Source organism: Zoogloea sp., assembly GCF_028689785.1.
In the GTDB taxonomy this organism is placed as follows: Bacteria; Pseudomonadota; Gammaproteobacteria; order Burkholderiales; family Rhodocyclaceae; genus Zoogloea.
Genome location: NZ_JAQVCN010000028.1, coordinates 1 through 57,671, shown reverse-complemented (window position 1 = coordinate 57,671; position 57,671 = coordinate 1). Strand labels below are relative to the sequence as shown.

Annotated in this window: 37 protein-coding genes, 1 CRISPR repeat array and 1 riboswitch (1 of these 39 running past the window's edge); of the genes, 10 read left to right on the top strand and 27 right to left on the bottom strand. The window is 64.6% G+C overall.

Translation table 11 applies throughout. The annotated features are described in order from the left end of the window. From rbfA to PHI64_RS13375, 12 genes are all read right to left on the bottom strand, one after another. Positions 1 to 383, bottom strand: the 5' portion of a protein-coding gene (rbfA, locus tag PHI64_RS13430) for a 30S ribosome-binding factor RbfA (RefSeq protein ID WP_299883603.1). Its footprint begins 49 nt before the window's first position; 383 of the gene's 432 nt are visible here — the first part of the coding sequence; its start codon is at positions 381 to 383; the stop codon falls past the left edge of the window. A 3-nt stretch (positions 384 to 386) separates the two neighbouring features. Beyond that, positions 387 to 3,227 (bottom strand): translation initiation factor IF-2, encoded by a 2,841-nt coding sequence (gene infB / locus PHI64_RS13425; protein WP_299883601.1) that lies wholly within the window; start codon positions 3,225 to 3,227, stop codon positions 387 to 389. A gap of 18 nt (positions 3,228 to 3,245) precedes the next feature. Next, complete coding sequence (nusA, locus tag PHI64_RS13420) at positions 3,246 to 4,718, bottom strand: transcription termination factor NusA (protein WP_299883599.1); 1,473 nt, start codon at positions 4,716 to 4,718, stop codon at positions 3,246 to 3,248. 21 nt (positions 4,719 to 4,739) lie between these two features. Beyond that, positions 4,740 to 5,168 carry a ribosome maturation factor RimP gene (gene rimP / locus PHI64_RS13415; protein ID WP_299883597.1) on the bottom strand — a complete coding sequence of 143 codons (429 nt, stop codon included), beginning with the start codon at positions 5,166 to 5,168 and terminating at the stop codon, positions 4,740 to 4,742. 153 nt (positions 5,169 to 5,321) lie between these two features. After that, the gene (gene rluB, locus PHI64_RS13410) at positions 5,322 to 6,485 is read right to left on the bottom strand and encodes a 23S rRNA pseudouridine(2605) synthase RluB (protein WP_299883595.1); all 1,164 of its coding nucleotides are present in this window, start codon (positions 6,483 to 6,485) and stop codon (positions 5,322 to 5,324) included. After that, positions 6,448 to 7,020: an SMC-Scp complex subunit ScpB gene (gene scpB, locus PHI64_RS13405; RefSeq protein WP_299883593.1), complete on the bottom strand. Its 573-nt coding sequence runs from the start codon at positions 7,018 to 7,020 to the stop codon at positions 6,448 to 6,450. Before scpB ends, rluB begins: the two co-directional genes overlap by 38 nt. Beyond that, a complete protein-coding gene (locus tag PHI64_RS13400) occupies positions 7,001 to 7,831 on the bottom strand; it encodes a ScpA family protein (RefSeq protein ID WP_299883611.1) in 831 nt (276 codons plus the stop codon). Before PHI64_RS13400 ends, scpB begins: the two co-directional genes overlap by 20 nt. Positions 7,832 to 7,922: 91 nt before the next feature. After that, positions 7,923 to 9,125 carry a tryptophan--tRNA ligase gene (locus PHI64_RS13395; protein ID WP_299883591.1) on the bottom strand — a complete coding sequence of 401 codons (1,203 nt, stop codon included), beginning with the start codon at positions 9,123 to 9,125 and terminating at the stop codon, positions 7,923 to 7,925. Between the two features lie 6 nt (positions 9,126 to 9,131). Beyond that, complete coding sequence (locus tag PHI64_RS13390; RefSeq protein ID WP_299883589.1) at positions 9,132 to 9,791, bottom strand: site-2 protease family protein; 660 nt, start codon at positions 9,789 to 9,791, stop codon at positions 9,132 to 9,134. 67 nt (positions 9,792 to 9,858) lie between these two features. Then, complete coding sequence (locus PHI64_RS13385) at positions 9,859 to 10,482, bottom strand: L-threonylcarbamoyladenylate synthase (protein WP_299883587.1); 624 nt, start codon at positions 10,480 to 10,482, stop codon at positions 9,859 to 9,861. A 27-nt stretch (positions 10,483 to 10,509) separates the two neighbouring features. Further along, on the bottom strand, positions 10,510 to 11,349 hold the full coding sequence (locus PHI64_RS13380; RefSeq protein ID WP_299883585.1) for a 3',5'-nucleoside bisphosphate phosphatase: 840 nt from the start codon (positions 11,347 to 11,349) through the stop codon (positions 10,510 to 10,512). Further along, positions 11,346 to 12,221 carry an alpha/beta hydrolase gene (locus PHI64_RS13375; RefSeq protein WP_299883583.1) on the bottom strand — a complete coding sequence of 292 codons (876 nt, stop codon included), beginning with the start codon at positions 12,219 to 12,221 and terminating at the stop codon, positions 11,346 to 11,348. The genes PHI64_RS13380 and PHI64_RS13375 overlap by 4 nt, the downstream gene beginning before the upstream one ends. A gap of 53 nt (positions 12,222 to 12,274) precedes the next feature. After that, positions 12,275 to 12,368: riboswitch (glycine riboswitch) on the top strand. Between the two features lie 185 nt (positions 12,369 to 12,553). On the opposite strand from PHI64_RS13375, the gene gcvT reads away from it, so the two are divergent. The 3 genes from gcvT to gcvP all read left to right on the top strand — a co-directional run bounded on the left by gcvT (position 12,554) and on the right by gcvP (position 17,028). Beyond that, positions 12,554 to 13,636: a glycine cleavage system aminomethyltransferase GcvT gene (gene gcvT, locus PHI64_RS13370; RefSeq protein ID WP_299883581.1), complete on the top strand. Its 1,083-nt coding sequence runs from the start codon at positions 12,554 to 12,556 to the stop codon at positions 13,634 to 13,636. A 44-nt stretch (positions 13,637 to 13,680) separates the two neighbouring features. Beyond that, on the top strand, positions 13,681 to 14,058 hold the full coding sequence (gene gcvH, locus PHI64_RS13365) for a glycine cleavage system protein GcvH (RefSeq protein ID WP_299883579.1): 378 nt from the start codon (positions 13,681 to 13,683) through the stop codon (positions 14,056 to 14,058). A gap of 78 nt (positions 14,059 to 14,136) precedes the next feature. Beyond that, positions 14,137 to 17,028, top strand: a complete 2,892-nt coding sequence (gene gcvP, locus PHI64_RS13360; protein WP_299883577.1) for an aminomethyl-transferring glycine dehydrogenase — start codon at positions 14,137 to 14,139, stop codon at positions 17,026 to 17,028. A 53-nt stretch (positions 17,029 to 17,081) separates the two neighbouring features. Here gcvP and PHI64_RS13355 read toward each other — a convergent pair whose 3' ends face one another. From PHI64_RS13355 to PHI64_RS13320, 8 genes are all read right to left on the bottom strand, one after another. Further along, positions 17,082 to 17,849 (bottom strand): serine protease, encoded by a 768-nt coding sequence (locus PHI64_RS13355; RefSeq protein ID WP_299883575.1) that lies wholly within the window; start codon positions 17,847 to 17,849, stop codon positions 17,082 to 17,084. Further along, a complete protein-coding gene (locus tag PHI64_RS13350; RefSeq protein WP_299883573.1) occupies positions 17,846 to 18,781 on the bottom strand; it encodes a lytic transglycosylase domain-containing protein in 936 nt (311 codons plus the stop codon). The genes PHI64_RS13355 and PHI64_RS13350 overlap by 4 nt, the downstream gene beginning before the upstream one ends. Continuing rightward, positions 18,781 to 20,061, bottom strand: a complete 1,281-nt coding sequence (locus PHI64_RS13345; protein ID WP_299883571.1) for a nucleotide sugar dehydrogenase — start codon at positions 20,059 to 20,061, stop codon at positions 18,781 to 18,783. The genes PHI64_RS13350 and PHI64_RS13345 overlap by 1 nt, the downstream gene beginning before the upstream one ends. A gap of 51 nt (positions 20,062 to 20,112) precedes the next feature. Continuing rightward, a complete protein-coding gene (gene prsT, locus PHI64_RS13340) occupies positions 20,113 to 22,896 on the bottom strand; it encodes an XrtA/PEP-CTERM system TPR-repeat protein PrsT (protein ID WP_299883569.1) in 2,784 nt (927 codons plus the stop codon). Positions 22,897 to 22,913: 17 nt separating this feature from the next. After that, complete coding sequence (gene prsR / locus PHI64_RS13335; RefSeq protein ID WP_299883567.1) at positions 22,914 to 24,284, bottom strand: PEP-CTERM-box response regulator transcription factor; 1,371 nt, start codon at positions 24,282 to 24,284, stop codon at positions 22,914 to 22,916. Positions 24,285 to 24,289: 5 nt separating this feature from the next. Further along, a complete protein-coding gene (gene prsK, locus PHI64_RS13330) occupies positions 24,290 to 26,368 on the bottom strand; it encodes an XrtA/PEP-CTERM system histidine kinase PrsK (protein ID WP_299883565.1) in 2,079 nt (692 codons plus the stop codon). 102 nt (positions 26,369 to 26,470) lie between these two features. Continuing rightward, positions 26,471 to 27,856, bottom strand: coding sequence for a TIGR03013 family XrtA/PEP-CTERM system glycosyltransferase (locus PHI64_RS13325; protein WP_299883563.1), 1,386 nt, complete (start codon positions 27,854 to 27,856; stop codon positions 26,471 to 26,473). Positions 27,857 to 28,139: 283 nt separating this feature from the next. After that, a complete protein-coding gene (locus tag PHI64_RS13320) occupies positions 28,140 to 30,035 on the bottom strand; it encodes a potassium transporter Kup (RefSeq protein ID WP_299883560.1) in 1,896 nt (631 codons plus the stop codon). Positions 30,036 to 30,340: 305 nt separating this feature from the next. Between PHI64_RS13320 and PHI64_RS13315 the strand changes: the two genes are divergently transcribed. Beyond that, positions 30,341 to 33,652 carry an EAL domain-containing protein gene (locus PHI64_RS13315; protein ID WP_299883558.1) on the top strand — a complete coding sequence of 1,104 codons (3,312 nt, stop codon included), beginning with the start codon at positions 30,341 to 30,343 and terminating at the stop codon, positions 33,650 to 33,652. Here PHI64_RS13315 and PHI64_RS13310 read toward each other — a convergent pair. The 6 genes from PHI64_RS13310 to PHI64_RS13285 are packed head-to-tail and all read right to left on the bottom strand — an operon-like array spanning position 33,649 to position 42,398. After that, positions 33,649 to 34,590 carry a response regulator transcription factor gene (locus PHI64_RS13310; RefSeq protein WP_299883556.1) on the bottom strand — a complete coding sequence of 314 codons (942 nt, stop codon included), beginning with the start codon at positions 34,588 to 34,590 and terminating at the stop codon, positions 33,649 to 33,651. The two genes, PHI64_RS13315 and PHI64_RS13310, sit on opposite strands and share 4 nt — an antisense overlap. Further along, positions 34,583 to 37,987: an ATP-binding protein gene (locus PHI64_RS13305; RefSeq protein ID WP_299883554.1), complete on the bottom strand. Its 3,405-nt coding sequence runs from the start codon at positions 37,985 to 37,987 to the stop codon at positions 34,583 to 34,585. Before PHI64_RS13305 ends, PHI64_RS13310 begins: the two co-directional genes overlap by 8 nt. Further along, positions 37,987 to 39,360 (bottom strand): sigma-54 dependent transcriptional regulator, encoded by a 1,374-nt coding sequence (locus tag PHI64_RS13300; RefSeq protein ID WP_299883552.1) that lies wholly within the window; start codon positions 39,358 to 39,360, stop codon positions 37,987 to 37,989. Before PHI64_RS13300 ends, PHI64_RS13305 begins: the two co-directional genes overlap by 1 nt. Next, positions 39,357 to 40,934, bottom strand: coding sequence for an ATP-binding protein (locus PHI64_RS13295; RefSeq protein WP_299883550.1), 1,578 nt, complete (start codon positions 40,932 to 40,934; stop codon positions 39,357 to 39,359). Before PHI64_RS13295 ends, PHI64_RS13300 begins: the two co-directional genes overlap by 4 nt. Beyond that, a complete protein-coding gene (locus tag PHI64_RS13290) occupies positions 40,931 to 41,206 on the bottom strand; it encodes a PP0621 family protein (RefSeq protein WP_299883548.1) in 276 nt (91 codons plus the stop codon). Before PHI64_RS13290 ends, PHI64_RS13295 begins: the two co-directional genes overlap by 4 nt. Positions 41,207 to 41,237: 31 nt before the next feature. Then, complete coding sequence (locus PHI64_RS13285) at positions 41,238 to 42,398, bottom strand: pyridoxal phosphate-dependent aminotransferase (RefSeq protein WP_299883546.1); 1,161 nt, start codon at positions 42,396 to 42,398, stop codon at positions 41,238 to 41,240. 174 nt (positions 42,399 to 42,572) lie between these two features. Here PHI64_RS13285 and mtnA point away from each other — a divergent pair, with 174 nt between their 5' ends. The 6 genes from mtnA (at position 42,573) to PHI64_RS13255 (ending at position 53,004) form a co-directional block, all read left to right on the top strand. Continuing rightward, complete coding sequence (gene mtnA / locus PHI64_RS13280; RefSeq protein ID WP_299883544.1) at positions 42,573 to 43,625, top strand: S-methyl-5-thioribose-1-phosphate isomerase; 1,053 nt, start codon at positions 42,573 to 42,575, stop codon at positions 43,623 to 43,625. A 23-nt stretch (positions 43,626 to 43,648) separates the two neighbouring features. Further along, positions 43,649 to 44,320, top strand: coding sequence for a class II aldolase/adducin family protein (locus tag PHI64_RS13275; protein ID WP_299883542.1), 672 nt, complete (start codon positions 43,649 to 43,651; stop codon positions 44,318 to 44,320). Between the two features lie 10 nt (positions 44,321 to 44,330). After that, positions 44,331 to 46,244 (top strand): PAS domain-containing protein, encoded by a 1,914-nt coding sequence (locus tag PHI64_RS13270; protein ID WP_299883540.1) that lies wholly within the window; start codon positions 44,331 to 44,333, stop codon positions 46,242 to 46,244. Next, the gene (locus tag PHI64_RS13265) at positions 46,245 to 48,881 is read left to right on the top strand and encodes a response regulator (RefSeq protein WP_299883538.1); all 2,637 of its coding nucleotides are present in this window, start codon (positions 46,245 to 46,247) and stop codon (positions 48,879 to 48,881) included. It begins immediately after the preceding gene. Between the two features lie 52 nt (positions 48,882 to 48,933). Beyond that, complete coding sequence (locus tag PHI64_RS13260; protein ID WP_299883536.1) at positions 48,934 to 50,097, top strand: two-component system response regulator; 1,164 nt, start codon at positions 48,934 to 48,936, stop codon at positions 50,095 to 50,097. A gap of 105 nt (positions 50,098 to 50,202) precedes the next feature. Continuing rightward, complete coding sequence (locus PHI64_RS13255) at positions 50,203 to 53,004, top strand: EAL domain-containing protein (RefSeq protein ID WP_299883534.1); 2,802 nt, start codon at positions 50,203 to 50,205, stop codon at positions 53,002 to 53,004. A 57-nt stretch (positions 53,005 to 53,061) separates the two neighbouring features. Here the strand turns inward: PHI64_RS13255 and PHI64_RS13250 are convergent, their stop codons facing one another. Further along, complete coding sequence (locus tag PHI64_RS13250) at positions 53,062 to 53,301, bottom strand: hypothetical protein (RefSeq protein WP_299883532.1); 240 nt, start codon at positions 53,299 to 53,301, stop codon at positions 53,062 to 53,064. Between the two features lie 203 nt (positions 53,302 to 53,504). Continuing rightward, a CRISPR array of direct repeats spans positions 53,505 to 57,624; the repeat unit is 29 nt; unit sequence CGGTTCATCCCCACGCCCGTGGGGAACAC. Positions 57,625 to 57,671 lie beyond the last annotated feature (47 nt).

Genomic DNA, 57,671 nt, shown 5'->3' with positions numbered 1-57,671 from the left:
GCCCCTTCACCAAGCGCGTCGGCAAGTTGCCGATCTGCCTCAATGGCCTTGTCGATAAGGGCGGAAATCCGGTTGCCCGTTTCAACGGAGGGGTCATAGTGAAAGTGCAGCTCGGGCAGCGTATGAATACGGATCCGCCTCCCCAGCTCGCGACGCAGGAAGCTACTGGCCCTGCGCAAACCTTTCTGAATTTCCTCGAGCCCATCCTGCCCGGTCATGGAGGTGAAATACACCTTGGCATGCGCATAGTCAGGAGTGATCTCCACGTCAGTCAGGGTAATGAAACCGACGCGGGGGTCTTTCAACTCGAGGCGGATCAGCTCGGCCAGCTCGCGACGGATCTGCTCCGCCACACGCTGACCACGGGAAAACTCCTTGGGCATGGCTTACAGGGTCCGCGCAACTTCCTGGATTTCGAACACTTCGAGCTGGTCGCCTTCCTGGAGATCGTTGAAATTGCGCACCTGCAGACCGCACTCGTAGCCGAACTTGACTTCCTTGACATCGTCCTTGAAGCGCTTGAGCGATTCCAGTTCGCCGCCATGGATGACCACGTGATTGCGCAGCACACGCACCTGAGCATTGCGCTTGACGATACCTTCAAGCACATAGCAACCGGCGATGGTGCCGACCTTGGAGATGGTGAAGACCTGACGGACCTCCACCAGGCCCAGGATCTGCTCGCGCTTCTCGGGCGCCAGCATGCCGGACAGGGCACTCTTCACCTCATCCACAGCGTCGTAGATGATGTTGTAGTAACGCAGATCGACACCGAAGCTTTCGGCCAGCTTGCGGGCATTGGCATCGGCACGGATGTTGAAGCCGATGATAACCGCGCCGGAAGCCTGAGCCAGGTTGACGTCGGACTCGCTGATGGCGCCGACACCGCCGTGGATGACCTGCACCCGGACTTCGTCGTTGGACAGCTTGACCAGCGAATGGGCCAGCGCCTCCTGAGAGCCCTGCACGTCGGCCTTGATGATCAGCGGCAGGGTCTTGACCTCACCCTCGCCCATCTGTTCAAACATGCTCTCAAGCTTGGCTGCCTGCTGTTTGGCCAGCTTCACATCACGGAACTTACCTTGACGGAACAGGGCGATTTCACGAGCCTTGCGTTCGTCGGCCAGGGCCACGACTTCATCACCGGCACCCGGAACTTCAGAAAGGCCGAGGATTTCCACGGGGATGGACGGGCCGGCTTCCTCAATGGGCTTGCCGTTCTCGTCGAGCATGGCACGGACACGCCCGAAGGTCGCACCGGCCAGCAGCACGTCACCGCGCCGCAAAGTGCCGGACTGGACCAGCAGGGTCGCGACCGGGCCACGTCCCTTGTCGAGACGGGCTTCGATGATAAGGCCTTTCGCCATGCTCTCCCGCGGCGCGGTGAGTTCAAGGACTTCCGCCTGCAGCAGGATGCCTTCGAGCAGATCGTCGATACCGGCACCAGTCTTGGCCGAAACCTCGACAAACATGGTGTCGCCACCGTAGGCCTCGGGAACCACGCCTTCGGCGATCAACTCCTGACGCACACGCTCGGGATTGGCACCCGGTTTATCGATCTTGTTGACCGCCACGATCAGGGGTACTTCAGCCGCCTTGGCGTGGTGGATTGCTTCCTTGGTCTGGGGCATCACACCGTCATCGGCAGCCACCACCAGCACCACAAGGTCGGTGGCCTTGGCGCCGCGAGCACGCATGGCCGTAAAGGCCTCGTGACCCGGGGTATCCAGGAAGGTCACCATGCCACGGTCGGTATCCACATGGTAAGCACCGATGTGCTGGGTGATCCCGCCCGCTTCGCCCGCTGCAACCTTGGCACGCCGGATATAGTCGAGCAAAGAGGTTTTGCCGTGGTCCACGTGGCCCATGACGGTAACAACCGGTGCGCGCGGCTCAAGGGCAAAGTCCTTGTGCTCGACGTTGTCCTCGAGGAAGGCATCGGGGTCGTCCAGCTTGGCCGCGACGGCCTTATGACCCATTTCCTCGACCAGGATCATCGCCGTATCCTGGTCCAGCACCTGGTTGATCGTCACCATGGAGCCCATCTTCATGAGCGCCTTGATCACCTCGATGGCCTTGACGGACATCTTGTGAGCCAGGTCTGCCACAGAGATGGTTTCGGGGACGTGCACTTCGCGGACGATGGGCTCGGTCGGCGCAACGAACGCCGTGGCCTCTTGATGACGACCGCCATTACGACCACCACTACGACCGCCACCGCGCCAACCACCTGCCCCGCCCGTGGTGTCGCCACGAGTCTTGAGGCCGCCACGACGCTTGGCATCCGCCGGCACTTCCTTGCTGACGACCTTCTTGACGTCCTTGCGGGCGCCCTTGTCCTCAGTCTTGGCAGGCTTGTGAAGCGTACCCGTCTTGGGCGCAGCTTCGCCTTCGGCCTTAGCCTTCTCAGCAGCCGCAGCGCGCTGCTTTTCCTCTTCGGCGCGCTGCAACATGGCTGCACGGGCACGGGCCTCGCGCTCCTGCTTTTCCTTCAAATCGGCAATCTGACGCGCCTGCAGTTCGGCAGCCCGCTGAGCCTCGCGCTCACGGCTGGCCTTCTCCTCCGCACTCAGAATCGATCCCGCCACGACGCGACGGACCGGAGCTGCCGGACGCGCTTCAGCTTTCGGGGCAACTGCCTCGGCAGGCGCAGGTGCAGGCGCCGGTGTGGGCTCAGGCTGAGGCTCAGGCACGACTTCGGCTACGGGTTCGGGGATCGGCTCCGGCACGGGCTCTGGTGCGACCTCAATCACGGGCTCGGGCAGCACCTCGGGTTCCGGCGCGACTTCGACCACAGCTTCGACGACCGCCGCAGCCTCCACGTCCGGAACCTCGGCCACGGGCTCAAGATCAGCAGACACGCCGACCGACACCACTTCTTCATCCGTGGCAGACGCGGCAGAGACCGCAGATTCCGGCACCAGGGCCTCGTCGCGCTTGACGAAAACGCGCTTCTTGCGCACTTCCACCTGCACGGTCCGGGCACGCCCGGTGGAATCCGTTGCCTTGATTTCGCTGGTCTGCTTGCGCGTCAGGGTGATCTTGGACTTTGCTGCCGTATCGCCGTGGGCGCGACGGAGAAAGTCCAGCAAACGGCTCTTGTCCTGCTCGGAGAGCAGATCGGTTTCCCGTGCTTTGTCAACGCCAGCCTTTTGCAACTGCTCGAGCAACACGGAGGCCGGCATTTTGAGTTCGCCGGCAAATTGTGTAACGGTTGTCTGTCCCATCTTGAACCTCCGGGGGTATTACTCGAACCAGTGCGCGCGCGCCTTGGTGATCAGATTCTTGGCCCGCTCTTCGTCCAGCCCCGACATTTCCATCAATTCGTCCACTGCGAGGTCAGCCAGTTCGTCACGGGTATGCACGCCGCCCTGGGCCAGCTTGGCCGCCAAGGGCTTGTCCATGCCTTCCAGACCGAGCAGATCCTCGGTAACGGTTTCCAGCTGCTCTTCGGTCACGATGGCTTCGGTGAGGAGTACGTTGCGGGCGCGGTTGCGCAGCTCGTTCACCGTTTCTTCGTCGAAGGATTCGATTTCCAGCATCTCGGCCAAGGGCACGTAAGCAATCTCTTCCAGCGACGAGAAACCCTCGTCGATCAGGATGTCGGCCACTTCTTCGTCTACGTCCAACTTGGCGATGAAGAGCTGACGGACCGTGCTGTGCTCGGCTTCGGACTTGCGCTCCGACTCCGCTTCGGTCATCAGGTTGATGCTCCACCCGGTGAGTTCGGAGGCAAGCTTCACATTCTGACCGTTGCGGCCAATGGCAATCGCCAGATTGTTCTCGTCCACCACCACATCCATGGCGTGCGCCTCTTCGTCAACGACGATGGAAGAGACTTCCGCCGGCTGCAGGGCTCCGATGACGAACTGGGCAGGCTCGGGAGACCACAGCACGATGTCGATGTTCTCGCCGCCGATCTCGTTGCGAACTGCGGTAACGCGAGACCCACGCAAACCGACGCAGGTACCGATCGGGTCGATCCGCGGGTCGTTGGACTTGACGCCGATCTTGGCACGCAGACCGGGATCCCGGGCACAGGCCTTGATCTCGAGGAGACCGTCGTCGATCTCGGGCACTTCCAGCTCGAATAGACGCATGACGAACTCGGGCGCCGTGCGGGACAGGATCAGCTGCGGACCGCGGGCTCCGCGATCAATGCGCAGCAGGTAGGCCTTGACACGGTCACCGACACGCAGATTTTCCTTCGGAATCATCTGATCGCGCGGCAGCACTGCTTCGAGGCGCCCCACTTCGATGACTGCGTTACCCCGCTCCATGCGCTTGATGCTGCCGGAGATGATGTACTCCTTGCGCTCGAGGAAGTCATTGAGGATCTGCTCGCGCTCGGCATCACGCACCTTCTGCAGAATAACCTGCTTGGCAGCCTGGGCACCGATGCGGCCAAAGTCGATGGGCTCCAGCCCTTCCTCAACGTAGTCGCCAACCTGGATATCGGGATACTCGTCGCGGGCATCGATCAGCCCCATCTGGGCTTCATCATTCTCGACATCCGCGTCAGGCAGAACCTGCCAGCGCCGGAAGGACTCGTAATCACCGGTTTCCCGATCGATGGAGACACGCACATCGGCTTCGTCGTGAATACGCTTCTTGGTCGCCTGGGCAAGGGCAGACTCCAGCGCGGAGAAAACGATTTCCTTGGAAACATTCTTCTCGCGGGCCAGCGCATCGACCAACAGTAAAATTTCGCGGCTCATACCTGCAAACCTCCAAATCCCTTAAAACCTGGGAACCAGGCGGGCCTTCTCGATATCTTCAAACGGGATCTCCATCGATCCCTTTTCCGTCTCCAGGGTCACCACACCGTCTTTGAGACATTGCAGCACCCCGGCAAAATTGCGCTGATTCGCGACCGGCATGGAGAGTCTGACCTGCACGTCCTGACCGGCAAAGCGTTCGAAATCTGCGGGCTTCTTGAGCGCGCGATCCAACCCCGGCGAGGACACTTCGAGGCGGTCATAATCGACATTCTCGACTTCGAAGACCCGCACCAGCTGATTGCTCACCGTGGCACAATCATCAACCGTAATACCATTCGGCGAATCAATGAAGATTCGCATCAGCCTTCCGCGGGGCGAGGTTTCGAAATCAACGAGTTCGTAACCGAGACCTTCCGCAGTCTGCTCGATCAGTTTGTGCAACTCCATTTCCTGGCCCACAAATGAAAAATGGGCGAAACGCCCATCCCTGTTTAAATTCGACCGGATGTCGGTCCATTTTCGGACCGATCGGCTCTTTCGAACCGATAAAACACGCTGATTATAGCAGCCCGCCGAAGCGGGCGCAATTTTGACCCGTAATCAGCGTCGGAGCGGCTGTGTTCGGCGAGGTTGCGGCGCTGGCCGCTTACCCTTGCCACCCTGTACATCAGGCTTGGGAATACCGGCCAATGCACACACCTGGTCCACCGCCATGTCTTCCCACATACCGCGCTTCAGGCGCGAAGGGAGGACAACCGGCCCGTAGCGCACCCGCATCAGGCGACTGACGGTAAGCCCGAGGGCTTCGAACATCCGACGCACCTCCCGGTTACGGCCTTCCGAAAGCGTCACCCGGTACCAGTGATTGGCCCCCTCTCCTCCCGCATCCAGCAGCGTATTGAACTTGGCCAGACCGTCTTCCAGTTCGATCCCCTGCAGCAGGGCATTACGCTGCGCCTCGTCGAGTTCGCCGAGGATACGCACCGCGTACTCACGATCCAGCTCGTAGCGCGGATGCATCAGCTTGTTGGCGAGATCGCCATCATTGACGAACAGCAGCAGACCAGAGGTGTTGAAGTCCAGGCGGCCGACGGCAATCCAGCGCCCCTTGCGAAGATTCGGCAGGCGGTCGAAAACCGTCGGACGGCCTTCCGGATCATCCCGGGAAACGATCTCCCCTTCAGGCTTATGGTAGAGCACGACACGGGGAATCCGCGGCGCAAAGCGGATCGGCATCAGCTTGCCATTGACTCGCACCCGATCACCCGGCCCCACCTTCTGGCCGACATCGGCAGGCTCGCCATTGACCGAGATCCGGCCTGCGACGATCCATTCCTCGATCTCCCGACGGGAGCCGATGCCCGCGGCTGCCAGCACCTTGTGCAGGCGCTGCGGCTCGGTGTAGGCGGAGTCCTCCGGCCTGCGGCGACGCTCCCCCTCTGCTACCGGAAGCAACTCGCTGCTGGCGAGGGGATAAGGCGCAGCGCCACCGCCGACAGCAGCAGCCTGGCGCTTCGCACGCCAGTTACCCCGCCCGCCACCGAGATCACTGAGACCGATCGCGGAAGCATTACTCTTGGGCTGCCGGCCCTCGTCGTCACCGCGAGGGGGGCGTCCACCACGGCCGCCATCCCCATCCGGACGGCCACGCCCGCGGCGCCCCCCTTGGTCAGACGGGGGCCCCTGACGACCAGACTCCTGGCCGCCGGGCCTGGCGGGTTTGGCCTTAAACGGCCGGTTCTTCGGTTTTTGGGAGGTCGACAAGATCCATGATCCTTTCGATTTCGGTCAACGGAGGCAACTCGGTCAGGCTGCGCAAGCCGAGGTCCTCCAGGAATTTTCGGGTGGTGGCATACAAGCCGGGCCGGCCGGGCGTATCCCGGTGCCCCACCACATCCACCCAACCCCTTGATTCAAGGGTCTTTAGTACATTGCTGGAAACCACCACGCCACGAATATCTTCGATGTCGCCCCGCGTTACCGGCTGGCGATAGGCGATGATTGCCAGGGTTTCAAGAACTGCCCGCGAATACTTTGGCGGCCGTTCCAGCTTGAGCCTATCCAGGTAAACCTGGTATTCGAGACGGGTCTGAAAGCGCCAGCCACCCGCCGTCTGCACCAACTCAACCCCCCTCCCCTGCCAGTCCTCGGCCAGCTCGCCCAGCACGCGCCGCACCAGATCGCCCCCCGGGTCTGCCTCGAACAAGCGACGCAAATCAGTCACCGGAAGCGGCGAGGCCGCAGCGAGCAGGGCCGTCTCCAGCACCCGTTTGAATTCTTCAGGTGTATCCGGTTGCACTGTCGGCACGCTTCACATAGATCGGCGCAAAGGCCTCATTCTGGGTCACCACAACCAGCCTTTCCTTGACCAATTCGAGGGTGGCAAGAAAACTCACGACCAGGCTGGCAACACCGAGCTTCGGATCAAAAAGGGATTCAAAAACCACAAAACTGTCGTCGCGCAGACGCCTCAAAATGAGGGTCATGTGCTCGCGGACGGACATCTCTTCCCGCTGGATCGTATGGTGCCGCTTCAGGCGCGCCTGTCGGGCAATCTTCAACCAGGCCAGCTGCAGGTCATGCAGGCTGACCTCAGGCAGACGCTCCACCACCTTCTCGGCAACGAACACGCCAACCCATTCAAAGTCCCGCTCTACGCGGGGCAAGGCATCCAGGCGCATAGAGGCGAGCTTGACCTGCTCATACTCAAGCAAGCGTCGCACCAACTCCGCCCGTGGATCCAGCTCTTCCCCCTCCTCCGCCCTGGGCGGCCGCGGCAGCAACAAGCGGGATTTGATTTCCAGCAGGGTTGCAGCCATCAACAGATAATCTGCCGCCAGTTCAAGGTTGTGCTTGCGCATGGCCTCCACGTACTCCAGATACTGGGCCGTCAACGGCACCATAGGAATATCGAGGACGTTGATATTGGCCTTGCGTATCAGGTACAGCAGCAGGTCGAGAGGACCCTCAAAAGCGTCGAGGATGACCTCAAGCGCGTCGGGCGGGATGTACAGGTCCTTGGGCAGATCGAAGATCGGCTGGCCGTACATGCGGCCAATGATTGCCTCAAGCGGATCCGCAGAAGGGGCCAGATCAAGATCGGCCGTCAACACGGCCACAGCCCCTTTCCTTCAAAGCAGGCTAGCACGCGGGCAGCACGCCTCCAAGGCAAAAATCCACGAAACACGCCCCCACCCGCCATCAGCTGTAGCTCAGCCCCATGGCGTCCCGTACCTCGCGCATGGTTTCCTGGGCCAGCTTACGGGCCCGATCACAGCCATCAGCGACGATGCTGCGCACCAGCGAAGGATCGTCCAGGTAGGGCTGAGCCCGCTCGCGCATGCTCTCCTGCTCCTTCAGCACGGCATCGATGACCGGCTGCTTGCATTCGATGCAGCCGATACCAGCGCTCTTGCAACCCTCGGTGACCCACTGGCGCGTGCTGTCGTCGGAGTAGATCACGTGGAACTGCCATACCGGGCATTTCTCGGGATCACCCGCATCGGTGCGCCGCACCCGCGCCGGGTCAGTCTGCATGGTGCGAATTTTCTTGGTCAGCGACTCGGCCTCCTCACGCAGGAAGATCGTGTTGCCGTAGGACTTGGACATCTTCTGCCCGTCCAGGCCGGGCATGCGCGAAGCTTCGGTGAGCAGCGCACCGGGCTCGACGAGGATCACCTTGCCGCTGCCTTCGAGATAACCGTAGAGACGTTCGCGATCACCAAGGGACAAGCTCTGGGCTTCCTCAAGGAGCGCCTTGCCCAGGGCCAGCCCCTCCTCGTCACCATTCTGCTGGAAACGGGTGCGGAACTCCTCGTAGAGGCGGGCGCGCTTGGAGCCGAGCTTCTTGATGGCTTCCCGGGCCTTCTCCTCGAAGCCGGGCTCACGGCCATACATGTGGTTGAAGCGTCGCGCCAGCTCACGGGTGAACTCCACGTGGGGTAGTTGATCCTCACCCACCGGCACCTTGTCGGCACGGTAGATCAGGATGTCGGCGCTCATCAGCAGCGGGTAACCCAGGAAGCCGTAGGTGGTCAGATCCTTGTGGGTCAGCTTTTCCTGCTGGTCCTTGTAAGTAGGAACCCGTTCGAGCCAGCCCTGGGGTGTCATCATCGACATGAGCAAGTGCAGTTCGGCATGCTCGGGCACCCGGGACTGGATGAAGATGGTCGCCTGGGATGGGTCAACCCCCGCCGCCAACCAGTCGACGATCATTTCCCAGACGCTGCCCTCGATCCCCCGCGGGTTGTCGTAGTCGGTCGTCAGGGCGTGCCAGTCGGCAGCAAAAAACAGGCAGGGATACTCCGCCTGCAGCTTGACCCAGTTTTTCAGGACGCCGTGATAATGGCCGAGGTGGAGACGCCCGGTGGGGCGCATGCCGGAGAGGACGCGTTCAGCGAACATGGATGATCAAAGTCCAATAACGGTTGCAAGGGCAAAACGGAAAATGGCCACCAGCGGCCCGAGAATGTCGCCAAGGATACCGGTGAACAGCAAAACCAGCAGGATCGGAAAGCCATAAGGCTCAAGCCGGGAAAAGGTGTAAGCCGGACCGGCGGGGAGCAGGCTGACCGCAATCCGCCCACCATCCAGGGGTGGCAACGGAAGCAGGTTGAGCAGCATGAGTACAGCATTGATCTGCATCCCGGCGTCCGCCATCTTGGCCATGGGCAGGGCATACAGATTGTCGGGCGACATGATCGCAAAACGGAACAGGATGGCCCAGCCAAGAGCCATCACCAGATTTGCGAAGGGCCCTGCCGCGGCCACCCACAGCATGTCGGCCTTGGGGTGGCGCAGGCGCCCGAAATTGACCGGCACCGGCTTTGCCCACCCAAACAGCATCGGCGCCCCCCCGGCGAGCGTGCTGCCGACAACGATCAGCGCCGGCACCACGACTGTCCCCATTGGATCGATATGGCGCAGCGGATTGAGGCTGATGCGCCCTGCCCGCTCGGCGGTAGAGTCGCCGAAGTGACGTGCGGCGTAGCCGTGCGCCGCCTCATGCAGGGTAATGGCGAACAGCACGGGCAGAGCCCAGATGGTCAGGGTGGAGATGAGTTCTTGCATGGATCAGGGCGCCGAAGGGGCGCGATTCTAACAGACTGGGCAGCTCACGCCCCCGCCCGAAGGCAGGTCACAGGCCAAAGGGTGCGAGACTGCCCCGCCCTTCCCGCACCAACACCGGGGAACCGCTGGTCAGATCAATCACCGTGGTCGCCTCACCCCGACAGGGGCCGGCCTCGATCACCAGGTCCACATCCTTCTCGAGACGGTCGCGAATTTCCTCGGCATCCGTGAGCGGGAACTCGTCGTCGGGCAGCAGCAGGGTCGAACTCAGGAGCGGCTCACCAAGCTCGGCCAGCAGTGCCGAAACGACTGGATGATCGGGAATGCGCAAGCCAATGGTCTTGCGCTTGGGGTGCAACAAACGCCGGGGCAACTCCTTGGTACCTTCAAGAATGAAGGTGTAAGCCCCCGGCGTGGTGGCCTTGAGGAGCCGGTACTGGGAGTTGTCCACCCGGGCGTAGGTCGCGATCTCGGAAAGGTCGCGGCACAGCAATGTGAAGTGATGGCGCTCGTCCACGTCACGGATGCGGCGGATGCGGGTGAGCAGCGGATTGTCGCCGGTATGCCCGCCAAGGGCGTAGGCCGAGTCGGTGGGAAAGGCTACCAAGCCTCCGTCGCGCATGATCTGCGCGGCCTGCTTGATGAGGCGGGCCTGGGGTTGTTCAGGGTGAAGGGAAAAAAACTGGGCCATGATTGAAAGTCAAACAGAAAAAAGGCGTCACACCAGGCGGGTCCACACCGGGATGAGATCGGGGGGCAACGGCGGCGCACGCCCCAGGTCGATGGGGCTATCCTCCGGGCCGTGAAAATCGGAAGCACGTGAGGCCATCAGACCGAACTTGCGCGCCAGGCGGGCAAAGGCCAGCACCTGGCCGCCGTCGTGGGCGCCGCACGACACCTCGATGGCATCGCCCCCCAGATCGCGGAAGCGCTCGAGCAGGATGTCCATCTCGGCATGACTGAGACGATAACGCCCTGGATGGGCAATGACGGCCAGGCCGCCGGCGCCCTTAATCCACGCCAGCGCATCTTCCAACGTGGCCCAGACATGCTCGACATAGCCGGGCTTGCCCCGGGCAAGATAGTGCAGAAAGACGTCATGAACGTTTCTCGAGATGCCGATCTCCACCAGGTAGCGGGCAAAATGGGCCCGGCTGACCAGAGCAGGATTGCCCGCATAGCGCAGAGCGCCCTCAAGGGCACCGCGAATGCCGATCCGCTCCAGTTCGGCGCCGATGCGCGCAGCCCGCCCATCACGCCCGCCACGCACCTGGGCCAGGCCGGCAATCAGCGCCTCATTGGTCGGGTCGATACCCAGCCCAACGATATGCAGGGTCTGGTCAAGCCAGGACACCGAGACCTCGACCCCCGGCACGAAACGCAAGCCCAGCGCCTGGGCTTGCGCAGCGGCCTCGGGCAGGCCGAGGAGTTCATCATGGTCGGTCAGCGCCAGCAGCTCCACACCATTGGCATAAGCCCGGCGAACCACTTCTGCCGGCGGCAGGGTTCCGTCGGAGGCAGTGGAATGGCAGTGCAAATCGGCATTCAGGGCGTTCATGGTTCTTTTGACCCCAGAAAAGTCTCGATGATCCGGGCCACCTCACCCGGCTGGTCATGATGCAGGTTGTGTCCGCTGTCGGACACCCGGACTTCACGAAGATCCCGGAAGGCTGCCCGGGCCTGGGCGTGGGCCGCATCATCAACACCAAGGCGGTGACGCAAGGTCGGCCTGTCAGGTTCGACCCACAGGGCCGGCGCCGTCACCCTCTGCCAACAGGCCAGCGCCTCTGCCCGTCGATAGAGCACGGGATTGACCCGCCTGTGCGCAGGGTCGCCGGCCAAGCGGATGGAACCCTGCCCATCGTCCTCACCAAGATGGGCCGCCAGGAACCGCGCTTTGTCGTCCGACAGACGCGGGTTGTCCGCCTGCAGGCGGGCGGCCAGGGCGGCCGGATCGGGATAGCTGCGAAACCCCACCGGCTGGGCCAGGTCGTTCAACCACTTCTCCAGACGCCCCGGCGACTGTGCGGGCCGTGAATCGGCCAGTCCGAAGGCATCCAGCGCCACCAGACGGGCCACCCGAGCCGGACGCACACCAGCATAAATACAGGCCACATTGCCCCCCAGGCTGTGACCAACCAGATTGACTGGCAAGGCCGGCGAACAGACCTGCAGAATCGCATCCAGATCCCCCAGATAGTCGGGAAACCAGTAGGCATCGCCACACCATTCGGTCTGACCAAAACCTCGCCAGTCAGGCGCCAGCACATGCCAGCCGGCCTCCAGTGCATCAACCACGAACTGGAAAGACGCAGACACATCCATCCAGCCATGCAACATGAAGATCATCGGCGCCCCCGGCTCACCCCATTCACGTAGGTGATAGCGCAAACCGCGGACAGGCAGGAAACGGCTTCGGGACGGGATCATTAATCCAAGTGTATCAGACGCTTGCCCCTCTCTGCCCACGATGGTAAGGTGCGCGCCGTCGTGTGGGAGAGAGTTCGCGTGGGTCATCCGCGAGCCGCCGAAGGCGCAACCCCCGGAACCGCTCAGGCAAAAGGACCACCGACGAAACAACAATCTGGAGAGCGATGCTGCCCGCCCACCGTGCGTTGGCGGCATCCACCGAAGGGGCACGCAGGCCGGTCATGCACCGCTGCAATCTCTCAGGTACAAAGGACAGATGGGGCCGAAGCGACTTTCACGTCGCTCCGGCCCCATTGCTTTTCTACACTGGAACGATTGCACCGGAGAGCCCCATGAGCCAACAGACCCCCCTTTACGCCACCCACGTCGCTGCCGGCGCCCGCATGGTTGATTTCGCCGGCTGGGACATGCCAGTCAATTATGGCTCGCAGATCGAAGAACACCACGCCGTGCGCCGCGACGCCGGCATGTTCGACGTTTCCCACATGCTCGGCCTGGACCTGGAAGGTGCCGACGCGAAGGCTTTCCTGCGCGGCCTGATCGCCAACGATGTGGCCAAGCTCGTCGAACCCGGCAAGGCCCTGTATGCCTGCATGCTCAATGAGCAGGGCGGCGTGATCGACGATCTGATCGTCTACTTCCTCTCCGATACGGCGTACCGCATCGTCGTCAACGCCGGCACCGCCGACAAGGATGTGGCCTGGATGCAGCAACGCCTGGCCGCAACCGGTGCAGCCGCCACGCTCAGCGTGCGCCGTGACCTGGCGATGATTGCCGTCCAGGGCCCCAATGCCCGCAGCAAGACCTGGGCCGCCATCCCCGGCGCCGAAGCCGCATCCGCCGCACTCAAGGCTTTCCAGGCCGCCACCTTCGGCGACATCTTCATTGCCCGCACCGGCTACACCGGTGAAGACGGCTTCGAGCTGACACTCCCGGCGAGCAAGTCCGTCAGCACCTGGGCCGCACTGACTGCAGCCGGCGTCAAACCCTGCGGCCTCGGTGCCCGCGACACCCTGCGCCTGGAGGCCGGCATGGCCCTCTACGGCAACGACATGGACGAAACCGTCTCCCCCCTCGATGCCGGGCTGGCCTGGACGGTGGACTTCAAGGACGAAAACCGCGATTTTGTCGGCAAGGCTGCCCTTGTCGCCAACGGCACACGCCAGCAGGCCCTCGGCCTGATCCTGGAAGACAAGGGCATCCTGCGTTCGCACCAGAAGGTCTTCACCGCCCAGGGCGAAGGCGAGACGAGCAGCGGCAGCTTTTCGCCGACCCTCGAGAAGTCCATCGCTCTGGCCCGCCTGCCTCTTGGCGTCGCGGCCGGCGATGCAGTCGAAGTGGACATCCGTGGCAAGCGCCTGAAAGCCCGCGTCGTCAAACCCCCCTTTGTCCGCAACGGCAAGGCACTGGTCTGAAATCCAATCCAACCCTTTCATCCGACTTGAACAAGGACACGACTATGAACACCCCCAACGATCTGCGCTACACCGCTTCCCACGAATGGGTTCGCGTCGAGGCTGATGGCACTCTGACCATCGGCATTACCGACCACGCCCAGGAAGCCCTCGGCGACGTGGTTTTCCTCGAACTTCCCGAGGCTGGCCGCAGCGTGGCCAAAGAAGAAGCCATCGCCGTGATCGAATCCGTGAAGGCCGCCTCCGACATCTACGCCCCGGTCGCTGGCGAAATCCTTGAAGCCAACCAGGCAGCCCTCGACGCCCCCGAGTCCGTCAACGCCGACGCCTACGCCGCCTGGCTGTTCAAGATCAAACCCGCCAACGCCGCCGATGTGGACGGCCTGCTGGACGCCACCGGCTACCAAGCTGCCATCGGCTGAACGCTGATCGCCTGAGCGCGGGTGCGCCGGGCTGGCGCGCCCCACCCTGCTGTCGCTGTCACCCTACCGAGTTCCCCCATGTCGAAGACCCTCCTCTCCGCCCCGCTCGCCACGCTCGAACAGGGCGATGACTTCATTCGCCGCCACCTCGGCCCCTGTTCCAGCGAGCTGCCCGGCATGCTCGCCGCCGTTGGCGTCGACACCCTGGACACTCTGATCCAGCAGACGGTCCCGGCCGGCATCCGCCTGCCTGCTCCGCTGGCCCTGGGCGAGCCGACGGCCGAGCATGTGGCCCTGGCCCGGCTCAAGACCATCGCCAGCAAGAACGTGCTCAAGAAATCCCTCATCGGCATGGGCTACTACGACACCATCACGCCCAAGGTCATCCTCCGCAACGTGATGGAAAACCCCGGCTGGTACACGGCCTACACGCCCTACCAGGCCGAGATTGCCCAGGGCCGCCTGGAAGCCTTGCTCAACTTCCAGCAGATGGTCATCGACCTGACCGGGCTGGAGCTCGCCAACGCATCCCTGCTCGACGAAGCCACCGCGGCGGCCGAGGCCATGGCCATGGCCCGGCGCATCTCCAAGGCCAAGGGTCAGGGCTTCTTCGTGGATGAAGGCGTCTTCCCGCAGACCCTCGACGTGGTGCGCACCCGTGCCGGCTACTTCGGCTTCGAGCTGATCGTCGGCCCGGCCGCCGAAGCTGCCCACCACGACGTTTTTGGTGCCCTGCTCCAGTACCCCAACGAACGCGGTGAAGTGGCTGACATCTCCGGCGCCATCAGCAGCCTCAAGGCCAAGGGCGCGGTGGTGGCCGTCGCCTCCGACCTGTTGGCCCTGGTCCTGCTCAAGTCGCCGGGCGCCCTTGGCGCCGACATTGCCCTGGGCTCGGCCCAGCGCTTTGGCGTCCCCCTGGGCTTCGGTGGCCCCCACGCCGCCTTCTTCGCCACCCGCGAAGCCCATGTGCGGTCCATGCCGGGTCGCATCATTGGCGTGTCGAAGGACGCCCGCGGCAAGACCGCCCTGCGCATGAGCCTGCAGACCCGCGAGCAGCACATCCGCCGCGAAAAGGCCAACTCCAACATCTGTACATCCCAGGTACTGCTGGCCAATATGGCCGGCATGTACGCCGTCTATCACGGCCCGGAAGGCCTGCGCACCATCGCCGCGCGCATCCACCGGCTGACGGCCGCCCTGGCCGAAGGGCTCAAGCAGGCCGGCTTCGAGCTCGCCGCCGATGCGTTCTTCGATACCCTGCAGGTCAGCACCGGAGCACGCACGGCAGATATTCACAGCGCCGCCCAGGCCGCCGGCTACAACCTGCGCCACGTGGATGGCAAGCGCCTCGGCATCTCCATTGACGAAAAGACCACCGCCACCGACATCGCCGCCCTGCTGGCTGTCTTTGGGGCGAAAACGGATGTCGCCGCACTGGACGCCACCGTTGCCGCCCGCGGCGGCAACCTCCCGGCAGCCCTGCTGCGCGACGACGCGATCCTGGCCCACCCCGTGTTCAACACCCACCACACCGAACACGAGATGCTGCGTTACCTCAAGCGCTTGCAGAACCGCGATCTGGCGCTGGATCACTCCATGATCTCCCTGGGCTCATGCACCATGAAGCTCAACGCCACCAGCGAGATGATCCCCGTCACCTGGCCCGAGTTTGCCGACATCCACCCGTTTGCCCCGGCCGACCAGACCGCCGGCTACCTGGAGATGATCGAAGGCCTGGCCGCCCAGTTGCGCGAGATCACCGGCTTCGACGCCATCTGCATGCAGCCCAACTCCGGTGCCCAGGGCGAGTACGCCGGCCTGGTCGCCATCCAGCGCTACCACGCCTCCCGCGGCGACCACCATCGCACGGTCTGCCTGATCCCCAAGTCGGCCCATGGCACCAACCCGGCCACGGCCCAGATGTGCGGCATGGACGTAGTGGTGGTGAACTGCGACGACAACGGCAACGTCGATCTGGCCGACCTGAAGGCCAAGGCTGCCCAGCACGCCGACAAGCTGTCAGCACTGATGATCACCTACCCGTCCACCCACGGCGTATTCGAAGAAGCCATCCGCGAGATCTGCGCCACTGTGCACCAGTACGGCGGCCAGGTTTACATGGATGGCGCCAACATGAATGCTCAGGTCGGTCTCACTTCACCTGCCACCATTGGCGCCGATGTGAGCCACATGAACCTGCACAAGACCTTCTGCATCCCCCACGGCGGCGGCGGGCCGGGCATGGGCCCAATCGGCCTGAAAGCCCACCTTGCGCCATTCATGGCCGACCACGTGGTGGCCCCCACCGGCAGCGAGGATCGCCCCAACGCCGGCCAGGGCGCGGTCTCTGCCGCCCAGTTCGGCTCCGCCAGCATTCTGCCGATCTCGTGGATGTACATCACCATGATGGGCGGCAGCGGCCTCAAGCGCGCCACCGAAGTCGCCATCCTCAATGCCAACTACATGGCCAGCCAGCTCAAGGAACACTACCCGGTGCTGTACACCGGCAGCCAGGGCCGCGTTGCCCACGAGTGCATCCTCGACATCCGCCCGATCAAGGCCGCCACCGGCATCTCCGAGGTAGATATCGCCAAGCGCCTGATGGACTACGGCTTCCATGCGCCTACCATGTCCTTCCCGGTAGCCGGGACCATCATGGTCGAGCCGACCGAATCGGAAGACAAGGGCGAGCTGGACCGCTTCATTGCCGCCATGGTGAGCATCCGCAATGAGATCCGCGCCATCGAGGATGGCCGGATTGCCTCCGACAACAACCCCCTGAAAAATGCCCCACACACCCAGGCCGACTTCCTGGGCGACTGGGACCGCCCCTACTCCCGCCAGGAAGCCGTCTTCCCGCTGGCATGGGTAGGCGACAACAAGTTCTGGCCGAGCGTGAATCGTATCGATGACGTCTATGGCGACCGCAATCTGTTCTGCTCTTGCGTGCCGATAGACGAACTGGGCTGAGTTGTGACCAGCGATGGGGCCTCTTCTCCCTCAGGGGAGGCCCCATCGAAAGCTCAGCGGGCCAGCAACGCCTTCAGGTGTGAAACAGGAATGGCATAGGAAATACCGGAGGGACTGGAGATGGCGTTTTCCTTCATCCCCTTCACGAAGACCATGTTGAGGATACCCAGCACCTCACCGCTGTTCACATCGTAAAGCGGGCTGCCGCTGTTGCCCGGGTAGGACACGATGTCCAGCTGAAACACCGGATAGCGGCCCACTGACAAACGCCGCACAGCCCCGGGGTCGAGCTGACTCGCCGACGGCAAGGGCTGCCCGGCCGGCGTGATGGCAGCAATGATGCCCCGGTGGGTGACCGGAACAATGCCCATGCTGGCACCAAGGGGGAAGCCCGTCAGGGCGACATCCTGTCCATCCCGTGCCGCTTCGGAATCGCCCAGGCGCAGGGGTGTCATGGGCGCACCGCCGATCCACAGCACCGCGAGATCGTGGTCCGGATCGCGCTCATCCCGCTCCACCATACGCACGCTCACCCGCCCCGATCCAGACTGGGCAATCACCAAGCGCTCGTCCAAAGCGCGACTGTCAGGTGCTGCCGCAATCACATGGGCGTTGGTCGCCACCTGCCTGCCGTCACCGACGACAAAACCCGTACCCAGAAAGCGGAACTGGGGGCTGCGGGTGGGCATGAAGGTGCCAACCGCGACAACGGAGCGTTTGATCTGAGCGACGGTATCAGGGAGATCGGCGAACGCCGTAACCGGCGCAGACAAGGCGACACACACAGCCAGAAAACGACGCAGGACGAGAACCTTCTTCACTGCCCTGCCGCCTTGAGTGCCTGCAGGGCCGGTGATGCACCCACCACGCGAGCGTCGAAAGGGTGATCGTGACGCTGGAAGAAGGTCAGGATCCGTCTCACGTAATTCTGTGTTTCCTTGTAGGGAGGAACGCCCCGATAACGATCCACAGCCCCTTCTCCGGCGTTGTAACCCGCCACGGCCAGGGCCACATTGCCTTGGTAATAGGCGAGCAACCAGCGCAGATAGGCCAGCCCCCCCTTGATGTTCTGCACCGGGTCGTAGCTGTCCTTGACGTTGAAGCGACTCGCTGTCTCGGGAATCAGCTGCATCACACCCATGGCGTTCTTGGGGGAGGTGGCACTCGGATCAAAGTTGGATTCAGTGGTCGCAATCGCCAGGGCCAGGCGCGGCTCAATGGAGAAACGCGGTGCCAGGGTGGTGATCAGTTCTACCATCTTCTTCTTTTGCTCTGGCAGGGAAGAAAGATACTTCTGGGTATCCCAGGTATCCCGGGCGGCAAAGCCCCTGTCCCGGGCACGCGGCAGAAGACAATCAGGCACAGCTCCGGTGTAATCACCAGCCATTCGGCGAGCCTTTTCCGCACCAGCATGCCCCTTGGCCATGGCCATCTCGAACAGGGTGGCCGCGTAATCATCGTTACGCTCCACACCCCGCCCGTTGGCGAACATCCAGCCCAGGCTATACATGGCCTCGGCGCTACCGGCGCGGGAGGCTTCGCAATACAGCTCGGCAGCCTTGTCCGGATCGCGGGCCACACCTTCGCCGTGCTCGAAAGCCACGGCTTGCGCCACCAGGGAGTTCACATCCCCGGAGAGGGGGTCTGCCGTTACGGCCTGTACACCGCCCACAGCAAGAACCCATCCTGTCAGCAGGCCAGGGACTAAACGCCGGACCACCGCCCTTACGGGCAGGGTCCGGACAGAATGCATCACAGACGCCACACCTTGGCCCCTGCAGCCGCCAGGGCGGCCGGGTCGTAGAAGCTCTTCACGTCGGTGAACACGCCATTGGGCACCAGCTTCTCGCACAGCTGGGCAACGCCCAGCTCGGCGTACTCGTTGTGGGCCACGGCCGCCACGATGGCTGCGGCGCGGGGCAGGCTGCTCCACGGAGTGAGGCTCACGCCGTACTCGTGCTGGGCTTCGGCGGACTCGGCCACCGGGTCATGCACGTGCACGTTGATGCCGTAGCTCTGCAGCTCGCGGATCACGTCGATCACCTTGCTGTTGCGCAGGTCGGGGCAGTTTTCCTTGAAGGTCAGGCCCAGCACGATCACATCCGCACCCTTGATGTTGTGACCAGCGCCGATCATCTCCTTGACGGTCTGCTCGGCCACGTATTTGCCCATGCTGTCGTTGATGCGACGGCCGGCCAGGATGACCTGCGGGTGGTAGCCCAGCATGTCGGCCTTGTGGGTGAGGTAGTAGGGATCGACGCCGATGCAGTGACCGCCCACCAGGCCCGGACGGAAGGGCAGGAAGTTCCACTTGGTACCAGCGGCCTTGAGCACCTCCACGGTGTCGATGCCGATCTTGTGGAAGATCACCGACAGCTCGTTCATCAGGGCGATGTTGAGGTCGCGCTGGGTGTTCTCGATCACCTTGGCAGCCTCGGCCACCTTGATGGAGCTGGCCGGGTACACCCCAGCGGTGATCACCGCACCGTACACTTCCTCAACCTTCTTGAGGGTTTCGGGAGTGTCGCCGGACACCACCTTCATGATCTTGGTGACGGTGCGTTCCTTGTCGCCCGGGTTGATGCGCTCGGGGGAGTAACCCACGTTGAAGTCTTCCTTCCACTTGAGGCCGGAGAACTTCTCGAGGATGGGGATGCACACTTCTTCGGTGGCACCGGGATACACGGTGGATTCGTACACCACGATGGCACCCTTCTTGAGGTGCTTGCCGACGCTCTCGGAGGACTTCACCAGGGGGGTGAAATCCGGCTGGTGGGCGTCGTCCACCGGGGTGGGCACGGCCACGATGATGAAGTCGGCTTCGCCGATGATCTTCGGGTCGGTGCTGCAGGTGAGCTGGGTGGCGGCCTTCAGGTCTTCGGTGCTCACCTCGCCGGTCGGGTCGATGAAGCGGCCGTAGGACTCCACCTTCTCCACGGACAGGTCAAAACCGACGGTCTTCATCTTCTTGCCGAATTCGACGGCGAGGGGCAGGCCAACGTAGCCGAGGCCGATTACTGCGATGGTGCTCATGAGGTCAATCCTGAAAAGAGTCCAAGTTGGTAAATGGTGTCGAAGCGGGTATCAGAGGGTGGCGCGGAGCTTCTCGATCTCCTTGCGGATCGGCGCCTTATCCGGAGCATTCTTGAGAGCGGCCTCAAGCTCCTTGCGGGCACCGTCCTTATCGCCGTTGGCTGCCAAGGCCTTGGCCAGACTGAAGCGCAGTTGCGGCAGATTGGGGCCGAGGCTGACAGCCTTTTTGAGGTTCTCCAGGCCCTTGGCCTTGTCGCCAGTCTCGAACTGCAGCGTGCCAAGGGTATCGAGGACCACCGGGCTGTTCGGCGCGAGGGCCACGGCCTGCTGTGCAACACCCACCGCGCTCTTGTCGTTGAGCTTGCCCAGGGCCCAGGCCAGGTTGTTCAGCACCATCGGGTTCTTGGGTGCGATCTCCTGCATCTGACGATATTGCTGCACCGCCTGATCGTACTTCTGCTCGGAAAGACTGCGCTCAGCCAGATAGGTGCGTACCGTGAGATCCTTGGGGTTGGCCTTGATCCAGTCGGCCGCCACCCGGGTCGCTTCCTGGGGTTGATTTGCCGCCACATGGGCGTTGTGCAGGCGCAGGATGGAAGCGGCGCTCTTCTCCCGCTTGTAGGCCTCTTCATAAAGTTTGACAGCCTCCGTACGCTTGCCGACCGACAGCAGGCTTTCCGCCTCCAGAATGAAACCGATGGCCGAGTCCTTGCGCTGACGCTGGACCTCCTTGGCGATGGCGATCGCCGCATCCCCCCGCTTGTTGTTGAGCAGGATGGCCACCAGTCGCTGCTGGGCCTCGATGGAGTCGGGCTTGATCGACAATGCCTTGCGCAGGCTCTGCTCCGCACCGGCGATGTCCTTGGTGCCCATCATCAGATCCGCCATGGCGATCAGCGGGATAGGCGACGAAGGGAGACGTGCGGCCAGCTTGCCGTAGGTGGCCAGAGCCTGCTGCATTTCCCCGGCTGCGACCTGGGAGCGGCCCAGCAGATCCAGCACTGCAGGCTCGTCAGGTGCGGCGACTGCAGCCTCCTGGGCGAGGGTCAGGGCACGTTTGGCATCGCTGGCCTGGACCAGCATCCGGATCAGAGCCAAACGTAGCGGCAGCGAGGTGGGGCTGGCAGTCAGCCCCTTCTCCAGCACGGCCTGCACCTCCTTGGCCTGACCACCAGTCATGGCCAGGAACTCGGCGTACTGCAGATAGGCCTGGGCATGGCTGGGGTTCTTGGCCAGGAAGCCTTCATAGCGCTTGCGAGCGACATCAAGCTGCTTGTCCTGGATATCGAGACGGGCCAGATTGCTCAGGGCCGGCAGGAAGTCGGGCTTCAGCTCCAGGGCCTTGTCGAAGGCTTTGCGGGCACCAGCGGCATCCTTGAGCACCAGCAGCACGCCACCCTTCATGTTGTGGGTGACCGGATCGTTGGGCTTCTTCTTCTCGAGGGTCTGCACCGCGCTCATGGCCTTGGCGGTCTCGTTGCGACGCAGGTGGGCCATGATCAGGGTCACGTCAGCCTGGATGTTCTCGGCGTCCAGGGCCGAAGCCGCCTCGAGATCCTGGAAGGCGCGATCGGTCTCGCCGCCGGCCAGGCGCGATACACCCAGGCGGGTCCGGTACTGGGCATTGTTGGGGTCAGCCTTGGCAGCACGCCCGAAGTACTCTTCAGAACGGGTGAAGTCGCCATTCATGGCATAGACCTGGCCCGCCAGGTTGAGCACGGCGACATCGTCCTGATGATCCTTGAGCAGCGGCTGGAGCATTTCAAGGGCCTTGCCGGGCTCCCGGGCGCCCAAGTGAGCGGAAACCATCAGACGCCGTGCGTAGGCCTGATTGGGGATCTTGTCGAGGACCTTGCCGAGATTCTGCTGGGCCTGGGCGAAATCGTTGCGTTGCAGTTGCAGGGCGGACGCGAGCAGCAGCGCGGGAATGTACTCGGGCGCGGCACGCAGCACCTGCTGGATGCCTTCGTACGCTTCCTTGTTCTTGCCGTTCTTCACGTCAAGGAAGGCCTGCATGTAGATCGCCAGCGGATGATTGCCCACAGCCTTGCGCAGGGCCACAACCTTGGCCTGGGCATCCTCAAGCTTGTTGGCACGGATGAGCAGGGAGATCACGCTTTGGTGCGCGGATATCTCGGTGGGCTTGGCTTCGATCACGGCCTCATAGGCGGCGATAGCTTCATCGGTGCGGTTTTTGGCGAGCAGAATGTCGCCGCGCAGGCTGTGGGCCTCCGGCACCTTCGGGGCCACCTTCAGGACTTCCTCGACATCCGTCAGCGCGCCGTCAATGTCCTTGTCCAGGGCACGCAAACGGGCCAGGCCGACACGAGCGAGGGGGAAGCCGGCAGACGCCTGAAGTGCGGCATTGAATTTGTCCTGGGCAGCGCTGCGCTTGCCCTGCTGCAGTTCGGCAAAGCCCACGGAGGTCAGCAGAGAGGCCTTGGCCTCCGGCTGGGTCAACTCCTTGCTGGCGAGCTCGGTGAGGAGACGCTGCCCCTGACCGCTGGACAGCATTGCCTGGGCCAGCAAGGGAACGACCTGGTCGGCGGCGTAACCGCCGTCAAGGGCGCGGGACAGCTCCTTCTCGGCACCCGCGTAGTCGCCCTGCTCGTAATTCACCTTGCCCAGCAGGAAGCGGGCTTCCGCCAACGCCGGGTTCTTCTGCAGCGCATTCTTGAGCTGGATCGAAGCCGCATTGCGGTCATTCTTGGCCATGTACTCCTTGGCCGAGCTGATCATGGATTCGGGACTGTCGCCACAGGCCGCGAGGAGCAGGACACAAAGGGCACTGACGGCGGTGTTCCGCACCCGGTTTTGTTTGGTCTGGGAACGCATCTGCATGGATCCTTGAATCACGTTGAGATTTCTTTCTTGAGTCCGAAGCGGTTCATCAAATCATAGAGAGTGGGACGGCTGATACCCAGCACCTCGGCAGCTCGCGCCACGTTGCCATTGACCCGGGCCATCACCCGGACCACGGCGCGACGCTCGGCTTCCTCGCGGACCTCGCGGAGGTTGAGGGCCTGCAGGCCTTCATCACTGTCGTCCTGATTGAGACCGATGTCGTCCGCCGTGATGCAGTTGCCGTCGGCCATGATCACGGCGCGCTTGATGGCGTTTTCGAGTTCCCGGATGTTGCCGGGCCAACGGTGCTGCTCGATGCTCTGCACGGCATCGTCGGTGAGGGACATGGATCCGCGCCCGTGATCGTTGGCAAAACGCTGCACGAAGGCATGGGCCAGCAGCACCGCGTCACCGTCGCGATCGCGCAGCGCAGGGATGTCCACCACGATTTCGGCCAGTCGGTAGTACAGATCCTCCCGGAAGCGCCCCGCCTGGATCAGGCCCTTCACGTCCTGGTGGGTGGCACAGACGATGCGCACATCCACCGGGATCTCCTCACGACCGCCGATGCGCTCGATCACGCGCTCCTGCAGGAAGCGCAGCAGCTTGGCCTGCAGGGGCATCGGCAGATCGCCAATTTCATCGAGGAACAAGGTGCCCTTGTTGGCCACCTCGATCTTGCCGAGGGTCTGCTTGACGGCACCGGTGAAAGCACCTTTTTCGTAGCCGAAGAGCTCGCTTTCGAGGAGGTTCTCGGGAATCGCCGCACAGTTGATGGCGACAAAGCGCTCGTTGCGGCGCGGTGACAGTTCGTGCAGGCCGCGGGCCAGCACCTCCTTGCCCGTCCCGCTTTCTCCAAGCAGCATCACCGTCACGTTGGCCGAGGCCACCCGCTCGATGAGCCGACACAGCTTGAGCATCCCCGCATCACGGGTGATCACGCCCGACAGGGCACTGCCCTGCTGGATCTTGAGGCGGCGGTTGTCCTGCTGCAGGTCGTAGAGACGCAGGGCCCGATCAAGGGTCAGGGACAGGAGTTCGGGCTCAAAGGGCTTGGCGAAGAAGTCGTAGGCACCCATGCCCACCGCACGCACGGCGTTTTCCCGGTCATGCTGGCCGGTCAGGACCACAACCTTGGTATCGGGCGCCAAGGCCAGGATTTCACCCAGCAGACGGAAACCTTCAGTCACGTCGTCGGGAGACGGTGGCAGACCGAGATCCATCGTGACCACGGCAGGCTCATGCCGCCGCAACTGGGCAATGGCCTCTTCCCGATTGTTGGCAACCACCGTTTCGTACTGATCGAAAGCCCAGCGCATCTGCTTCTGCAGTGCGGGATCGTCCTCGACGATCAGCAATGTCCTGCGTTTCTCGCTCATATTCCCTAGTTTGCCATTGCTTCGTTACCGTCTTTCCGGACGGACTCGGCAATGGGCAATCGGATATCGAACCGGGTTCCCGCGCCCACATCGCTGGCAACGCTCAGGCTGCCCCCCAGTTCCTGCACATATTGCTGTGCCTCGTAGGCGCCGATGCCCATTCCGCTCGCCTTCGTCGTCTGGAAAGGCTTGAAAAGCTGCTCCCGGATGAATGCGGCTGACATGCCGGATCCGGTATCCCGAACCGTGATGCATGCCTGCTTACGCTCCCGGGATAGCTCTACTGACACACTACCATGCTCGGGAGTGGCGTCGAGGGCATTTTGCACGATATGCCCGAGGATACGCTCAAGCCGCTCGGCATGCGCCAGAACGGAGACTTCCGGCGCGCCTTCGAGCAGCACCGGACAGGGAATGTACATTCGTTTGGACTGCACCACGTGTTCGAGCAAGGCCCTGAGGGGCACGGGCTTGCGCTGGTTGATCGGCGTCTTCTCCATGAGCTGGGTCATCAGCCCACGCATCCGCTCCTCCACGTGACGAACGGTGTCCAGCATGTCCGCCTGGAACTCCGGATTGTCCTTGTGTCGCTCGGCATTGCGCAACATCAGGGACATCTGGGCCACCAGATTCTTCAGATCATGGACCACGAAGGCCGACATGCGGTTGAAGGCATCAAACTTGCGCGCCTCGATGAGCGCCTCTGCTGCCTGCATGCGGGCAAAGTAGCTGGCTGCCTGACGGCCCGCCATCTTCAGCAGATCAAGGACTTCCCAGTTGACATCCACCGGCGTACGCGGGGTGAGGAGGATGACGAAGCCCACCAACACCCCCGACGAGATCAGCGGCACGATCAGCCACATGTCTGCCACCTCGGGCGTCCATTCGGGCAGCGTGACACCTGCCCCACCCACGGAAAACCCGCTGCGCAACTCCGCGAGATTCACCACCCACTCCCGCTCAAGCAGGAAAGCCGTGAATGCGGAACCCTCATTCTCGACCAGCCCGTAATGGGGCATGTTGAGCCTGGCCTGCTGGCTGAAACAACCGTTGGCATCCCTCAGCCACACCCCGCCCCCGGGGCTCTCGACCAGGTCGGCCAGAGCCTTGACGACGGATTCCCCCAGGCTCAGCCCATCCCCGGCCACCGACAAGGCCTGGGTCACGCCAAGCCACTCGGTCCGGTAGTCATAGCGGTAGGCAAAGAAATGCTTGGCCAACAGCACCTTCAGGCGCGCCCGGAAGGCACCGGAGAAGACCAACACCCCCAGAAAAAGCCCACCCCCGAAGAGCATCACCAGTTGCAGCGCCTCGCCCCACTCCCCGCCAAAATAGCGCATGTAGTAACCGGCACCGGCGATCAGCAGCAGGTAAACACCGGATACGGCCAGTGCCGTCGAATGGAAGACCACATGCCGGGAGATCGATACCCGGAAGGTCCACTCGGGATTGCGCGATGCAGAAATGGCCACCAGGGGAATGATCAGGGTGTGGGCAAAGCCGCGCGCACTCCAGATGACGGCATGGATCCGGCTGAACAACAGGGAATCCGCAAACAGATAGACGTCGAACGCAAACAGCCCGGCCAGCCCCAGCGCCATGGGCTTGATCCCCCAGCGGGAGCGTTCGGGAACGGAGCGGTAGAAAAGTTCGAGCAGGACGAGACCGAAGACCGCCGTCAGCAGCGAGCTGCCCGCCCAGGTACGCAATGGCGTTCCGTAGATAGGCAGATTGAGGGAGAAGCACACCACCCCGATGGCGCCAAGGGAGATCACCGCCAGGGTCATCGGCTTCGGCCAGCGCGGAGGAGGCTCGCCATCAGCCCCGGCCGCGGGCTGAAAAACGAGAGCGAGCAGGAAGCCGAACCACGCCCCCATGCGCAGTACATCGAGCACGTTGCCCAACAGGAAGAGCCAGTTCCAGCCCGTCAGGGCGAAGGCCCAGTTGGCCGATGCCCACAGGGCACTGACCGCCATGGCACCAATCAGGAAGGACCCCCGTGAGCCATGGCGCCACGCCAGGCCGAGATACACCGCGAACAGTGCATGGACGACCGTCGCAATCGCGTGACTCCACGCGGACACTTGGGAAAACGTGGATTCCATCGGGCCTCGGCAGAAAAACAAACGCTCCCGGACATGGCGGGAGCGTCAAACCTCCCCTTTGACGGGGAGTCAGCGACAGGGTCAGTGGGCGCCGTCGCCGGTCAGCACCACCCGCACGGTCTCGAAGAGAACGACGGTATCGAGGAACAGGGTGTGATTCTTGACGTAGTAAAGATCGTACTGCAGCTTGTTGATCGCATCATCCACCGACGAACCATATTGGTAGCGGACCTGAGCCCAACCGGTAACCCCTGGCTTGACGCAGTGACGTACGGCATAGAAGGGAATGTCGCGGGTCAGCTGATCAACGAAGAAGGGGCGCTCGGGGCGCGGACCAACCAGGCTCATGTCCCCCTTGAGAACGTTGAACAACTGCGGCAGCTCGTCGATGCGCACCTTGCGGATAAAACGGCCGATACGGGTCACGCGGTCATCATTGGCACTGGCCCAACGCGGCTTGCCGTCACGTTCGGCATCGCGACGCATGCTGCGAAACTTGGTCACTTTGAACAGACGGCCGCCAAGACCGACCCGCTCCTGACGATAGAACACCGGGGCACCGTCTTCGATCACGATCAGCAGCGCCGCCAGCACCATCACGGGGGCCGCCAGGATCAGCAGCACCAAGGAGGCGACGATGTCGAACACGCGCTTGACCAGGGTACGGCTCCAGCCCTGACGGAAACCCTCGCCGTAAATCAGCCAGCTGGCCCGCAGGGAGTCAATGCGGACTTGCCCGCGGACTCGCTCGAAGAAGCTCGACAGGTCGAGCACCTTGATACCGGCCATCTTGCAGTCGAGGAGTTCCCGCAGGGGGATCACACCACCGCGACGCTCCTTGAGGGCAACGATGATCTCGTTAACCTTAAGATGCGTGGCAGTCGCCAGCAGATTGCCATCGAAGTGGATGATCCGCTTCGGATCGACACGCACCTCGTCACCCTGACCGGAGGGGAAGAAGCCCACGACCTGGAGCCCCCTGCTGGAGGAATGGGCGAGCGCGTTCTCCACCGCCACCGCATCGGCCCCTGTGCCAATCACCATGATCCGTTTTACCAATACGCCCGCTCCCACGCGCCGCGCAGAGAAACCCCGCGCCACGACAACAAACCCCAGCAGCGCCACCACATTGAGCTCCATCGCCTCATGGGCAAATTCGCCCCAGGGAAGAACCTGAAAGATACCGTAGGCGACGGGAATGCTGAGCGCGATGGACATCGCTACGCGCATCAGGGTCTCACGGAAACCGCAGCCAAAACCGGCGCGGTAAAGCCCCAGAGCCCCATTGAGGATCATCATCGTAGCCGCAAAGGCCAATGCCGACGGCACCAGCGTTGCAATCAGGGGCCCGTCCACCTTGCTCTGCAGCACGAACGCCACAATCACGGCGACGAACAGGAGAATCGCATCGATGACCACCTGCAGGACGGTGTTGGACGGAACGTAATGATTGAAAAGTTTGAGCATCTCAAGCTTCGGCAACCCTTTGAGGCAACCGCCCATGCAAGTGGATGTTTCAGGAAGAAGCCGGCAAGACAGCATCCGGATGTTGCGGCGCATTATCTATGAAGACCAGCTGAGGTCGTTCGTTTGGCGCCCTTCTAAATTGCAAAATGCGTGAAAAAATGTATGGCTGAACAATAGCGCGAAGCCTCTTTGGCTCCCGTGATCCCCGTCACGCAAAAATTACATTTCACATAAATTCCATGTATGGGCCTGCCGCCCTCCGGCGCACCGGCGGCGGCATGCCTCACAACTCGATCTGGGTACCAAATTCGACCACTCGGTTGGCCGGAATACAGAAGAAATCCGCGGCACTGTGAGCGTTCCTGAACATCAGGATGAACAGCAGCTCCCGCCAGCGCCCGAGGACCGATCCGGAGCGCGGTATCAAGGTCTCGCGGCCGAGGAAGAAGGAGGACTCCATCAGCTCGAAAGACAGGCCCTGGGACTCGCACATGGCCAGTGCCGCCGGAATGTCCGGATCGTCCTTGAAGCCGTAGCGGACAAACACCCGGTAGAAGCCGAAATCCAGCTCTTCGACCCGCACCCGCTCGCTCACCGGCACATAGGGCACATCTTCGGTCGTCATCGTCACCAGCACCACCCGGGCATGCAGAACCTTGTTATGCAGCAGGTTGTGGAGCAGAGCCCGGGGCACGCCGTCCGGGGCCGTGGTCATGAACACACCGGTCCCCGGCACACGGATGGGTGGATCATGGAACATCGACTGGATGAACAGATCGAGGGGCATGGTATCCACCTGCATCCGTGCCGTCAGCGCAGCCCGTCCCTTCTTCCAGGTCATCAGCAGGGCGTGGATCGCCAGCCCCAGGGCCAGCGGAAACCACCCCCCGTCAAAAATCTTGACCGTATTCGCTGAAAAAAAGGCGAAATCCACCGTGAAGAACAAAGCCAGAAAGCTCAGTGCCGGCCCCCAGCTCCACTTCCACAAGGCCCTGACCACGAAAAAGGCCAGCACGGTGTCGATCATCATGGTCAGCGTCACGGCAATGCCGTAGGCCGAAGCCAGTGCGCTCGACGAGCGGAAGCCCAGCACCAGCGCAATCACTGCCCCCAGCAGCATCCAGTTCACGTTCGGGACGTAAATCTGCCCAACTTCCTTTTCAGAGGTGTGAATCACGTGGATACGTGGCGAATAGCCCAGCTGGACGGCCTGTTTGGTGAGGGAGAATGCCCCCGAGATCACCGCCTGAGAGGCAATGATGGTGGCCAGCGTGGACAAGCCGACCATGGGGTATAGCAGCGGCTCCGGGACCAGCAGGTAGAAAGGGTTTTTCACCGCCGACGGATCGTCGAGAATCAGCGCCCCCTGCCCCAGGTAGTTCAGATACAGAGCGGGGAACACATAGCCGAACCAGGCCAACTTGATGGGACGCCGGCCGAAGTGCCCCATATCGGCATACAGGGCCTCGCCCCCCGTGATGGCCAGCACCACGGCTCCCAGCGCGAGGAAGCCCAGCATCTTGTTGGTGGCGAAAAAATGCACCGCGTGCATCGGGTTGATAGCCTGCAGCACGTCCGGGTGACGCACCACATTCATCGCTCCAAGCACGCCGAGGGTGGTAAACCAGAACAGCATCACCGGGCCGAACACCGCCCCTACCCGCGCAGTGCCCTTGCTCTGGATCACGAACAGCCCTGTCAGCACCACCAGCGAGATCGGCAGGACATAGGGCCGGAAGGCCGGCGTTGCCACCTCCAGCCCTTCCACCGCGGACAGCACCGAAATGGCCGGGGTGATCACGCCATCGCCATAGAATAGGGCCGCACCGAACAAGCCGACCGCCGACATCAGGCCCGCCACCCGGGGCGACTGAGTGGTGCGCAGGGCCAGGGAGGTCAGGGCCATGATGCCCCCCTCCCCCCGATTGTCGGCCCTCATGATGTACACCACGTATTTCATGGACACGACGATGGTCAGCGCCCAGAACACCAGGGACAGCACCCCCAGCACGTTCTCCGGCGTCACCGCCAGGCCATGATGAGCATTGAATACCTCCTTCATGGTATAGAGGGGGCTCGTGCCGATATCGCCGAAAACCACCCCCATGGCGGCCAGCGCCACCGGGAGCACCTCAGCGCGAGATCGCTTGTCCTGACCTTCGGCTAGCACTGATGACATTTCGCCCTCCTCAAACTCACGAATACAGAAGCACTACCTTGCCAAACGGGGCAGCAGCCTTATCCCGCAACGCAACATCCGGAAATCCGAACATCAGCACCGATGCGGGACCGAGATACTACCGCATTGCAATAACAGGAGATGCATGACCGAATTCACCCGGCGACATTGAAGCCGCCGGGCTGCGCTGCCGTAATAAAGGCCAGCAGCACGCCCAGGGAACCTTCGATCCCGCCAGTGACGGCCTACCCCTGACAGGCAGTACAACGACGGACTGCCCCCCATCGCCCGGACCCACCCGCCGCATGCCACACGCCTCCTCCTTGCGCAAACTCGCAATCATCGGCATTTCCTATACGATCTGCGGCCTGCTGGCCCTGCACATTGCCATTCCTCCGGGCTACGTTGCCCCCCTTTACCCCCCCGCCGGCATCGGGCTGGCAGCCGTCCTGATTTACGGCCGTGGCATCTGGCCAGCGATATTCATGGGTGCCCTGCTCACCAATATCGAGGCTGTGTCACGCTCGGGCCTGGAAGGGTGGGCCTGGTTCACTCCCCTGTGGGTGGCCGTGGGCGCCGTCTTGCAGGCCTACGCTGGCGCAGCCCTGGCCAGGCGCTGGGCCGATTTTCCGCGGGGGCTCGACAATGGCACCACGATCCTGCGTTTCCTCTTTGTCGCTGGCCCCGTCAGCTGCCTGATCGGCGCCAGCTTCGGTACCGCAGCGTTGGTGGCCTCGGGCGCCATCGCCCCCAGCGAAGCTCCCTTCAGTTGGTGGAACTGGTGGGCAGGCGACGCCATCGGCATCCTCATCGCCACTCCCCTCACCTTCGTCTTCCTCGGCCAGCCCCGCCACGAATGGGCGCCCCGGCGACGCAGCCTGGCCCTGCCCATGTCGGTGGCCCTGATACTGCTCGCGGGGCTGGAGAGCCAGGTGGCCCAATGGGAACAGCAGCGCCTGCAGAGCCGCTTCGAGCGGGATGCCCGTTACCTCTCCAGCCTGCTGCTGAAGCGCTTTGCCAACTACACCGACGTGCTCCAGGCCACCGAGCGGGTCATGGTCGCAGCCCCGGATCTGGACGACGAAGGCTTCCGTCAATTCGCCATGCCCTGGCTGGCACGCTTTGAGGGCATCCAGGGCATAGGCTGGATCCCCCGCACCCCCGATGCGCAGCGCAAGGCCATTGAGAAGACGGCGCAGCGGGCCCTCGGTAGTGCGGATTTCGCCATCCGTGACCGGGCCCCGAACAAGCAGTTGTTTCCCTCACCACGACGTGCCGAGTACTACCCGATCCGCTACATCGCGCCCCTGGAAGGCAACGGCCGTGCTCTCGGGCTCAACGTCCAGTCGATTCCCACCTCGGCCGAAGCCCTCGCCCGCAGCCGGGCCGACGGCAAGGCCGCCGCCACCCAAGCTTTCGAGCTGACCCAGGAAACCGAGAGCAAGCTCGGCGTGGTCATCTATCAACGCACCAGCCCGGGCCAGACCGCCCCCCAGGCCGACGGCTTCGCTTTCGTCGCCCTGCGCATGGAAGACGCGGTCAACAGTGTCCTCCTGCGCAACGCCATCAACGGTATCAGTTACTGCCTGGCCGAGCAGAACCCCGATAAAACCCCGGGTCGCCGCCTGTCCGGGTTCGCCCCCTGCTCAAGCTCGGACGAAGCCAGCAGCGGGGGGGTGCCCCCGTGGATCGAAGACTTTGACTTCGGGGGGCGCGCCTGGACCCTCCGCTTCGTCGCCGAACCCAGCTACGCCACCCTGCACCGGGGCTGGGAGGCATGGACCGTGCTGGCCGTCGGCCTGCTCAGCACGGGCATGCTGGGCGCCTTCCTGCTCTCCTCCACCGGGCGCGCCCGACGCATCGAAGAGCTGGTGCAGCAGCGCACCACCGAACTGGCCGAGGCCAGCCTGCACCTCAGTGCCAAGAAGGCCATGCTCACCCATGCCGAGCGCATCGCCCAGCTGGGCAGCTGGGAAGCAGACCCGGAAACCGGAGAGGGCCATTGGTCGGAAGAGCTGTTCTCCATCCTGCGAGCGCCCCGAAGCCAGGATGGCAAACTCGCCAACCTGCTGGCCGCCCTGCACCCCGACGACCAGCCCCGCCTACAGCAGGCTTTCGACGACGTTGCCCAGGGCATGACCGGTGCCAGCTTCGATGTACGCCTACGCTGGGGTGACCAGAGCGAGGCCCAACGCATCGTGCACTTCACCATCGAAGCCGGCCTGGGGCTGAACAATGGCAAAACCCTGCGCGGCACCGTTCAGGACGTCACCGCCAACCGTGCGGCAGAGGCGCACATCCACTACCTGGCCCACTACGACGGGCTCACCGGGCTACCCAACCGGAGCCTGTGGATCAGCCGCGCCGACCAGGCCCTGGCCATTGCCCGGCGCAACCAGTTGCAGGCCGGCGTGCTCTTCCTGGACCTGGACAACTTCAAGAAGATCAACGACACCCTTGGCCACCCGGTCGGTGACCGCCTGCTGACTGCCGCAGCCCAGCGCCTGGCCCTGTGCCTGCGCGAAGAGGACGTGCTGGCACGCCTGGGCGGTGACGAATTCGTCGTGCTGCTGCCCCAGCTGAGCCAGAGCGAGGACGCAGCCATCGTCGCCCGCAAGCTGATTGCCAGCCTGATTCGCCCCTTCGACATCGACGGCCAGGAGCTCTCCATCTCCACCAGCGTTGGGATCGCCCTGCACCCCACCGACGGCAATGATGTGGATCAGCTACTCAAGCACGCCGACACTGCCATGTACGACGCCAAGAGTGCCGGGCGCAACGACTTCCGCTTCTTCACCCCCGACATGAACGCCCGGGCCTACGCCCGCCTGATGCTCGAAAATGCCCTGCGCCACGCCCTGGAACGCCACGAGCTGGAACTCGACTACCAGCCCCAATGGGCCATGCCTGGCCAGCGTTTGATCGGTGTAGAGGCCTTGGTGCGCTGGAACCACCCGGAGCGGGGACGCATCCCGCCAGGCGAGTTCATCCCCCTGGCTGAGGAGACCGGGCTCATCGAAGCCATCGGCGACTGGGTGCTGCACGCGGCCGCCCAGCAACAGGCTGCATGGCAGGCAGCCGGCTTGCCGGCCCTCACCATCGCCGTCAATATCTCGGCCCTGCAATTCAGGCGCCCCGGCTTTGTCGATCGCGTCCGCCAGGTGTTCGCCGATGCGGGGGTCTCGCCCCAGAGCTTCGAGCTGGAGCTCACCGAAAGCGCCCTGATGCAACCCAGCGCCGAGATCGAAGCCCAGTTCGCCCGATTGCGCCGGCTGGGGATCGGGCTGGCCCTGGACGACTTCGGCACCGGCTACTCAAGCCTGGTCTACCTCAAGCGCCTGCCCCTGTCGCGGCTCAAGATCGACCGCTCCTTCGTGCAGGATCTACCCGGCGACGCCGAGGACGCGGCCATTGCCACCGCCACCCTGTCCATCGCCCGGGATCTGGGCCTGGAGGTGGTGGCCGAGGGCGTCGAAACCGAAGCCCAGCGCGACTTCCTGCTGCAGCGCCAGTGCCCGATCATGCAGGGTTACCTTTTCGCCCGGCCCCTCCGGGCCGCCGACGTCACCGCCCTGCTCGCCGCCACAGCGGAGGTGAAGTCCTCACTCAGCATCTAGGTGTCCGGCCCGCCGCCCATGCGGATCCGCGCCATGGCCACCGACGCGGCCGCAGTGCGGTTCTCGACACCGAGCTTGGCGAAGACATGCTCCAGGTGCTTGTTCACCGTGCGCGGGCTGGAGCCGAGGATCTCGCCGATGTCGGGGCTGGTCTTGCCCTTGATCACCCAGTACAGCACCTCGGCCTCCCGGGTGGTCAGGCGGAAGGCCGCCATCAGCGCGTCCACCACTGCTGCGTCCGACTCCTCCCGCAGCACCAGCAGCCACTCGTCGTCCCCGGCCCGCTCGTGGAGATTGAAGATCAGGCGGGTCGCCCCCTGGTTGATGTGCAAGGGCGGAAACTCCCGTCCCTCCCGGCGCGCCCGCGCCGACTCATGCACCCAGGCCATCACCGCGGCCGGGGCATCATCCTCATGGCCGGGGAAGTAGTCGTTCATCAGCTTGCGCGCCAACGGGGTCTGCCACACCACCCGGCCACTTTCCGGGCGCAAAGCCAGGGTGGCCTGCCCAAAGGCATCCAGGGCGGTGCGAGCCTGCTTCATCAGGCGGGCGCTGGCCATGTGGGCGGCAATGCGCGCCAGCACCTCCTGGGGGCGGATCGGTTTGGTCACGTAGTCGGCCCCACCGGCCTCGAAGGCCGCCACCACATGTTCGGTCTCGGTCAGGCCGGTCATGAACACGATGGGAATGTGGCGGGTGCTGAAATCCGCCTTCAGGCGTCGCGCCACTTCGAAGCCATCGATGCCCGGCATCATGGCATCCAGCAGAATCACGTCGGGCAGGCTGTGGCGGGCCCGCTGCAGTGCCGTCTCGCCGTTGGTGGCCACCAGCACCGTGTAGCCGGATTCGTCGAGGGCATCGTGGAGCACCGAGAGATTCTCGGGGATATCGTCCACGATCAGCACCAGGTCGGAATTGAGCCGGTCAAAATCAGACATGGCGGGCTTTCTCCAGCAGGGGGGCAATGGCGTCGAGGCGGAAATTGCGGGTCAGCTCGCGCACCTCGGCCACAAAGGGCGCATGGGCAGGGTCGGCGGCCTCGATCTCGTCGAGCCGTGCCAGGATGCCCTTCACGTAGCCCAGCTCCACTTGTCGGGCCAAGGGCTCCAGCAGCTCCGCTGGAGGATGGACCATGCTGGCGGGCAGCTTGGGCTCGGGCAGCGGCTGGTGGGCCTCAACCCAGTTCAGGCCCAGGCGCTCACCCACCCAGTCGAGCAGCTCGCTGACCTGCACCGGCTTGAGGAAGAAATCCCGGGCCCCGATGCCCAGCGCATTGTCGTCCGAATGGATGCCGCGCTCGTAGGCATTGGCCGAGATGATGGCCACTGGCGTGGCAGCGTGCGCCCCTTCACGGATGCGGCGCACCGTCTCCCAGCCGTCCATGCCCGGCATCGCCAGATCCATGAAGATCAGGTCGGGCCGAAAGTCGTCCAGCACTGCCAGGCAGGCCGCACCGGATGCAGCCTCGGCCAGCACGAAACCGAGGGGCTCCAGCAGGGCGAACAGGAACTCCCGGTCTACCCTTTCGTTGTCTACGATCAGCACACGCCGGCGCACGCCCTGGTAGCCCACCGGCCGGCTGCGGGGCAGCCCGGCGCGGGCGGCGGCGCCCTGCACCTGGGGCAGGAAGAGGCGCACCCGGAAGCGGCAGCCTTCACCAGGGCGGCTGTCCAGGCTCAGCTCACCACCCATCACATCGGCAAACATGCGGCTGATGGTCAGCCCCAGCCCGGCCCCGCCCGCCCCTTGGGCCGACGAGCCCCGGGCGAAGGGGTCGAAGATGCGCTCCTGCTCCTCCGGGGAGATCCCCGGCCCGCTGTCCTCGACTTCGAAGGTAGCCATCTCCATGCGGTACGCAAGACGCAGGCAGATATGCCCCCGGGAGGTAAATTTGAGCGCATTGCCGAGTAGGTTGATGAGGATCTGGCGCACCCGCTTTTCGTCGGCCCGCACAAAGGCCGGAATCTCGCCCTTCGGCTCGTAGCGGAATTCCAGCCCCTTGTTGTGGGCCTGCAGCTCGAACATGCCGACGATCTGCTGCATGAAATCCCGGAAATCCAGGGCCTTCACGTCCAGGGCCAGCTTGCCCCCTTCGATACGGGCAATATCCAGGGTGCCCTCGATCACCGACAGCAGGTGGTCGCCGCTGCGCCGGATCACGTTGATGGCCTGGCGCCGGGGCGGCGGAATGGTCTCGTCGCCGTCGAGGATCTGGGCATAGCCGAGGATGCTGTTGAGCGGCGTGCGCAGCTCGTGGCTGATGGCCGTGATGTAGCGGCTCTTGGCCTGGTTGGCGAGCTCGGCGGCCTGCTTGGCGCGCTGCAGTTGCTCATCGGTACGTCGGTGGGACTCAATCTCGCGCATCAACAGGTGGGTCTGGCGGTTGGACTCCTCCTGGGCCACCTGGCGGCTCTTGTGGGTCAGCACCAGCCACCACACCACCAGGCCCGACAGCAGCAGCAAGGCCGCGTAGCCCTTCAGAAAGGCCATCTGCAGGGCCGGCGCGAACTCGGCTGCGCTGTCACCCAGCAGCTTCAGGCCCAGGTGATGGAGCAGCCACACCAGCAGGGCCAGGCCTGGAGCAATGCCGCCCATCAGCAGCAGGTAGTGGCCGAGGCCGCTCTCCAGGTGGGGCCACACCGCCTGCGGCAACAGCCGGCGCATGGCCGCCGACCACTGGGCCGAGAGGCGCGCCTGGGGCTTGCACAGGTCATTGCAGCGGGCATCCAGCGAACAGCACAGGGAGCAGATGTCGCCCTGATAGGCCGGGCAGCGGGCCAGGTCGTCGGCCTCGTACTCCCGCTCGCAGATCACGCACTGACGCACCCCGACCAGCGCCGGCCCGGGCTTGCGGGCGATGTAATAACGGCCACGGGTGGCCCAGGCGATGAGAGGCGCGGTAATGAAGGCCGCGACGAGGGCGATCAGGGCCGAGAAGGCCTGGGCGTCGGCACCAAACACGCCCAGATAGGCCGACACCGACAACACCGAGGCAAGCCCCATCGCCCCGACGCCTACCGGGTTCACATCGTAGAGATGGGCCCGCTTGAACTCGATGCCCGGCGGCGACAGCCCGAGGGGCTTGTTGATGACCAGATCGGCGACCACCGCCATCATCCACGAGATGGCCACATTGGCGTACAGACCGAGCACCTTGCCGAGGGCCTGGAACACCTCCAGTTCCATCAGCACCAACGCGATCAAGGTATTGAAGACCACCCACACCACCCGCCCCGGATGGCTGTGAGTGAGTCGGGCAAAGAAGTTGGACCACGCCAGGGAGCCGGCATAGGCGTTGGTGACGTTGATCTTGAGCTGGGACACCACCACGAACAGGGCCGTCGCCGCCACCGCCCAGTGCAGCTTGGGAAAGACATACTCGTAGGCGGCGAGATACATCTGGTTCGGGTCCACCGCCCGTTCAGCCGGCACCGCATTGCTGATGGCCAGGTAGGCCAACAGCGCCCCGCCAAGCATCTTCACCACTCCCAGCAGCATCCAGCCGGGCCCGCCCACCAGCACCCCGGCCCACCAACGCCAGCGATTGGCCGGGGTACGCTCGGGCATGAAACGCAGGTAGTCCGCCTGCTCGCCCATCTGGGTGATCAGGGCGATGCCCACGGTCAGGGCCGCACCGAAGGCGTGGATGCTGAAACCGGCCCCAGCCCCATGCTCGCCTCCGTAAGCAGCGAGATCATGGAGGATGCCCGGACGCTCGCTGAACACGTACACGTAGGGCACCACCAGCATCACGAGCCACAGGGGCAGGGTCAGGCTCTGCAGCCGGCTGATGGTGGTGACTCCGTGGGTGACCAGGGGGATTACCACGATGGCGCACAGCAGGTAGCCCCAGGCAGGTGGAATGTCGAAGGCGAGATCGAGGGCATAGGCCATGATCGCCGCCTCAAGGGCGAAGAAAATGAAGGTGAAGGAGGCGTAGATCAGCGAGGTCAGCGTGGAGCCGATGTAGCCAAAGCCCGCCCCGCGGGTCAGCAGATCCATGTCCACACCATAGCGGGCGGCGTAGATGCTGATCGGCAAACCCGCCAGAAAGATGATCAACCCGGCGGCCAGAATCGCCCACAGAGCGTTGATGAAGCCGTAATCCACCAGCAGGGTCGCCCCCACTGCCTCCAGCACCAGGAAGGACGCCACCCCGAAGGCCATGTTGGCCACCCGCAGCTCGGACCAGCGCCGGAAACTACGCGGGGTGAAACGCAGGGCGTAGTCCTCGATGGTCTCCCGGGCAACCCAGGTGTTGTAGTCGCGCCGGACCTTGACGACCCGCTGGACCGCCTCCGGCCCGTGCCCGGACACCGCCGTGTCGCTGTCCATCACTCCTTCATGCCCAGGCGCTCCAGGCGATAACGCAAGGAGCGGAAGGTGACGCCCAAAGCCCGGGCCGCGGCCGTGCGGTTGCCGCCGGATTTCTCGAGGGCCTCTTCGATGGCGTGGCGCTCCACCTCGTCGAGATAGTCCTGAAGGTCGGCCCCGCCGGACGTCGCCGGGGTGGCGTGGCTGCTTTCCCCCATGTCGGCCGGGTCGAGAAGCAGGTCGTCGGCATGAATCAGGCTGCCACTCGACAAAGCCAGAGCACGCTCGAGAATGTTCTCCAGCTCACGGACATTTCCCGGAAAAGAGTAGGTGGCCAGAGCCTTCACCGCATCATCGGCAAGCCTCGCCACCGGCATGCCCGACGACTCCGCCAGCCGCCCCAGCAGGATTCGGGCCAGGGCCGGGATATCCTCGCTGCGCTCACGCAGGGCCGGCATGCGCAGCTCGATCACGTTGAGGCGGTAGAAAAGATCCTGCCGAAAGCGTGCTGCCTCGACCATGGCCTTGAGGTTCTGGTGGGTGGCGCTGAGGATGCGCACATCCACCGCGGTTTCCACAGTATCCCCCAGGCGCCGGAACTTCTTCTCCTGGATCGCCCGCAGCAGCTTGACCTGCATGGGGAGGGGCAGATCCCCCACCTCGTCGAGGAACAGGGTTCCGCCGTGGGCAGCCTGAAAGAAACCCTCGCGATCACTATCAGCCCCGGTAAAGGCACCTTTGCGTGCTCCGAAGAACTCGCTCTCCATGAGGTTCTCGGGGATGGCGCCGCAGTTGACCGCCACGAAGGGCGCCGCCGAACGCGGGCCGAGCTCGTGGATCATCCGCGCCGCCCGCTCCTTGCCGCTGCCCGACTCGCCGGAGATGAACACCGGCGCCTGGCTGCGGGAGAGTTTCTCGATCAGGGAGCGCACCTGCACCATGGCCGGCGACTCGCCGATCAGGCTGGAGCTGTCCTTGCGGCCGGCGTCCTCCTCCTTGCCACGCACCGAGAACACCGACTTGACCAGGGCCCGCAGCTGGTCGATGGACACCGGCTTGGACAGGTAATCGAAGGCCCCGGCCTTGAGGGCCGTCACCGCATTGTCCATGCTGCCGAAGGCGGTGATCACCGCCACCGGCAGATCGCTGACGTTCTCGGAAATGTGCCGCACCAGTTCAAGACCATCGCCATCGGGCAAGCGCATGTCGGTCAGGCACAGACGGTAGCGCTTCTCCGCCAGCAGGCCACGGGCCTCCGCCAGGGTCGCCGCGCCGTCGCTGGCCAGGCCAAGACGCAGCAGGCTCAGCTCAAGCAGCTCACGGATATCGTCTTCATCGTCGACAATGAGTACGTCCGGCCCGCTGGAACGGGCCCGTCTTTCGTTCGGGATCATGGCTTTGCGCGTCCGATAAGGCGGAAATGGGCACCGCGAGCGGAGGTGGAGAGCAGTTCCAGCACGGCACCGTTGGCCTCGGCCAGCTCCCTGGCGATGTAAAGCCCCAGGCCCGTGCCCTTGGAATGGGTGGTGAAGAAGGGCTCGAAGATCTGGGAGCGGTGGTCTTCCGGAATACCCGGGCCGTCGTCATGCACCTCCAGCTCCACACGGCCCTCGTCGAAGGAACGGGCCGAGATGACGACTGCCGCCGGCCCGCCACTGCAGTGCCGCCGGGCATTACCCACCAGATTCCAGAGGATCTGCCTGAGATGGGTGCGATCCATGCACAAGCTCACGTCGGGGGCCATGCGGCTCACCACCACACCCTGTGCCCCCTGCCCCTCGGCAAGGGTGAACTCCTCCAGGAATTCATCCACGAACTCCGCCAGCTGCAGCTTCTCCGGCAGCGCCTCGTCGCGCCGGCCCAGGGCCAGCACGTCACTCACCAGGCGGTCGATGCGCTGGGCGTTGTTGCCGATGATGCGGATCAGGCGGGCCTGCATCTCACTGCGCTTTTCCTCCAGCAACAGCTCCGCCGCCGAGTACACCGACGCCAGGGGGTTGCGGATCTCGTGGGCAATACTGGCCGTCAGGCGCCCCAGCGCCGCCAGCTTGACCTGCTGGATCTGGCGGTGAACACGGTCGAAGTCTTCCAGGTAGATCAGCGTGTCTTTGGCGTCGCCGGCGGGAAGGGCCCGCACCAGCAACATCTTGCCGCTGCCGTCGGCACGCAGGCTGTGGGCCGATTCGCCCTGGGCTGCCTGGCGGCGCATTTCACGCTCAAGGGTCGGGGCACAAGCATGCAGGCTCATGCCCTCGCGCAGGGAGGCCCCCAGCAGTGCCACGGCCTGGGGGTTGAACTGCCGCACGATGCCCCCCTCACCTACCACCAGCACGCCATCCTGCATGTCCTGGATGATCTGCCGGTTAAGGCGCAGCTGGTTGGCCAGGTCGGCTCCACGCTGGCGGGCCAGGTCTTCGTTGGCCAGGGCCCGGTGGGCCAGCAGGCGCGCCACCTGGGCGATGGCGAAGAAGCCGATGCAGGTGATCCCCACGGTAAAGAAATCCACCGTATCCCGCCCCGACAGCAAGCGCAGGGCGTTTTCCAGCAGCACCGCCACGGTGGCATAGGCTGCGTAGAACAGCACCATGCGCCCCTGACCCACCAGCCCGGCCCCGGCCAGGGCCACCAGGATCAGGATGGGCATGCCGCTGCGGTAACCGCCGCTGGTCCACATGATCACCGTCAATAGGGTGACATCCACCAGCACCTGCAGGGTCAGCAGCCGGGAGCTACCAAGAAGCCGCTCGGCATCCTTGAAGCCGAGGATCAGCACGGCCGCCATGTAGGCGATGGCTGCGGCGATGAACAGGGTCGGGGAATCACTGCCGAGCTGCAGGACGCGCCCGGCCACCAGGAAGAAACCGGCCAGGATCAGCCGGAAGATATTCAGATAACGCAGGGGCTCGGCCCTGGCCAGCCCGTCGGCCAGATGCACCTCCAGGGTTGGGGGAGCAGCCTCAGCCTTCATGGACGCACACCGAGGCGACGATGCTCACTGGAGCAGAAGAAAGCGCCATTGCCACGCACCCCCTCGCTCTCCGGCACATGCAGCCCGCAGTGGGCACAGGCCACCATCTGCTCGGCTTCCAGCACCTCCCGCGGGGCCTCCGCCCCCTGCCGGGCGCCCCCGCCGCCCACATCCTCCTTTCGCCCCCCCAAGCCGCCGAGCGTGCGGCGCAGAGCACGCCGCACAAAGAACAAACCAAGCAGAAAAAGGATGAACAGCAGAAGATTGCGCACGGGGAAAAGCTCCTGAGGAATGCGATCGAGTTTAGCAGAAGCGCTGCAGGCGCTCGAAAGCCGCCGCCAGGGTCTCGTCGCGTTTGGCAAAGCAGAAACGAATCACCCTTTCGTCGCGCCCGTCCCCGAAGAAGGCCGACAGGGGAATCGCCGCCACCCCCACTTCCCGGGTCAGCCAGTCTACAAATTCCACATCGGAGGCATCCGAAATCGCTCCGTAGCGGGCGGTCTGGAAATAGGTGCCGGCACAGGGCAGCAGCTCGAAGCCGGTGCCTGCCAGCCCTTCCCGGAAGCGGTCGCGCTTGGCCTGGTAGAAGGCCGCCAGCTCAAGATAGCGGGAAGGGGCTTCCATGTAGTCGGCCAGGGCCAGTTGCACCGGAGTGTTCACCGTAAACACGTTGAACTGATGCACCTTGCGGAACTCCGCCATCAGCGCCCCGGGCGCCAGCACATAGCCCACCTTCCAGCCCGTCACGTGGTAGGTCTTTCCGAAGCTCGACACGATCACGCTGCGCTCCGCCAGCGCCGGGTAACGGGCTGCACTCTCGTGACGGGCGCCGTCAAAGACGATGTGCTCGTAAACCTCGTCAGCCACCACCACAATGTCCGTCCCCCGGGTCAGATCCACCAGGGCCTGCAGATCCGCCCCGGACCACACGCTGCCGCTCGGGTTGTGGGGGGTGTTGATCATGATCATGCGCGTCCGCGGCGACACCAGGGCCTTCACCGCGGCCCAGTCGGGGCGGTAGTCCGGCGCGCTCAGGCGGGCCCGCCGCACCACACCGCCCTGCAGTTCGATGGCCGGCACGTAAGAGTCATACACCGGCTCGAAGACGATCACTTCATCCCCTGGATGCACCAGCGCCGCCACCGCAGTGAACAAGGCCTGGGTGGCCCCCGCCGTCACCGTGACCTCGTGCTCCGGGTCGTAGTCGGCGCCGTACAGAGCCTTGACCTTGGACGCGATCGCCCCACGCAGGGCCGGCACACCAGCCATCGGCGCGTACTGGTTGTGGCCACTACGCATCCAGTGAGCAACGCGCTCGAACAACACATCCTCCGCGCTGAAATCAGGAAAACCCTGGGACAGATTGATCGCCCCGCACTCCTGGGCCAGACGGGACATGGTGGTGAAGATGGTGGTGCCCACATCAGGCAGGCGAGACACCAGGGGGAAGGGTAAATGCGGCATCGGGAAGGCCTCCGGAACAGGCCGGGGATTCTGGCAGAAGCCCGTCGTACCGGCCAGCCGCAGCCCGCGTCGACGCCCTCCGCCCTGCGGCAAGGGCATGCAAAAGGCGTCGAATACCCGCACCGGACAGTAACAGCCCGATACAATCCGGCGCTACGCTAAAGAGGTAATTCCGTGTCCGACATCTGCCCGACCCTGCGCCGGGATGGCGATCAGGTCGTCATCCTCGATCAGACCCGCCTGCCCTACGAAGTACACTATCTGCACCTGAACAGCCTCGCCTGCGTCGCCACCGCCATTCGCGACATGCAGGTGCGGGGGGCGCCGCTGATCGGTGCCGCCGCCGCCTTCGGCATGGCCCTGGCCCTGCGTGACGATGCCTCCGACAGGCAGCTCCAGCACGCCGACCAGGTGTTGCGCCAGACCCGCCCGACCGCCGTCAATCTGCACTGGGCCCTCGACCGCATGCGCGCCCGCCTCAGCCCCCTGCCCGCCGCCGCGCGCAGCGCCGCCGCCTGGGCCGAAGCCGAAACCATCCGCAGCGCCGACGCCGCCAACAACGCCGCCATCGGCCAGCACGGCCTGGCAGTGTTGCGCCAGCTGGCCCACAAACCCGGCCCCCTGCAGCTGATGACCCACTGCAACGCCGGCTGGCTCGCCACCTGCGGTCACGGCACTGCCCTTGCCCCCATCTACGCGGCCCACGCCGCCGGGCTGGACGTGCATGTGTGGGTCAGTGAAACCCGGCCCCGCAACCAGGGGCTGCTCACCGCCTGGGAGCTGGCCCGCGCCGGTGTGCCCCATACTCTGATCGCCGACAACGCCGCCGGCTGGCTGATGGCTGCCGGGCGGGTGGATTGCGTCATCGTCGGCGCCGACCGGATCGCCGCCAATGGGGACACCGCCAACAAGGTCGGCACCTATCTCAAGGCCCTGGCAGCCCGCACCCACGGCCTGCCTTTTTACGTTGCGGCGCCCCATTCGACCATCGACCCGGCCTGCCCGAACGGAGCCGGCATCCCCATCGAAGAGCGGGACGCCGACGAGCTCCGGCTGCTGCCCGGCCTGGCCGACGACGGCCGCATCGTACGCACCCGCCTGGCCCCGGCTGCCAGCCCGGTCTGCAACCCGGCCTTCGACGTCACGCCGGCCGGATGGGTGACAGGCATAATCTGCGAGTCGGGCGTCGTCCTGCCCGATGCCCTTGCTCCCCTCACCCGGCGTTGAACTGTCCTGACCGGAGACTTGCGATGAACGAGAACGTGCTGCGTGCCGGCCTGCTGGCCACCGCCCGCTCAATGACCAGCAGCGGGCTCAACGCCGGCACTGCCGGCAACGCCAGCGTGCGCTGCAACCGGGGCTTCCTGATCACCCCCAGCGGGCTCAGCTATGAAGACTGCAGCGATGACGACATGGCCCTGGTGGCCATGGACGGCAGTTGGCAGGGGCCCTACGCCCCATCCACTGAATGGCGTATCCACCGGGACATCCTCGCCGCCCACCCGGAAGCCGGTGCCGTGCTCCACGCCCACTCTCCCTTCGCCACCGCCCTGGCCTGCCTGCGGCGAGGCATCCCGGCCTTCCATTACATGATTGCCCGCTTCGGCGGTGACAGCATCCGCTGCGCGCCCTACGCCACTTTCGGAACCCAGGCCTTGTCCGATGGCGCCCTGGCCGCCCTGGAAGGGCGCAACGCCTGCCTGCTGGCCAATCACGGCATGCTCGTCTTCGGCACCGACCTACGCCGCAGCCTGGCCCTCGCCATCGAGTTCGAGACCCTCTGCGAACAATACTGGCGCACCTGTCAGCTGGGCCAGCCAACCCTCCTGAACGACGCCGAAATGGCCGAGGTGATCGCCCGCTTCCAGACCTACGGAACACCCCAGGCTGCCCCCCTTGACAGCCCTTCCACGCCGGACTGATCAGCACCCCATGTCTGGCCCGACCAGCCCCACTCTCCGCCCTCCCCTCGCCCGCAGTCTGCTGGTCAGCCTCTCGGCCACCTTCATTGGCTGCCTGCTGGCCTTCGGTACGGCAGTGCACTTCCTCATCGTCGCCCCGGCCACCCAATCCCTGGCCCGGGTCCAGCTCGACCTGGCCACTGCCCACATCCAATCGGAGGCCGAGCGCAGCTTCCGGCGCATCGAGACCCAGCTCGGCACAGCCCGCGCCTGGGGTCAGGCCGGGCATCTGAACGTCAACGACGGCCCCGGTTTCCAGGCCCTGATGGCCCCCCTGCTGAACGACGAGAGCCGCATCTCCGCCATTCGTCTGCTCAACGCCGACGGGCGCCAACTGACCCTCTCCCGAGACGCCGCTGCGCCCCACAGCGAAACACGCAGCCCGCCCGGCCGCGACACCGCCAACCCCGGCACCGCGGAGCATCCAACCTGGAGCGCGCCCTACCGGACACCCGGCAGCGGCGATGGCTGCATCACCGTATCTGTCGGCTGGCGCGGCGCAGACGGCAGCCTCCGCCTGCTGGCCTTCGACATCAGCCTGGCCGAGCTGTCCCGGCTGACCCTCGAAACACCGGTCGGCGAGCGTGGCGGCGGCGCCGTCCTCAGCGCCGACGGCGATATCGTCGGAGTGCCGCGCTACCCGCGCTTCGCCAACCTTTCCGACCGGCACAACGCCATCCTGCAGCCGGCTGCAACCCTCGACGTGGACTTCCTGACCCACGGCCACGCCCGCTGGCTCGGTGCCGGTCAGGTCAGCGGCCGCGTACTGAGCTACCAGAACGAAGGAGAAACCTGGCTGGCTCAGTTCATCCCCCTGCAACTCGGTGAACAACGCTGGTGGGTGGCCGGTTTTGCCCGGGAGGCCGACTTCATCCCGGCCCGCCTGCAGGAGGTGATGCCCGCCCTGCTGCTGCTCACCCTGCTGGCCGGCGCCCTGGCCATTGCCATTGCCCGGCGCATCGCCCAACGCCTAGAGCGCAACCTGGCCGCGCTGGTGGAGCGCAGCGAGCGCATCGGGCGGCTCGACCTCACCGCCCCGCCCCCCCTGAATGCCCCCTGGCGCGAGCTGGTCGAACTCGATGCATCCCAGGAGCACATGCGCGCGCAGCTCCAACAAGCCCGCGAGGACCTCCTGCGCAGCCGCGCCGAGCTGGAGGACAAGGTGGATGAGCGGACACGCCAATTGGCCGAAAAGAGTGCGGCCCTGTCCGACCAGTTGCTGTTCATCGAAGTGCTTCTCGACGCCCTGCCCAGCCCGGTCTTCTACAAGGGGCCGGACGCCCGCTTCCTGGGCTGCAATACCGCCTACGAACAGGCTTTCGGCACCACCCGCAGCTTCCTCCGCGGCAAGACCGTCCTCGACCTGCCCTATCTGCCCGCCGCCGACCGCATCAGCTTCCACGCGGAAGACCTGCGCATCATCGGCGAGGCCTGCACCTCCCACAAGGAAACGGTCATTCCCTTCGCCGACGGCCGCAGCCACGACACCCTCTACTGGGTCCGCGGCTTCCGCCTCGGCAACGGCGAGCCAGGCGGTCTGCTCGGCGTCATCGTCGACATCTCCGCCCAGAAAGCTGCCGAGCGCGCCGCCCGTGTCGCCGAGGAGCGCAGCCGCCAGATGCTCGAATCGAGCCCCATCGCGGTGGTCATCAACCGCCCCGACGGCACGCCCCTGTTCGCCAACACCCGCGCCCTGGTCCTCGCCGGCACCGACATGGACACCTTCATGTCGCGCTCCGTCACCACCTGGTTCCGCGACCCGTCCTCCGCCGAAAAGGCCATCACCCGGCTCAAGAACGGCCTGCCGGTGCGCGACCAGGAAACCGAGTTCCAGAACATCGGCGGCCGCCCCTTCTGGACCCTGATGACCATGGAGCGCATCTAAGTGGGCGGCAGCCCCGCGCTGATCAGCTGGAGCTACGACATCACCGCCCGCAAGCTCGCCGAACGGGAGCTGCGCAAGCTCTCCCTGGCCGTCGAGCAGAGCCCGTCCATGCTCCTCATCACCACCCCGGGCGGCGCCATCCAGTACGCCAATCCGCGCTTCTGCCAGGTGGCCGGCTTCAGCGCCGAACGGCTGGCGGGCACCCACCCCGACCTGGTGGACGGTGCCGGGCTGCCCCTCGAATTCCTCGCCGAACAATGGCAATCCCTCAAGAGCCAAGGCGTGTGGCGGCGCGAATGCCAGCTCCGCCTGCGCAGCGGCGAGCTGCTGTGGGTGGGCATCTCGGTGAGCGGCCTGGTCGAAGGCGACGGCGAGATCACCCACTGCATCTGGGCCCTGGAAGACCTCGCCCTGTACCGCCGGGCCGTGGAGACCCTGCGCGAGGCAAAACAGCTGGCCGAGGAAGCCGCCGAATCCAAGGCCCGCTTCCTGGCCAACATGAGCCACGAAATCCGCACCCCGATGAACGCCATCATCGGCCTCTCCAGCCTGTGCCTGGACACTGACCTGCAGACCCGCCAGCGCGATTACGTCACCAAGATCCACGCTGCCGGCAGCACCCTGCTCAACGTCATCAACGACGTTCTCGACTTCTCCAAGATCGAAGCCGGCAAGCTCCGCCTCGAACAGACCGCGTTCGCCCTCGACCAGGTGCTCGACAACGTCATCACCTACGTGGCCCAGAAGGCCCAGGAGAAAGGCCTGGAGCTGATCCTGCAGGTTGCCCCCGACGTTCCCCAGGATCTCCTCGGTGACCCCCTCCGCCTCGGCCAGATCCTCACCAACCTGCTCGGCAACGCCGTCAAGTTCACTCCCAGCGGCGAAGTCCAGCTGCAGGTGCACTGCGAGCACCGGGAGGGGCAGCAGGCCAGCCTGCGCTTTGATGTGGTGGATACCGGCATCGGCATGAGCGAAGAGCAGATCGGCCGGCTTTTCGAAGCCTTCTCCCAGGCCGATGACTCCATGACCCGGCGCTTCGGCGGCACCGGCCTGGGTCTGTCCATCTCCCGCCACCTGGTCGAACTGATGGGGGGCCGGCTGGACGTTGCCAGCACCCCGGGGCTCGGCAGCCGCTTCGGCTTCACCACACGCTTCGAGCTGGCCCAGGGGCGCCCCCCCAAGGCCCTGCCCGGCATGCTCGACGGCCTGCGCGTACTGGTGGTGGACGACCACCCGGTGGCCCGGGAGGTCCTGCTCGGCCTGCTCCGTACCTTCCCCTTCCGATCGGAGGCCGTCTCCTCGGCCGCCGAGGCCCTGGTTGCAGTGCGCCGCGCCGATGGCGGCGACCGCTTCGGCCTGGTGTTGATGGACCTGCGCATGCCCGACCAGAACGGCATCGAAGCGACCCGGCGCATCAAGCAGGATCGCAGCCTGGCCTCTCCCCCCGCAGTCATCCTGCTCACCGCCTACGGCGAGGAAAGCACCGCCGGCGAGGCCATCGAAGCCGGCGCCGACGGTTTCCTGCACAAGCCCGCCACCGCCTCCACCCTGCTCGACGCCATCATCGGCACCTTTGGCCTCGACGCGGCACCCCAGCCCGTCGTCTCGCCCACCGGGCAGGACCTGGCCGGCCTGCGCATCCTGGTGGCCGAAGACAACGACATCAATCAGCAGATCGCCCGCGGCCTGCTCGAACGCATCGGTGCCACAGTCAGCGTAGCCGACAACGGCCGCACGGCCATCGAAACCCTGATCGCCGCCGGCCCCGACGCCTTCGATGTGGTGCTGATGGACCTGCAGATGCCCGAGATGGACGGCCTCGAAGCCACCCGGCGGATTCGCGCCGACACCCGCTTCACCCACCTGCCGATCATCGCCATGACGGCCCACGCCATGGCCGAGGAACGCCAGCGCTGCATCGATGCCGGCATGAACGACCACGTGGCAAAGCCCATCGTGGTGGAAAGGCTGGTCCAGGCCGTCCTCCAGCAGGTCCGGTGCAGCGGCACAGCCCCCGCAGGCCTGGGCGTGGCCCTTGGTGCGGAAGGCATGGCCGTCACCGATGGCCTCCCCGACCTGCCCGGCCTCAACGTCAAGGCCGCCCTGCGCCGGGTCGGTGACGACCCCGCCACCTATCTGTCGCTGCTCCAGCGTTTCGCCAGCTCCCAGGCAGACTGCGCCGAACGCATCGCCGAAGCCCTGGCCGCAGGCCGGCCGGCCGACGCCGAACGCATCGCCCACAGCGTGCGCGGCGCCGCCGCCAACCTTGGCGCCGGCGCCATCCAGGAAGCCGCCAGCAGCCTCGAGATGGCGCTGCGCAAGGGCAGCCCCAGCGAGCCTGCCCGGCAATCCCTCGCCCGTGAGATAAGTGCTCTGGCGCACCTGCTCGAAACCACCTTGCCGGCACCAGCCCCACAGCCGGCCGCCGAGCGCCGGCTCGACGACGCAGTCCTCGACCAATCAGTCGCCGAACTGATCCGGCTCATCGAGAACTCCGACGGCGCTGCCCCCCTCCACTTCCGCCAGATCCGCAGCGATCTGGCCGCCCGGATCGGTACCGAGAAAGTCGGCGAGATCGCCGAGGCCCTCCAGCACTATGATTACGATCATGCGCTGAGCTGCCTGCGCCCGGTCTGAACAGGCCAGCGGCTTACTCCCCACAGCCAGTCAATCGCGCCAGGAGAACACCGTGCCACCGCCCTCCGATCCGCACCACCCCCTGATCCTCGTCGTGGACGATGCCCCGGACTCCATCGAGCCCATCGTCAACTGTCTGCATCGGGCCGGTTTCCGCACCCGCATCGCCACCAACGGCGAACGCGCCCTCGCCCTGGCTGTCAGCAAGCCCCTGCCCGACCTGATCCTGCTCGACATCAGCATGCCCGACCGGGACGGCTACGAGGTGTGCCGCCAGCTGATGGACGATCCGCTCACCGCCAACATCCCGGTGATCTTTCTGTCCATCCGCAACGAAGAAGTCGACGAACAGCTCGGCTTTGATGCCGGCGCGGTGGACTACATCACCAAGCCCATCAGCCCGCCCCTGGTGCTGACCCGCATCCGCAACCACCTCACCCTGAAAGCAGCCAGCGACTTCCTGCGGGACCGCAACCACTACCTGGAAAACGAGGTGATACGGCGCACCCGGGAACTCGGCCTGATCCAGGATGCCACCATCGTGGCCATGGCCTCCCTGGCGGAAACCCGCGACAATGAAACCGGCAATCACATCCGGCGCACCCAGATGTACCTGCGCGCCCTGGCCCGGCATCTCCAGCACCACCCCCGCTTCAGTGCCGAACTCAGCGACGGCAACATCGAGCTGATGTACAAATCGGCGCCGCTGCACGACATCGGCAAAGTCGGCATCCCCGACCGCATCCTCCTCAAACCCGGCAAGCTCACCGCCGCAGAGTTCGAGATCATGAAGACCCACACCACCCTTGGTCGCGACGCCATCGCCAAGGCCGAAGCCCTGTTCGGCATCTCCGCCAGCTTTCTACGCTTCGCCAAGGAAATCGCCTATTCCCACCAGGAAAAATGGGATGGCAGCGGCTACCCCCTCGGCCTCGCCGGCGATCGCATCCCCCTGTCCGCCCGCCTCATGGCTGTCGCCGACGTCTACGATGCCCTGATCAGCCAGCGGGTGTATAAACCCGCCCTGTCCCATGACGAGGCCGTCGCCCTCCTGCAGGACGGCCGCGGCAAGCATTTCGACCCGGACATCCTCGACGCCTTCCTGAGCCTGCAGGGTGAGTTCCAACAGATCGCCCAGCGTTTCGCCGACAGTGCCGACCAGAACGGCGGAACGGAGCGCACGGCCGAACGCCTGCGCATCATCTTTGGCAATTAGGCCGGCTCTCCCGCCATACTCAAGAACACCGCTCGGCATCCGTTAAGAGTTGGCCCGAACCAAAGCACACCATGCCCCCCGGTGCCAGGCACAACAGGAGATGTAATGCCCCTCAGCCCGACACCCCATCCGGTCGTCGATTTCCTCCGCCGCTTCGGGCTGGCCTTGCTCGTTTTCGTCGTTGCGGCGGCGCTGACTCTCGAGAACTACCAATCCACCGTTGAAAAGCAGCGGGCCGCCACGCACACCCATTTCCAGCTGGCTGCCCAGCAACAGATCGCACATCTGCAGGAACGCATCGTTCACCTGCTCGGTCACGGCGACGCCCTACAGCGCCAGATGTCCCTGCTGCCCGGAGACAACACCGCTGCCTTCTCCCATCTCTCCGCCCCTCTTCTACGCCTCCACCCGGAGGTGCTCCGCGCCGGACTGATCAGACTCGATGGCAATACCCCCACGATAGCCATCAGCGTCGGAGCCGGGCTGGCGCCCGAATCCGGCCCCCTGTTCCCGGCCACCCGCAGCCCCGATGCCGGCAACCTGACCCGCATCCACAGCACCATCGCCAACGCCGTCCACAAGGGCGAGCCCACCACCAGCCCGCCCTATCCACTCGCGCCAGGCACCAGCGACAAGGCCCGGGCTGTCCTCGTGATCCTCCCGGTAGTACGCCCCGACCAGCCGAACGGGCCCCATCGGCAGCTCGTCTTCATCGAGATCCCGGTGGACAAGCTCATCGAGCAATCGCTGCTGCCCACCATCAGCGGCGACGCCAACCTGCACTTCGAACTCGAACTGCTCGACGGCACCGACGACACCCAGATCCTTTACGTCAGCCCGGACTTCCGCATTGGCGAGATGTCCTACGCCGACGGTGTCACCATCGCCGATCGCCGCTGGCTGATGCTCACAGCCCCCTCCGGCCTGAGCTACTCCCTGATGCCCGGCCAGGATGCCGGCGGCCGCCTGTTTGCCGGCCTCTCCGTCGGCGTCCTGGCCGCCTTCGTGTTGTATGTGCTGCAAACCCGGGCCGACGCCATCCGCCACCAGGTACGCGAAAAGACCCTGGCCCTGGCCGACGCCAACGATGCCCTCGGCCAGTACGTCAAGGCGCTCGGTGAGACCAACAGGCTTCTGGAAACCGAAGTCGATAAACATGCCAAGGCAGAAACCCTGCTGCGCGAAACCACCTCGCTGCAGCGCGCCATCCTCGACTGTGCCGAATACGCCATTGTCTACACCGACTCCGCCGGCATCATCCGCGTCCTCAACCCGGCCGCCGAGCGGCTCTTCGGGCACCAGGCCGGCGACCTTATCGGCAACGAGACCCCGCTCGTCTTCCATACCGCCGAAGACATCGCCCGCTGGACCCTCGCCCACAAGGCCAACGGCTTTGCCGCCCTCGCCGAGGAGAACAGCGGCGGCAACCTCGAACCCCGGGAGATCACCCTACGGCGCCGCGACGGCAGTACCTTCCCGGCCAACATCGCCGTCTCGGTGGTCCGGGACGGCCAGCGCCAGATCCGCGGCTACCTGGGCATCATCGCCGACATCACCCAGCGCCAAGCCGCCGAGAGCCGAATCCGTCACCTCGCCCATTACGACAACCTCACCTCCCTGCCCAACCGCACCCTGCTCAACCAGCACCTGGCCGAAGCCATCGACGACGCCCACGACCGTCATCGGGGTGTAGCCGTGCTGTTCACCGACCTGGACCGTTTCAAGTACGTCAACGACACCCTGGGCCACCAGGCCGGCGATCAGTTGCTGCTGTCGGTAGCCCAGCGCCTGCGAGCCTGCGTGCGCGACGGCGACATGGTGGCGCGTACCGGCGGCGACGAGTTCGTGGTCGTCCTTGACGACCTGCAGGAAGGCTCGATGCCCGAAGATGTGGCCGAACGCATCCTCGCCAGCCTGGCCCGGCCCTTTGAGCTGTGCAGCCAGCAGGTCACCGTCACCCCCAGCATCGGCATCTCCCTTTACCCCACCGACGGCATGGACGGAGAAGCCCTGATCAAGAACGCCGACGCCGCCATGTATCTGGCCAAGGAACGCGGCCGCAACAACTTCCAGTTTTTCGACCACGGCCTGTCGGCACGCTACTCCGAGCGGCTCGACCTGGAAAACCGCCTGCGCCACGCCCTCGACGAAAACCAGCTGGAGCTCTTCTACCAGCCCCAGGTTGACACTCTGTCCGGCGAGCTGATCGGCATGGAGGCCCTGATCCGCTGGCGCCAGGCTGACGACAGCATGATCCCCCCGGACAAGTTCATCCCCATCGCCGAAGAATGCGGCCTCATCGTGCCCATCGGCGCCTGGGTGCTCCAGGAGGCCTGCCGGCAAATCCAGGAATGGCTGCGGGAAGGCATCTGCCGGGTACCTGTCGGGGTCAACCTGTCGGCCCGCCAGTTTGACGACGCCGGCCTGCTCGACACCATCAAATCCGCCCTGGTCAACGCCAGCCTGCCCCCCGCCTACCTCGACCTGGAGCTCACCGAAAGCCTGGTGATGCGCAACCCCGAACACACCCGCAGCATCCTCGCCGAATGCAAGAAGCTCGGCCTGCAGCTCTCGGTGGACGACTTCGGCACCGGCTACTCCAGCCTCGCCAACCTCAAGCGCTTCCCCATCGACCGCCTGAAGATCGACCGCTCCTTCATCAAGGACATCGTCACCGAAGCCGACGACGCCGCCATCGCCCAGACCATCGTCGCCATGGCCCACACCCTGCGCCTGGAAGTGATCGCCGAAGGCGTCGAAACCGAAGCCCAGCTCGCCCTGCTGCGCCGCTGGCGCTGCGACGCCTACCAGGGCTACCTGTGCAGCCGCCCCATCAGCGCCGCCGACATGACCTCCATGCTGCGCAGCCTGCGGGCATCACGGATGGTGTCGCTGGCACCGATCTGAGGACGGCAAATGGAGGGCCCGTTTCCGGTGCCCGGACAGCCCCGCGAAAGCTCGCCCCTAAAAGCGCTCCGTCGGTGGTGCGCTCTCCCGGCGCCCGGTCTCGCCAAAGCCCTTGGGCACGCCCACCTCACCCGTCTGATCGAAATCGAAACCACCAAAACTGCCGGTCACCAGGCGGCCGCGGAGGCGGTATTCCACCTTGTCCCGCATTTTGGAAAGCTCCCGGAACTGCCGCAGCAGGCGGGGCAAGCTGGTGGTGGCGGTCGTCACTTCGACCAGCCAAGTTATCTGGCCCATAACCCGGTTTTACACCCGTGGCGAACGCTAGCTAGCGCCGAGCCCGAACAATAAACCCCAGCAGTAAGCTGAGAAAGGGCGATGGCAAGGCAAACCCGATAAGGGCCCAAACTACGAGGCTTCCAGTGGCAAGCGCCAGCGGGATGAGCAGAAAGCCAAGAACGACAATATCCATACCCAGACTATAGCCGACTAGGATGCAGGCGGTTCATCCCCAGCCCGTGGGGAACACTCTCCTTCGGTGTGGCGGCAATGCTGATCTTTCGGTTCATCCCCACGCCCGTGGGGAACACCTGCCGGCGATCTCCGGTTTCGTGCTCAGGTACGGTTCATCCCCACGCCCGTGGGGAACACCTGACCGGTGCCGAGATCGCTTGCGCCACGCTGCGGTTCATCCCCACGCCCGTGGGGAACACGCTTGGATTCAAGCCCACAAACATTGCATAGCCGGTTCATCCCCACGCCCGTGGGGAACACTCCAGAGCGAGCAGCAGCAGCGCCGTGGAGTCCGGTTCATCCCCACGCCCGTGGGGAACACTGAAATTGCGGGCGTTGAAGCCTGCGGAGAAGCGGTTCATCCCCACGCCCGTGGGGAACACGGGAACCTGACGGCGATCTCCCGTATTTCGTCCGGTTCATCCCCACGCCCGTGGGGAACACTTTTCCAGCGGCATCGTCACGCCGCCGTCCGGCGGTTCATCCCCACGCCCGTGGGGAACACGTTCGTTTTGCGCGGGACTGGCGTATGGGCGACGGTTCATCCCCACGCCCGTGGGGAACACGACAAATCTGTCGGAGTACCCGTTTCATCAACCGGTTCATCCCCACGCCCGTGGGGAACACCTCTGTATTCAGGTTGAGCAGCTCGACCATGGCGGTTCATCCCCACGCCCGTGGGGAACACTTGCGGCAAGGGGGAAACCCCTTTCCGGAGCGCGGTTCATCCCCACGCCCGTGGGGAACACTTGCGGCAAGGGGGAAACCCCTTTCCGGAGCGCGGTTCATCCCCACGCCCGTGGGGAACACTCCGACGTAATACGTTGATCCTGCACCCGAACCGGTTCATCCCCACGCCCGTGGGGAACACCACGGCCCCGGCACGCCGTCGATGATGTCAATCGGTTCATCCCCACGCCCGTGGGGAACACGATGACTTGCTCGCGGCCGGCGGTGCATGTGGCGGTTCATCCCCACGCCCGTGGGGAACACCGAAGTCTTTGAGGCTCATCGCTCAGCCCTCCAGGTTCATCCCCACGCCCGTGGGGAACACCGCGCCATCCATGTCGATCATGTAGGCGGAACCGGTTCATCCCCACGCCCGTGGGGAACACTTCAGGCCAGTATTCGATTGTGAGCTGATCACCGGTTCATCCCCACGCCCGTGGGGAACACCGGCCCTGACATATTGAGGGCGAATTTCTCTACGGTTCATCCCCACGCCCGTGGGGAACACCTCAGGGTCGTGTTCGAGCAATCGAAGCCTAGCGGTTCATCCCCACGCCCGTGGGGAACACTTCCAGGGATGCGCTCATGGAGCACAAGCCAGCGGTTCATCCCCACGCCCGTGGGGAACACTTGACTTCACCGTACCGCCCGAAAACCCCACCCGGTTCATCCCCACGCCCGTGGGGAACACGTATTCCGGGGCCCGCATGACCGGAATCGCGCTGGTTCATCCCCACGCCCGTGGGGAACACTATGCCAAAGTCAAGCGCGGGCATACTCGCGCCGGTTCATCCCCACGCCCGTGGGGAACACATGGCATCCCTCGCGATTTGCTGGGACGACTGCGGTTCATCCCCACGCCCGTGGGGAACACCCGCCCAAAAAGACGCCCGAAAAAGCCCGATACGGTTCATCCCCACGCCCGTGGGGAACACCGTTCTCACCGCCGGGGCCGCGTCTATTTACGCGGTTCATCCCCACGCCCGTGGGGAACACCCGAATCGCTTGACACGGGAGATTTCCTCGTGCGGTTCATCCCCACGCCCGTGGGGAACACAATTGACGAGGATGTAATCCGTTGATTCGCTGCGGTTCATCCCCACGCCCGTGGGGAACACACCCTCGATTTCCAGGCCCGTTTCGTGCTTCTCGGTTCATCCCCACGCCCGTGGGGAACACCGCCAATCTGTCGATTTTCCAGGCGCGCCTTACGGTTCATCCCCACGCCCGTGGGGAACACGATTTCGATGCGGGGAATGATCTGTACGGGTGCGGTTCATCCCCACGCCCGTGGGGAACACAACTGTCCGCCGGCTTGCCTGAATACCTACTGCGGTTCATCCCCACGCCCGTGGGGAACACTCAGATCAGAAACTCACGCCGAAGCAGTTGCGCGGTTCATCCCCACGCCCGTGGGGAACACCCAGCCAAGCGGCTCAAAAGCGACCGAAGCGGCGGTTCATCCCCACGCCCGTGGGGAACACACGTCCACCTGCAACTCTCCAAGCACCCCACCCGGTTCATCCCCACGCCCGTGGGGAACACGTACAGGAAGCCAAGGACTGGATGGACACCTACGGTTCATCCCCACGCCCGTGGGGAACACGCACGGATTGGCGCGTGACGCCGAACGGTGGCCGGTTCATCCCCACGCCCGTGGGGAACACGGGTTAGGCGCTATGTATCAGATAACTCCGATCGGTTCATCCCCACGCCCGTGGGGAACACTCGGCTAGCAGCTTCTTGACCTCGGCCTCGCTCGGTTCATCCCCACGCCCGTGGGGAACACCCCGTCATCACCTCCTGGGCCTTGTCCGGGTACGGTTCATCCCCACGCCCGTGGGGAACACCTGGTGCCGATCACGCGCGAGGAGCACGAATACGGTTCATCCCCACGCCCGTGGGGAACACAATGCCATGCTCGCCGGGGGCAGCTCCGGCGGCGGTTCATCCCCACGCCCGTGGGGAACACGCTGACATGGCAGAGCTTGCGGCCCGCAAGACCGGTTCATCCCCACGCCCGTGGGGAACACACTTGACGACGCCGAAGAGTCTGGCGGCTTCACGGTTCATCCCCACGCCCGTGGGGAACACTCACGTCTGTGGCTGGTCCTGACCTTGCGGTTCGGTTCATCCCCACGCCCGTGGGGAACACTCATGTTCCATGTCTGGGTAAAGACCACGGGTCGGTTCATCCCCACGCCCGTGGGGAACACACGATGACCAAGCGATACAGTTAGCGCAAGCCCGGTTCATCCCCACGCCCGTGGGGAACACTCGGAGTGTCGTCACATAGCGGCGCACGGCATCGGTTCATCCCCACGCCCGTGGGGAACACCATCCGCTCGGCAGCGGACTTTGCCCTGCCGGCGGTTCATCCCCACGCCCGTGGGGAACACGGCGGCGGTGAGGGCTTTGATTGCCTGGCCGACGGTTCATCCCCACGCCCGTGGGGAACACGTTTCACCGTGGCCCCGAAGGGCCAGGGCTCGAGGTTCATCCCCACGCCCGTGGGGAACACGCCGGTTGCGCGGATGGTCGTTCCCCGGCGGCCGGTTCATCCCCACGCCCGTGGGGAACACGCAGAAATGCCGGAGGCGGTATTCCCAGCCGACGGTTCATCCCCACGCCCGTGGGGAACACCACCTCCCGCCCCACGCTGTCTGCGCGCTACAACGGTTCATCCCCACGCCCGTGGGGAACACGCCACCTCGCTATTGCTGCCCAGCAGCGCTGCCGGTTCATCCCCACGCCCGTGGGGAACACACGCGGGATGCCATCGGCTTGTAGGCTGCATCCGGTTCATCCCCACGCCCGTGGGGAACACGCCCTTCAGCTCGGCAACGTCCAAAAGCAGTTCGGTTCATCCCCACGCCCGTGGGGAACACTCAAAGCCCGGACTGGTGGCCGCAATGCCTGCCGGTTCATCCCCACGCCCGTGGGGAACACTTCCACATGTCGGTGCAGACGATTTGAATGTCCGGTTCATCCCCACGCCCGTGGGGAACACTCACCCCATCTACATCGGGCGCAGGGCCGGCACGGTTCATCCCCACGCCCGTGGGGAACACCGAATCGGAGGCGGTTCTCCGTCGCGTGGGTTTCGGTTCATCCCCACGCCCGTGGGGAACACTCTAGGGCCTGGAGTGCGGCAATCTGAGGGTGCGGTTCATCCCCACGCCCGTGGGGAACACCAGGACTTCACCGGTGCGGGGGTTCGTCCATTCGGTTCATCCCCACGCCCGTGGGGAACACCGCCGGCCTCGGGCTGGATCTCGCCGCGCTCCCGGTTCATCCCCACGCCCGTGGGGAACACGGCACACAACCAAGTCGTCATCAATGGCGCGGCCGGTTCATCCCCACGCCCGTGGGGAACACGCACCGGCTAGGCCTCTACGACGCCACGGTGGCGGTTCATCCCCACG

Excerpts from the sequence above, each read along its gene's own strand:
- PHI64_RS13395 (WP_299883591.1), bottom strand. The coding sequence starts at position 9,125 with ATGTTCGCTGAACGCGTCCTCTCCGGCATGCGCCCCACCGGGCGTCTC.
- PHI64_RS13350 (WP_299883573.1), bottom strand. The coding sequence starts at position 18,781 with ATGCATTCTGTCCGGACCCTGCCCGTAAGGGCGGTGGTCCGGCGTTTA.
- gcvH (WP_299883579.1), top strand. The coding sequence starts at position 13,681 with ATGAACACCCCCAACGATCTGCGCTACACCGCTTCCCACGAATGGGTT.
- PHI64_RS13305 (WP_299883554.1), bottom strand. The coding sequence starts at position 37,987 with ATGGACAGCGACACGGCGGTGTCCGGGCACGGGCCGGAGGCGGTCCAG.
- PHI64_RS13385 (WP_299883587.1), bottom strand. The coding sequence starts at position 10,482 with ATGGCCCAGTTTTTTTCCCTTCACCCTGAACAACCCCAGGCCCGCCTC.
- PHI64_RS13250 (WP_299883532.1), bottom strand. The coding sequence starts at position 53,301 with ATGGGCCAGATAACTTGGCTGGTCGAAGTGACGACCGCCACCACCAGC.
- PHI64_RS13345 (WP_299883571.1), bottom strand. The coding sequence starts at position 20,061 with ATGAGCACCATCGCAGTAATCGGCCTCGGCTACGTTGGCCTGCCCCTC.
- PHI64_RS13380 (WP_299883585.1), bottom strand. The coding sequence starts at position 11,349 with ATGAACGCCCTGAATGCCGATTTGCACTGCCATTCCACTGCCTCCGAC.
- PHI64_RS13315 (WP_299883558.1), top strand. The coding sequence starts at position 30,341 with ATGCCACACGCCTCCTCCTTGCGCAAACTCGCAATCATCGGCATTTCC.
- PHI64_RS13310 (WP_299883556.1), bottom strand. The coding sequence starts at position 34,590 with ATGTCTGATTTTGACCGGCTCAATTCCGACCTGGTGCTGATCGTGGAC.
- PHI64_RS13375 (WP_299883583.1), bottom strand. The coding sequence starts at position 12,221 with ATGATCCCGTCCCGAAGCCGTTTCCTGCCTGTCCGCGGTTTGCGCTAT.
- PHI64_RS13285 (WP_299883546.1), bottom strand. The coding sequence starts at position 42,398 with ATGCCGCATTTACCCTTCCCCCTGGTGTCTCGCCTGCCTGATGTGGGC.
- PHI64_RS13255 (WP_299883534.1), top strand. The coding sequence starts at position 50,203 with ATGCCCCTCAGCCCGACACCCCATCCGGTCGTCGATTTCCTCCGCCGC.
- prsT (WP_299883569.1), bottom strand. The coding sequence starts at position 22,896 with ATGCGTTCCCAGACCAAACAAAACCGGGTGCGGAACACCGCCGTCAGT.
- PHI64_RS13390 (WP_299883589.1), bottom strand. The coding sequence starts at position 9,791 with ATGCAAGAACTCATCTCCACCCTGACCATCTGGGCTCTGCCCGTGCTG.
- PHI64_RS13320 (WP_299883560.1), bottom strand. The coding sequence starts at position 30,035 with ATGTCATCAGTGCTAGCCGAAGGTCAGGACAAGCGATCTCGCGCTGAG.
- nusA (WP_299883599.1), bottom strand. The coding sequence starts at position 4,718 with ATGAGCCGCGAAATTTTACTGTTGGTCGATGCGCTGGCCCGCGAGAAG.
- gcvT (WP_299883581.1), top strand. The coding sequence starts at position 12,554 with ATGAGCCAACAGACCCCCCTTTACGCCACCCACGTCGCTGCCGGCGCC.
- gcvP (WP_299883577.1), top strand. The coding sequence starts at position 14,137 with ATGTCGAAGACCCTCCTCTCCGCCCCGCTCGCCACGCTCGAACAGGGC.
- PHI64_RS13270 (WP_299883540.1), top strand. The coding sequence starts at position 44,331 with ATGTCTGGCCCGACCAGCCCCACTCTCCGCCCTCCCCTCGCCCGCAGT.
- PHI64_RS13325 (WP_299883563.1), bottom strand. The coding sequence starts at position 27,856 with ATGCTCAAACTTTTCAATCATTACGTTCCGTCCAACACCGTCCTGCAG.
- infB (WP_299883601.1), bottom strand. The coding sequence starts at position 3,227 with ATGGGACAGACAACCGTTACACAATTTGCCGGCGAACTCAAAATGCCG.
- PHI64_RS13295 (WP_299883550.1), bottom strand. The coding sequence starts at position 40,934 with ATGAAGGCTGAGGCTGCTCCCCCAACCCTGGAGGTGCATCTGGCCGAC.
- PHI64_RS13275 (WP_299883542.1), top strand. The coding sequence starts at position 43,649 with ATGAACGAGAACGTGCTGCGTGCCGGCCTGCTGGCCACCGCCCGCTCA.
- prsR (WP_299883567.1), bottom strand. The coding sequence starts at position 24,284 with ATGAGCGAGAAACGCAGGACATTGCTGATCGTCGAGGACGATCCCGCA.
- rimP (WP_299883597.1), bottom strand. The coding sequence starts at position 5,168 with ATGGAGTTGCACAAACTGATCGAGCAGACTGCGGAAGGTCTCGGTTAC.
- PHI64_RS13300 (WP_299883552.1), bottom strand. The coding sequence starts at position 39,360 with ATGATCCCGAACGAAAGACGGGCCCGTTCCAGCGGGCCGGACGTACTC.